General features: G+C 39.1%; 37 protein-coding genes, 2 tRNA genes and 1 pseudogene. 19 read left to right on the top strand and 21 right to left on the bottom strand.

The window, feature by feature from the left end; all coding sequences use genetic code 11:
* Positions 1-129 precede the first annotated feature (129 nt).
* A complete protein-coding gene (locus NW213_RS15210; protein WP_375338162.1) occupies positions 130-1,581 on the top strand; it encodes a glycoside hydrolase 43 family protein in 1,452 nt (483 codons plus the stop codon).
* Positions 1,582-1,699: 118 nt separating this feature from the next.
* Positions 1,700-2,191 (top strand): 3'-5' exonuclease, encoded by a 492-nt coding sequence (locus tag NW213_RS15205; RefSeq protein ID WP_258323311.1) that lies wholly within the window; start codon positions 1,700-1,702, stop codon positions 2,189-2,191.
* 32 nt (positions 2,192-2,223) lie between these two features.
* On the opposite strand, the gene NW213_RS15200 is transcribed toward NW213_RS15205, so the two are convergent.
* Genes NW213_RS15200 through NW213_RS15185 form a run of 4 tightly spaced genes read right to left on the bottom strand, consistent with a single transcriptional unit; the run spans position 2,224 to position 7,982 of the window.
* Positions 2,224-2,865: a DUF1847 domain-containing protein gene (locus NW213_RS15200; RefSeq protein WP_258323310.1), complete on the bottom strand. Its 642-nt coding sequence runs from the start codon at positions 2,863-2,865 to the stop codon at positions 2,224-2,226.
* Between the two features lie 9 nt (positions 2,866-2,874).
* Positions 2,875-5,010: a Tex family protein gene (locus NW213_RS15195; protein WP_258323309.1), complete on the bottom strand. Its 2,136-nt coding sequence runs from the start codon at positions 5,008-5,010 to the stop codon at positions 2,875-2,877.
* Positions 5,011-5,038: 28 nt separating this feature from the next.
* On the bottom strand, positions 5,039-6,325 hold the full coding sequence (locus NW213_RS15190; protein WP_258323308.1) for a GTP-binding protein: 1,287 nt from the start codon (positions 6,323-6,325) through the stop codon (positions 5,039-5,041).
* On the bottom strand, positions 6,318-7,982 hold the full coding sequence (locus tag NW213_RS15185) for an AMP-binding protein (RefSeq protein WP_258323307.1): 1,665 nt from the start codon (positions 7,980-7,982) through the stop codon (positions 6,318-6,320). The genes NW213_RS15190 and NW213_RS15185 overlap by 8 nt, the downstream gene beginning before the upstream one ends.
* A 149-nt stretch (positions 7,983-8,131) precedes the next feature.
* Here NW213_RS15185 and NW213_RS15180 point away from each other — a divergent pair, with 149 nt between their 5' ends.
* The 3 genes from NW213_RS15180 to NW213_RS15170 all read left to right on the top strand — a co-directional run bounded on the left by NW213_RS15180 (position 8,132) and on the right by NW213_RS15170 (position 10,534).
* Positions 8,132-8,437 carry a DUF4286 family protein gene (locus NW213_RS15180; RefSeq protein ID WP_235339745.1) on the top strand — a complete coding sequence of 102 codons (306 nt, stop codon included), beginning with the start codon at positions 8,132-8,134 and terminating at the stop codon, positions 8,435-8,437.
* Entirely contained in the window at positions 8,434-9,003 is a 570-nt protein-coding gene (ruvC, locus tag NW213_RS15175; protein WP_235327070.1) for a crossover junction endodeoxyribonuclease RuvC, read from the top strand. Before NW213_RS15180 ends, ruvC begins: the two co-directional genes overlap by 4 nt.
* Before the next feature lie 82 nt (positions 9,004-9,085).
* Positions 9,086-10,534 carry an ATP-binding cassette domain-containing protein gene (locus NW213_RS15170; protein ID WP_258323306.1) on the top strand — a complete coding sequence of 483 codons (1,449 nt, stop codon included), beginning with the start codon at positions 9,086-9,088 and terminating at the stop codon, positions 10,532-10,534.
* Between the two features lie 120 nt (positions 10,535-10,654).
* On the opposite strand, the gene NW213_RS15165 is transcribed toward NW213_RS15170, so the two are convergent.
* The 12 genes from NW213_RS15165 to NW213_RS15110 form a co-directional block, all read right to left on the bottom strand.
* Positions 10,655-11,389 carry a S1C family serine protease gene (locus NW213_RS15165; RefSeq protein WP_258323305.1) on the bottom strand — a complete coding sequence of 245 codons (735 nt, stop codon included), beginning with the start codon at positions 11,387-11,389 and terminating at the stop codon, positions 10,655-10,657.
* On the bottom strand, positions 11,376-12,005 hold the full coding sequence (locus tag NW213_RS15160; RefSeq protein ID WP_258323304.1) for a hypothetical protein: 630 nt from the start codon (positions 12,003-12,005) through the stop codon (positions 11,376-11,378). The genes NW213_RS15165 and NW213_RS15160 overlap by 14 nt, the downstream gene beginning before the upstream one ends.
* 13 nt (positions 12,006-12,018) lie before the next feature.
* Positions 12,019-13,470 (bottom strand): hypothetical protein, encoded by a 1,452-nt coding sequence (locus NW213_RS15155; RefSeq protein ID WP_258323303.1) that lies wholly within the window; start codon positions 13,468-13,470, stop codon positions 12,019-12,021.
* Positions 13,471-13,547: 77 nt separating this feature from the next.
* Positions 13,548-14,399, bottom strand: coding sequence for a DUF3450 domain-containing protein (locus NW213_RS15150; protein ID WP_258323302.1), 852 nt, complete (start codon positions 14,397-14,399; stop codon positions 13,548-13,550).
* Positions 14,400-14,415: 16 nt separating this feature from the next.
* On the bottom strand, positions 14,416-17,232 hold the full coding sequence (locus NW213_RS15145) for a hypothetical protein (RefSeq protein WP_258323301.1): 2,817 nt from the start codon (positions 17,230-17,232) through the stop codon (positions 14,416-14,418).
* 70 nt (positions 17,233-17,302) lie between these two features.
* Entirely contained in the window at positions 17,303-17,788 is a 486-nt protein-coding gene (locus tag NW213_RS15140; protein ID WP_258323300.1) for a hypothetical protein, read from the bottom strand.
* Positions 17,789-17,798: 10 nt separating this feature from the next.
* On the bottom strand, positions 17,799-19,184 hold the full coding sequence (locus NW213_RS15135) for a hypothetical protein (RefSeq protein ID WP_258323299.1): 1,386 nt from the start codon (positions 19,182-19,184) through the stop codon (positions 17,799-17,801).
* 11 nt (positions 19,185-19,195) lie between these two features.
* The gene (locus tag NW213_RS15130; RefSeq protein WP_258323298.1) at positions 19,196-19,657 is read right to left on the bottom strand and encodes a hypothetical protein; all 462 of its coding nucleotides are present in this window, start codon (positions 19,655-19,657) and stop codon (positions 19,196-19,198) included.
* 1 nt (position 19,658) lies between these two features.
* On the bottom strand, positions 19,659-20,765 hold the full coding sequence (locus tag NW213_RS15125) for a hypothetical protein (RefSeq protein ID WP_258323297.1): 1,107 nt from the start codon (positions 20,763-20,765) through the stop codon (positions 19,659-19,661).
* 199 nt (positions 20,766-20,964) lie between these two features.
* Positions 20,965-21,093, bottom strand: coding sequence for a hypothetical protein (locus tag NW213_RS15120; protein ID WP_258323296.1), 129 nt, complete (start codon positions 21,091-21,093; stop codon positions 20,965-20,967).
* A gap of 429 nt (positions 21,094-21,522) precedes the next feature.
* A complete protein-coding gene (locus NW213_RS15115) occupies positions 21,523-22,680 on the bottom strand; it encodes a dicarboxylate/amino acid:cation symporter (RefSeq protein WP_258323295.1) in 1,158 nt (385 codons plus the stop codon).
* Between the two features lie 18 nt (positions 22,681-22,698).
* On the bottom strand, positions 22,699-23,187 hold the full coding sequence (locus NW213_RS15110; RefSeq protein ID WP_154042528.1) for a pyridoxamine 5'-phosphate oxidase family protein: 489 nt from the start codon (positions 23,185-23,187) through the stop codon (positions 22,699-22,701).
* A gap of 82 nt (positions 23,188-23,269) precedes the next feature.
* Here NW213_RS15110 and NW213_RS15105 point away from each other — a divergent pair, with 82 nt between their 5' ends.
* From NW213_RS15105 to NW213_RS15075, 6 genes and pseudogenes are all read left to right on the top strand, one after another.
* Positions 23,270-24,937 (top strand): formate--tetrahydrofolate ligase, encoded by a 1,668-nt coding sequence (locus tag NW213_RS15105; RefSeq protein ID WP_154042529.1) that lies wholly within the window; start codon positions 23,270-23,272, stop codon positions 24,935-24,937.
* A gap of 167 nt (positions 24,938-25,104) precedes the next feature.
* A complete protein-coding gene (locus NW213_RS15100) occupies positions 25,105-26,385 on the top strand; it encodes a TolC family protein (protein WP_258323294.1) in 1,281 nt (426 codons plus the stop codon).
* A 77-nt stretch (positions 26,386-26,462) separates the two neighbouring features.
* On the top strand, positions 26,463-27,353 hold the full coding sequence (locus NW213_RS15095; protein WP_258323293.1) for an HlyD family secretion protein: 891 nt from the start codon (positions 26,463-26,465) through the stop codon (positions 27,351-27,353).
* 22 nt (positions 27,354-27,375) lie between these two features.
* A pseudogene (locus NW213_RS17040) lies at positions 27,376-29,033 on the top strand (ATP-binding cassette domain-containing protein).
* A gap of 5 nt (positions 29,034-29,038) precedes the next feature.
* Positions 29,039-30,145 (top strand): ABC transporter permease, encoded by a 1,107-nt coding sequence (locus NW213_RS15080; RefSeq protein WP_258323291.1) that lies wholly within the window; start codon positions 29,039-29,041, stop codon positions 30,143-30,145.
* Positions 30,146-30,152: 7 nt separating this feature from the next.
* Entirely contained in the window at positions 30,153-31,274 is a 1,122-nt protein-coding gene (locus NW213_RS15075; RefSeq protein ID WP_258323290.1) for an ABC transporter permease, read from the top strand.
* Positions 31,275-31,387: 113 nt separating this feature from the next.
* Here NW213_RS15075 and gcvP read toward each other — a convergent pair whose 3' ends face one another.
* The 4 genes from gcvP to NW213_RS15055 are packed head-to-tail and all read right to left on the bottom strand — an operon-like array spanning position 31,388 to position 36,428.
* Positions 31,388-34,237, bottom strand: coding sequence for an aminomethyl-transferring glycine dehydrogenase (gene gcvP, locus NW213_RS15070; protein ID WP_258323289.1), 2,850 nt, complete (start codon positions 34,235-34,237; stop codon positions 31,388-31,390).
* A 31-nt stretch (positions 34,238-34,268) separates the two neighbouring features.
* Complete coding sequence (locus tag NW213_RS15065; protein WP_258323288.1) at positions 34,269-34,907, bottom strand: MBL fold metallo-hydrolase; 639 nt, start codon at positions 34,905-34,907, stop codon at positions 34,269-34,271.
* 3 nt (positions 34,908-34,910) lie between these two features.
* On the bottom strand, positions 34,911-35,537 hold the full coding sequence (rsmG, locus tag NW213_RS15060; protein WP_235339736.1) for a 16S rRNA (guanine(527)-N(7))-methyltransferase RsmG: 627 nt from the start codon (positions 35,535-35,537) through the stop codon (positions 34,911-34,913).
* A gap of 36 nt (positions 35,538-35,573) precedes the next feature.
* Positions 35,574-36,428 (bottom strand): DUF3298 and DUF4163 domain-containing protein, encoded by an 855-nt coding sequence (locus tag NW213_RS15055; RefSeq protein WP_204393148.1) that lies wholly within the window; start codon positions 36,426-36,428, stop codon positions 35,574-35,576.
* 174 nt (positions 36,429-36,602) lie between these two features.
* On the opposite strand from NW213_RS15055, the gene lipB reads away from it, so the two are divergent.
* From lipB to NW213_RS15040, 3 genes are all read left to right on the top strand, one after another.
* A complete protein-coding gene (lipB, locus tag NW213_RS15050) occupies positions 36,603-37,265 on the top strand; it encodes a lipoyl(octanoyl) transferase LipB (protein ID WP_258323287.1) in 663 nt (220 codons plus the stop codon).
* Between the two features lie 141 nt (positions 37,266-37,406).
* Positions 37,407-37,479, top strand: a tRNA-Lys gene (locus NW213_RS15045).
* Between the two features lie 35 nt (positions 37,480-37,514).
* A tRNA-Lys gene (locus NW213_RS15040) sits at positions 37,515-37,587 on the top strand.
* 160 nt (positions 37,588-37,747) lie between these two features.
* On the opposite strand, the gene ric is transcribed toward NW213_RS15040, so the two are convergent.
* Entirely contained in the window at positions 37,748-38,464 is a 717-nt protein-coding gene (gene ric / locus NW213_RS15035) for an iron-sulfur cluster repair di-iron protein (RefSeq protein WP_258323286.1), read from the bottom strand.
* Between the two features lie 908 nt (positions 38,465-39,372).
* Here ric and NW213_RS15030 point away from each other — a divergent pair.
* From NW213_RS15030 to NW213_RS15010, 5 genes are all read left to right on the top strand, one after another.
* Positions 39,373-42,276 (top strand): DEAD/DEAH box helicase, encoded by a 2,904-nt coding sequence (locus NW213_RS15030; protein ID WP_258323285.1) that lies wholly within the window; start codon positions 39,373-39,375, stop codon positions 42,274-42,276.
* Positions 42,277-42,284: 8 nt separating this feature from the next.
* Positions 42,285-45,305, top strand: coding sequence for a site-specific DNA-methyltransferase (locus NW213_RS15025; RefSeq protein WP_258323284.1), 3,021 nt, complete (start codon positions 42,285-42,287; stop codon positions 45,303-45,305).
* Positions 45,306-45,307: 2 nt separating this feature from the next.
* Positions 45,308-48,559 carry a DEAD/DEAH box helicase family protein gene (locus NW213_RS15020; RefSeq protein WP_258323283.1) on the top strand — a complete coding sequence of 1,084 codons (3,252 nt, stop codon included), beginning with the start codon at positions 45,308-45,310 and terminating at the stop codon, positions 48,557-48,559.
* Positions 48,560-48,641: 82 nt separating this feature from the next.
* Complete coding sequence (locus NW213_RS15015) at positions 48,642-51,449, top strand: hypothetical protein (RefSeq protein ID WP_258323282.1); 2,808 nt, start codon at positions 48,642-48,644, stop codon at positions 51,447-51,449.
* Position 51,450: 1 nt separating this feature from the next.
* The coding region (locus NW213_RS15010; RefSeq protein WP_258323281.1) for a hypothetical protein at positions 51,451-52,796 on the top strand (1,346 nt) is incomplete at its 3' end.

Here is a 52,796-nt window from a genome sequence, read left to right as displayed (position 1 = left end):
TATACTGAAATTATGATAAAGAATTTATTTTTCTCATTGGGATTGCTCTTAATGTCCGGTCCTGCTTTTTCTGAAAGTGCCGGAAGGGCTGTAAATCCACTTATTTATTCTGATGTACCCGATATGTCGATGGTTAGGGTTGGAGACACGTATTACATGAGCAGTACAACCATGCACATGGTTCCCGGTGTACCTATAATGAAATCAAAGGATTTGTCGAACTGGGAACTTGCATGTTATGCGTACGACACCCTTACTGACAGTCTGGCTACGATGAATCTTGAGGATGGAAAGAATACATACGGACAGGGTTCGTGGGCAAGCTGCATCCGCTACCATAACGGAAAGTATTATGTCTCTACCTTTGCTCAGACTACCAATAAAACATATTTTTTCATTACGGACAATCCAGAAAAGGGCCCGTGGAAACGTATAGAGTTTTCTCCTTCGTATCATGACATGAATTTCTTTTTTGATGAGGACGGTAAAAAATATATGATTTACGGAAATGGAAAGCTTGTCATGGCAGAGCTTAAAGACGATTTGTCGGGAATATTGCCTGAAACCAAACATGTTCTTATAGAGAATGCCAGTGCTCCTGCAGGAGACAATATCATGCTTGGTTCTGAAGGCTCGCAGCTGTTTAAGGTGAATGGTAAATACTATCTGTTTAATATCGTATGGCCAAGAAACGAAATGCGTACGGTAGTGGTTCACCGTGCTGATAAGATTACAGGTCCTTATGAGGGCAGGGTAGTGTTCCAGGACAAGGGAATTGCCCAAGGTGGTATCGTTGATACTCCAGATGGACGGTGGTTTGCTTATCTGTTCCAGGATTGTGGGGCGGTAGGACGTATCCCTTATCTGGTGCCAATGGAGTGGAAAGACGGATGGCCGGTTATTGGAGTAAACGGCAAAGCTCCCGAATATCTGGATTTGCCTGCTTCCAAAGGTCTAGAGCCGGGAATTGTATGCTCCGATGATTTCTCAAGAAAGTCTGGTGAGAGGGCATTGCCTCTGACATGGCAGTGGAACCATAATCCTGATAATTCCTTGTGGTCTGTTTCCGACCGTAAAGGTTATCTGCGCCTTACTACAGGAAGTGTAACCAACTCTATCTTACAAGCTAAAAATACATTGACACAACGAACTTTCGGTCCTGTATCGTCGGCTACTACCTGTGTAGATGTTTCTGCAATGAAAGACGGTGATTATGCGGGTCTGTCGCTGTTCCAGAAAAAATACGGTTATGTGGCAGTGAAGAAAGTTGATAACAAGAGATATATTGTCATGGAGGACGCTTCCGGCAATGAACCAGTGGAAGTGGCCTGCATACCGTGTAAATCAGATAAAGTGTATTTTAAGGCAGAATGTGATTTCAGGAACCGCACTGACAAGGGCTATTTCTATTATAGTCTTGACGGTAAGAAATGGACTGAAATAGGTAGTGTGGTGAAAATGCAATACACCATGCCGCATTTCATGGGATATCGTTTCGGATTGTTCAATTATGCCACTAAAGAGACAGGCGGTTATGTCGATTTTGACTTTTTCAAGATAGACGACAGTATCTCCAGATAATGTATATCTGATATATCTGATATAAAAGAAAAAAGTTCCCGGATTGTTACATTTTCGGGAACTTTTTTGTTGGGATATGTTATATTAGTAACTTTGCCTGTACGAATATTTATAAGATATGGAAAACTTTGCAGCAATAGATTTTGAAACAGCCAACTATGAGCGTAGTTCTGTTTGTTCTGTCGGCATCGTTATAGTGCGTAATGGTGAGATTGTTGACAGATTTTATTCATTGATACAGCCCGAACCTAATTATTACAATTACCGTTGTTCGTGCGTTCATGGATTGAGCTGTTCTGATACTGACGATGCTCCTGTATTTAGCGAAGTATGGTCAAAAGTAGAACCTTTGATAGAAGGTTTACCGTTGGTGGCACATAACAAGTCTTTCGACGAAGGATGTCTGAAAGCGGCTTTTCGCATTTACAGGATGGACTATCCGGACTATGAGTTTTATGACACATTGTATGCGGCACGCAAGGCATTCCCTTATTTGGACAATCACAGGCTTGACACTGTCGCTGCTGAATGCGGTTATGACCTGTCACATCATCATCATGCCCTGGCTGATGCAGAGGCGTGTGCGGTGATAGCCATAAATATTCTGTAGGCATCCGGCAGTCCGTCAATCTGAAAGAACCGTCATTTATTGTCCTTAAAGAATTTCTTGTGATAATATGAATTTGCGGTATAAAGAGCTGCTACAGGATTATTGCCTGTCACACGGTCTTTGGTCACAAGAGTAGTGACATACGCATCCGAATATTTGTAGAACAGGCTGTCATGTCCCACGCACAAACCAATCACCACATTCAGGTCGGTCTTTGCCTTGTTAAGCAGGCGTGCCTGCATTATCGGGTTACACATGGCAGGGCCTATCTTCTCACATTCTGCCGGTATTCCCATTGATGTTTTTGCCTGACCGGCAACTTTGCATATCACCGAATAGACTTCGAAACCGTTGGCACGAAGTATTTTTGCAAAAATACGTGCCTCGTTTATCAGGCCGATACAATTGGCTATCCCTATACGTTTGGCATTAATCTTCCTGGCAAACTCCATTATTTCCTGTACTCGTGTCCACTGGCAGTAACCTTCGTATTCCACTTCGGCACTGGCAATCATTATTTGTCGGTTGTTGCCTTCGTCATATCTTTCCAGAGCCCATTCCTTATCTTCTTCAGTCAAGGCTGTAGTTAGGCAGAAGTCAGGATATGTGCGGTCCTTGAACTTGCAGTTCTGTGTTCCGCAGTCCACACATGAGTGTATTGTTTCTTTTTCCATAATATAAAATTATTTCATTCCTTTCATCGTAAGCTGTACACGCTTCCTTTCATGGTCTATTCCGAGGACTCTGACACGTACATGCTGATGTATGCTGACCACACTAGTAGGATCGCTCACGAACTTGTCAGCAAGCTGGGAGATGTGCACAAGACCGTTCTCCTTTATACCTATATCGACAAAACAACCGAAGTTGGTAATGTTTGTCACTATTCCCGGCAGTTCCATGCCTTCACGGAGATCGTCGAGTGTTTTTACGTCCTTGTCGAACTCGAATACCTGAATCTGCTGACGAGGGTCTCTTCCCGGTTTGTCGAGTTCCTTCATTATGTCGTTCAGGGTAGGGAGGCCTACTGTGTCTGTGACATATTTCTTTATATCTATTTTAGCTCTCAGTTCCTTGTCTTTGATAAGGTCGGCTACAGTACATTTCATGTCCTTTGCCATCTTTTCCACTATGGCGTAGCTTTCAGGATGAACGGCTGAGTTGTCGAGAGGATTGTCTGCTCCAGGTATTCTGAGGAAACCGGCACACTGTTCGAATGCCTTAGCTCCCATGCGGGGAACTTTCAAGAGTTCTTTGCGTGATGCGAAAGGTCCGTTTTCAGTTCTGTAGTCCACAATGTTCTGAGCTAGTGAAGGCCCTAGGCCTGATACGTATGTCAGAAGATGCTTGCTGGCAGTATTGAGGTTCACTCCGACAAGGTTTACACAACTTTCCACTGTGCGGTCAAGAGACTCTTTCAGCTTGGTCTGGTCAACATCATGCTGGTATTGTCCCACACCGATGGATTTTGCATCAATCTTTACCAGCTCTGCCAGAGGGTCCATCAGACGACGGCCTATGGAGACTGCTCCACGCACAGTTACATCATAGTCAGGGAATTCCTCGCGCGCTGTTTTCGAAGCCGAATAGATTGAAGCACCGTCCTCGCTTACCACGAACACTTGCACCTCACGGTCGTATCTTTGGGAAGTTACGAAACGCTCTGTCTCACGGCTTGCGGTTCCGTTTCCTATGGCGATTGCTTCTATCTTGTATTGTTCAACGAGTTTTACAATCTTTCTTGCAGCCAGTGCCTCTTCCGATTTAGGCGGATGAGGGTATATGGCTTCGTTGTGAAGCAATGTTCCCTGAGCGTCCAAACATACCACCTTACAGCCTGTTCTGAATCCCGGGTCGATACCCATCACACGTTTCTGTCCCAATGGGGGAGCAAGAAGCAGCTGTCTCAGGTTTTCGGCAAATACACGGATTGCCTCCTCGTCGGCTTTCTCTTTGCTGAGAGCTGAGAACTCTGTTTCGATGGTCGGTTTAAGCAGGCGTTTGTAAGCATCCTTTACCGCTTCCGCCACTTGCGAAGAGCATTCACCGTTACCTCTTACGAACTGACGTTCAAGTCTGTCTGTACATTCTTCGTCTTCTTCCGGTGAGATTGTCACTTTCAGAATTCCTTCGGCTTCACCACGGCGGATTGCAAGCAGACGGTGTGAAGTACAGCGCTTCAGTGGTTCGCTGAAATCGAAATAGTCGCGATACTTTGCAGCATTCTCTTCCTTCTCTTTGCCTTTCACCACTTTGGCTGTTATGACAGCCTGACGTGTAAATATATTTCTTACTTGATTTCTTGCTCTTTCATCTTCGTTCACCTGTTCGGCAATGATGTCGCGTGCACCTTTCAGCGCATCTTCTTCGTCCTTTACTTCACCCTTTACGAACTGGGCTGCCTTTGCCATAAGGTTGTTTTCTCGCTGCATCATCAGGATGATTGCCAGTGGCTCAAGTCCTTTCTGGCGAGCGGCTTCGGCCCTCGTTTTTCTTTTAGGCTTGAAAGGAAGATATATGTCCTCCAGTTCTGTAGAGTCCCAGCAGTTGTCTATTCTGCTCCTCAGCTCGGCAGTCATTTTGCCCTGCTCCTCTATAGTGGAAATGATGGTTTCCTTGCGTTTTGCAAGTTCGCACAGTTTCTCGTATCTGTCGTTTATTTCGCTTATCTGCACCTCGTCCATTCCTCCTGTAGCCTCTTTCCTGTACCGGCTTATAAAAGGTATGGTTGCTCCGCCCTGAAGAAGTTTCAAAGTGTTTTCCACTCTGTGCTCCTGAAGTTTCATGGCGGCAGCTATCATCTTGCTGAATTGTTCCATGTGATTGTGTGTGGATATTAGTTTAAGTTTATTCTTTTACCAGACATGCGTCAAGCTCTTTGATGAGCTGTTCCTTGTCCATATTTTTTCCTATGAATACTATTTTCTGCATTCTGTCGCCGTACTTATCGTCCCAGTCTCTCATCAGTCCCGGTTCTTGTTCCAGCAGTCTTTTGATGTCTGCTTCCGGCAGGGTGGCATACCATAGTCCGGCTTCGGAAATCTGTTTCTGCTTGCCTGCCTGTTCGAAGAGGTACGACATTTCAGGCTGGTCGCTGAAGTAGCATACGCCTTTGGCGCGTATTACACTTTTCGGCCATCTTGAAGAAATGAAGTAATCGAAACGGTTCATGTCGAATGCTGCACGTCTGAAGTAGAGTAGTGTGCTTATGCCGTATTCTTCTGTTTCGCCACCTTCGTGGTGATGATGGTGTCCGCACGAACATTCTCCTTCGTGGTGGTGATGTCCGCATGAACATTCTTCCCCGTTTTCGTGATGATGATGCTCGTCATGATTGCAGTGGCATTCTTCATCATGATGGTGATGATGGCAATGGCTGTCTGTATCTTCTTCAGTTACATGCTTGCCCAGTTCCTGTACCCATCCTGCTGATGCTGCTACGTGTTCGTATCTGAACATCGAAGTTGATATAATCCTGTCAAGATCAATATCTGCATAGTCGCATTCTATAATATCTGCAGCAGGCTGAAGTGTCTTTACTATACGGTGTATGGTCTCAAGTTCTTCTGGGGTTACTTCTGAAGCTTTATTCAGTAAAACTATATTACAGAATTCAATTTGGTGTATAAGCAGATTTTCAATATCGTCTTCAGAAAGATTTTTATCTGTAAGGCTTTCAGCACAGCAGAATTCATCCTTCATACGAAGTGCGTCAACCACTGTTACCACAGAGTCAAGGCGTGTGATTCCATACTTGGTATATGCGCCTCCAAGTTGAGGTATCGAGCAGATAGTGTTTGCTATAGATTCCGGCTCACATATTCCGCTTGCTTCTATAACTATATAGTCGAATTTCTCTGTTTTGAGGATTCCTAAAATCTGTTCTATAAGGTCTGTTCTCAGTGTGCAGCATATACATCCGTTCTGCAGAGCCACAAGGCTGTCGTCGTTCATACCGACAACTCCCTGACGCTGTATCAGTTCGGCATCAATGTTCACTTCGCCGATGTCGTTTACAATGACAGCAAATCTGATGCCCTTTTTGTTGGAAAGAATTCTGTTGACGAGAGTGGTTTTCCCACTTCCCAGATATCCTGTAAGCAACAGTACAGGTATTTTTTTAATTTTATCCATCTATATTCTGATATAAGAATCTCTTGATGCTCTTCTTGGCAGTCTTTTCAAATTCTTCAGGATATAGTTTGACTTTTGAAATCTGCGAGAATGCAGGAAGAGTTTTGTTAAGTTCTATTCTGTTTTGCTCTATGGCTTCTTCCAGTTGTGATAATGACAGTCCGTGTGCAAAAGCGTCATCGCTGTCAGGATATACCAGTGCGACAAGTTTCTCGCCTTTCAGTATGATAAGCGATTCGTTGACGTACGGCATATTGTTCAGCTTGGCCTCAATTTCTTCTGGATAGATATTTTGTCCAGTAGAAGTGAGCAGCATGTTCTTGCATCTTCCTTTTATGAAGATGTTGCCTTCCGCATCTTTTATAGCCATGTCGCCTGTGTGCAGCCATCCTTCATTGTCTATGGCCTGTGATGTAGCTTCCTCATTCTTGTAATATCCCAACATCACGTTTGCGCCACGGCAGACAAGTTCGCCCGGTACTGTTTCCGGATTGTCGGAAAGGACTTTGGTTTCCATATTTGCTACAGTCTTTCCGCATGACTGGTATTTTATTTCGTCCCAACGGCTGTGGCATATCAAAGGCGCACATTCCGTCATACCGTATGCAATGGTGTAAGGGAAGTTTATCTTTCTTAGGAAGGCCTCTACTTCGGCATTGAACGGAGCACCGCCTATGACTATCTCGATGAAATTGCCTCCGAATGCCTGCATTGCGTGATGACGTATCTGTTCTTTAATCTTGTCGCTGATGATAGGCAGGTTAAGAAGCAGTTTTCCCAGTTTGTTGTCAACGTGCGGCAATATGTTCTTCTTTATAATCTTTTCTACTATAAGCGGAACGCATGCGATAACTCTAGGCCTTATTTCTGAAAAAGACTCTGCTATAATCTTAGGACTTGGCATACGTGTCAGGAACCAAAGATGTGCTCCTACTGTGATGCCGTATAGAAAATCGAACACAAGGCCGAATATATGTCCCAATGGCAACATTGAAACGATGTTGTCACCGGCCATAAGTCCTACTTTCTCGTGTATGTGGATGATGTTCGATTGAATAGCCTTGTACGGGAGCATTACACCTTTAGAATATCCCGTAGTGCCGGAAGTATAATTGATTACTGCGAGCTCTTCCGGTTCCTCTTTTCTGTAGGAAACTTGTTCGGCTCTGAAACGGCACGGATATTTCTTTCCGAATTCCTCGTTAAGATGCTCTCTGGCGTATGTCAGCTGTTCTGAACGTGAAACCACCAGATCGAAATTCTTCAATTCTATGATACCTTCAAGCAGAGGCATACACGCTTCGTTCAGGTTCTCCCATATCTGGTCGCCGGCAAACAGCATTCTCGCTCCAGAGTGATTTACTATGTGGTGTATGTTGTCAGGCTTGAATTCGTGAAGGATTGGCACTGCCACACCGCCGTATGTGATTATTGCCAGAAACATTGCAGTCCAGTTTGCACTGTTACGTCCGCACAATGCTATCTTGTCTCCCGGTTTTATTCCTGCATGTTGGAGCAGAATATGCATTTTCTCAATCTTTCTTGCTACATCCTTATATTGGAGTGTTATTCCCTTATAGTCAGTTAGCGCATTTCTGTCCCAGTTTTGTTTTATGCTTTTTTCTATTAATTCTATAAAGCTGTTGTTTAATTCCATGTCAAACAAAATATGTACACATTTCGTGATAATGTGTGCAAAAATAGTAAAAGTTAATTTAACGTAGGCATGGTATGTTTATTTATTTTTAATTATTCCTGCCATTTCTGTATAAATCCTTATATTTGCAGTGTTAAAGATTTACATTTATGCTTATTTACAATACTACATTTCATGTTGAGATGAATGATGCCAGAAATTTCGTAATCTGGTTGAACGAGTGTTATATCCCTGAAGCAGAGAAGACCGGGGAGTTGAAAAATCCGCGTATCTTGCGTATTCTGAGTCATAAGGAACAGGACAGTGAATGCTTCTCGCTCCAGTGGGAGGTTGAAGACAGCGCAACCCTTCATAACTGGCATACCAAGTGTGGTGCCCGTCTTAATGAGGAAATGACAAAGATTTTCAAGGATAAGATTATAGGTTTCCCTACTTTGATGGAGGTAATAAAGTGATTCAGCCCGTTAAGGAAAAGATAATTCTTGGTATTGACCCCGGAACAAACATTATGGGATATGGTGTCATCAAGGTTGTTGGCACCAAAGCCGAAGTTGTCACCCTTGGTGTGATAGACATGCGTAAGTTTACCGATCCGTATCTCAAACTGAAGCATATCTACGAACGTGTGCAGGGGGTGATAAACTCATACCTGCCTGACGAGCTTGCCATAGAGGCTCCTTTCTTCGGAAAGAACGTACAGTCCATGCTCAAACTGGGCAGGGCTCAGGGGGTGGCTATAGTGGCGGCATTGTGCAGGGATATACCTGTGACGGAATATGCCCCGCTAAAGATTAAGATGGCCATTACCGGTAACGGTCAGGCAAGCAAGGAGCAGGTAGCGGACATGCTGCGACGCATGCTCAAAATAAGGAAAGAGGATATCGGACCTTTTATGGATGCCACAGACGCCTTGGGAGCGGCATATTGTCATTACCTGCAGATGGGGCGGCCTGAAACCCATAAGGCTTATTCGGGATGGAAAGATTTTATAGCGAAGAATCCTGATAAGGTGGTGAAGTAGTTCTTAATTAATAATTAAAAATTAATAGTTAAGAATTGCTGCTAAGAACTAAAAGCTAACAACCAACAACTAAAGAAAAACAATGCAACAACGAGTTATTTCAGTATCAAATGGCGTTACCCGTCATCCTCTGTACAGAATGGGTAAGCCTGTAGATTTCTGCCTGAATGCAGGCGAGCAATTGGCTGTAGTAGGTCCAAACGGTGGAGGTAAAAGTATTCTTATAGATATCATTACAGGAAAATATCCACTGTTGATGAATGAGGTGGCATACGATTTTTCACCTTCAAGTTCAAATCTTGTTTCGGACAATCTCAGATACATAACATTCCGTGATTCGTATGGCGATGCAGACGGCGGCTATTACTATCAGCAGAGATGGAACTCGCAGGATATGGAGAATATTCCTGTCGTGGGTGATCTTCTTCCTCAGTGCAAGGATGAAAAGCTGAAAGAAAGTCTTTACACTCTGTTCAGAATAGAAGAAATGCTGCAGAAGCCTATCATACTTCTTTCAAGCGGAGAGTTGAGAAAGTTCCAGCTGACAAAGACATTGCTTTCTGGACCAAGAGTTCTCATTATGGATAATCCTTTCATCGGACTTGATGCCCGTACACGTGATTTGCTTAAGTCGCTTCTTGCAGAGCTTATAAAGGTTATAGGTCTTCAGGTTATCCTTGTACTTTCCAAATCGGACGATATTCCTGACTTCATCACTCATGTGATAACTGTTGAGAATATGATATGTGGCGAGAAACTTCCACGTTCCGAATACACTGGTGTCTGTGTACCGGAAAAGATGCTTTCCGACGAAAAGGTTCAGGCTATACTTGATATGCCTTATAAGGATAATCTGTATAAGGCAGCCAATGTAGTCAAACTGAATAAGGTAAGTATCCGCTATGGCGAAAGAACTATTCTCCGTGAACTTGACTGGACAGTGAAGTGTGGAGAGAAATGGGCCTTGAGCGGCGAGAACGGTGCCGGTAAATCAACACTTCTGAGTCTGGTTTGTGCCGACAATCCACAGAGCTATGCCTGCGACATCACTCTGTTCGACCGTAAGCGCGGCAGTGGCGAGAGTATATGGGAAATCAAGAAGCATATCGGTTACGTCAGTCCTGAGATGCACAGAGCCTATCTGAAGAATATTCCTGCCATAGATATTGTGGCAAGCGGACTTCACGATTCTATAGGACTTTACAAGCGTCCTAAGGAAGAGGACAGGGAAGTGTGTCTGTTCTGGATGGATATATTCGGAGTGAAGCAGTTGGCAGACAGGAGTTTCCTGCAGTTGTCGAGCGGCGAGCAGCGACTTGTCCTTCTGGCACGTGCTTTCGTGAAAGACCCTGAGCTTCTGATACTCGACGAACCTCTTCACGGACTTGACCTGTACAACCGTCGTCTGGTGAAAGATGTAATAGAAACATTCTGCCGTCGAAACGACAAGACCATGATTATGGTTACCCATTACAAGGAAGAGCTTCCTGCCTGCATCACCGATTCATTGTATCTGGTGAGAAACAGGTAAATAGAGATTTTTACTTTATATAATGGTTCACCGGCTGTTCACTAAATGTTCAGTAAGCAGCCGGTGAACTTGTGATAAATTGGTGAAAAATATAATTTTTCCAATTAAGAATTAAACTATTTATCTCATGTTAATGTATGGCTTTATTACATCAATGCTCCAAGCGTAATTGAGATTGGCTTGTGAACCATCATAAAAAGTTCCTGATGTTATACCGACAACTTCGCCATATTCATTTATTAATGCTCCGCCACTACTTCCATGGTCTATAAGTGCGCTGATTTGCATTAAATTTCTGTCACGCCATTGTGAAATTTCTCCGGACGAGAATGTGTTTTCCAATCCTCTAGGACTTCCTATTGCAAATACTTTCTCACCTACATTGGGTTTACGTCCTGCAATTGGAATATAGTTAGTATTTGCTATATTTACTTTGAATAGGATAAAGTCTTCCTGTTCATTACGTTTTATGATTTCGGAAACTTTATAAGTTTCTTTACTGCCAGCTAACTTGATGCCTTCTTCTCCAATATTTGTGTTTTTAAATACATGATAATTGCTTACGGCAAGTCCTGAATTGTTTATAAAAAAGCCTGAGCCTTGATACATATTATATCCATCTGATGTATAAATCATAAATACAGCTGTATTGTATCTGGAAAATACTTCCGCTCCATCCATTTTTTCTACATTTCGCCTGTTTCTAGATACTTCAATATTAGTGTTTGTCATAGTACTTGGATGTGAAACAACACTCCTTTCTTGTATGAAGTTTTCTCTCTTATGACCTGACTTATGGGCACACCCAGTTAATGATAAAATACCAATTATAAATAGTAATTTACTTGCTTTCATTTCGTTCAAAAATATTTTTAGGAAGGATATGTATCAAAAAACGCTGATTTTCTCTTTCGTTCAGCTCTCTCATAGAATGAGTATCAAGTCTTCCGTCACCACTACCGGAAATTTGAATTTCACAGTTGCGCCCGAACTGAATTCCGCATTGGTTTATCCAATACCGCAGAAGTCCCAAAGCTCTTTGGTAGCTTAACTCATAGTTAAGTGTGTAAGCGTCAAGGGAAGCCTGTCCCTCAATAATTAGAAGATACTGGTTTTCACGATGATTATATAAGAATTTTTCTATTTCTTTTCCTGCCTGATGAAGTTGCATTAATATTTCATGCTTGTTTGTGGTTTCAATTCTATTTATATCAGATTCTCCTATAGGATACCTTACAGCTATATTTAACACATATTTTTTGTATTCTGGTCGATATGTAAAGTGGTCTCTGCTTAAATCTTTGGTTGAAGATTCTACTTTTTGAATTTCTTCAAGTTGATGTTCGGTCACTTCCATTCTTTTATGTAGAACTACAATTACCAGAATAAATAGAACAAGCATGATAAAGAACAGGCTTGTCATAAGATCAGAATAGCTTGTCCAGAAAAAAGATTCTTTCTTTTGTGCCATACCTTTCAAAGTTTTAGAGGTATATAATACCCAGATAATCTAATATAATTGCAGATAAAAATAACAAACTAGTCAAAGCAATTATAATTAATGCACACCATCCGCTTATTCTCATCCAATTAGGCATAGATTGCACAACAATTTGATTTTCTGTATTACTATACTTATTGTTTTCTTTCACTTCAGGAATTCTTTGATTTAACTGCGACACAGCATGTTGCACTGATGTTGTTATTTCTTGAGCTAATGTCTTGTTTGATTCTTCTATCTTTTCTATCAAAATGTTAAGGTGTTCAGGAATTGCAGAAATACCTTCCAATTGTTGTTTCAATAGCGGCATCTGTTTAAGCTGTGTCTCAAACTGTGTGGTAATCTCATTACTTATACGTTTGAAAGTTTCTTGTTCTTCTTTAATTATACTTTTGAAATTCTCACTTTGCTCGACAAATTTTGCATTAAGTTCAGTCATGTTGGCAGCAGTAGACTCTTTTATGGTTTTCAATGAATCACGTAATGCGATATCTGCATCTCCTGTATCTTTGGCTATTTCACCTTTATGTCTGTTAAAGAAATCGCGTATTTCTTCTAATATATGTAGTCTTTCTGCTTCAGACTTGAACATACTTTCAAATCGGTGTATTGCATCTGTATATCCTTTTATTTCATCAAGATACAAATTGAAATCTTCAAGTTTACATGTACATTCTTTGAGCTCCTGTAAGACATTAATATTGACTTTTGCCATTTTCATTACATCCATATCATGAACTGTCTTTATGACTTCAGCTTGTATTGCATACGACTCGTTTACCTTAGCAAGGGCCTTACCCAAATTGTTAGTATTATCTGCAAATGTAGCATTAAATTTGTTCAGGTTCTTTACAAGTTTTCCTAATGCTTCTGATGTGTCAGATGGCAGTTCAGGTAACAGTTTTGACTGCATCCAAGCCAAAAATGAATTTTTGCCACTTTCTTCTTCCAACTTGCATCGTTTGAATAAGACTGAGTTTAGTGTGGTAAGAATTATACCACAAATTGAAGCGGCCATTGCCCATGCAACACCTAAAAGCAAATCATTAATACCATTGGCAGCTATGTCAGATGCATTACTGATATTAACTGTTCCACTGCCCATTAGCGTAAGAATTGCTTGTGAGTCCAATAAATCCCACAATCCTATAATAACACCAGCCATAGTACCTGCAAGTCCGCAATACAACGGAATAGGTGTTTGAACAGCTATGTCATTTTCTACAGTATCGCAATGCCTATCTATTGCATCTTTCAAAACACCATAATCAATTACAGAACCAGAACTGCTTCCGAGGTATTTATTAATGGAATGTACTATTGCGTCGAAAACCTTATTCCCTTTTCCGGAAATACCATTCACAAAGTTCGTTTCGGCATCATACGATAAGGTCCAGGATTTATTCTCATTGAATATGTTTTTGAATTCGTTCATTCTTGCTCTATTCTGAACAAAGAATATTATCTGAACTAAAATTACAGAAAGTATTATTATTGCTACAAGACTCATATTCAACTAAGTTTTATCTTTGTTGGAGATACTATACTCCAGTTTCCTTTTGAATTTTTCTTTACTTTTCCCTTTTCTATAACTTGGAAATTTTTAGCTTCTTTTATAGGTACACCTTCCATACAAACAGCATTTTCTATTCCATCAACACTTCTTATAGCATCCAATTTTAATACCGTGTATTCTCCTTCTGTGTCACCAACCCATGCCTTAAACAAGGCATTATCATTTTTTGATACCATACATTCATTAAAATAACTGTTACCTATAAGCATACCAAAATAACCTTCCTTTGTTTCTTTGACATTCATTTCTGGTTTAATCTTTTCTTCAGCTATTTCAATAGTAGGTGTAATCGGTTTGTTTTCCATAGGTTTATACCTATAATTGTTTTTAGGGCAGTCTTCTTTTTGAGGCTTTGAAATTGGAGTCTTGCTGGTTCTACTCTCATATTCCTTTATTCTATCAGATAATTTGTAAATGTCAGAACGATGTCTATCCAATCTGTTTTTAATATCTCTAAGTGTGATATAAAAATATCGCATAAGATAAAGAACTAGAATAGATACAACTGATACTATAATTATCCAAATCAAAGGTATCTCTGATTTTTTTTCTTTTAGTGTTTTTATTTCTTTTTGCTGGTTGTCTATAGTTCTTTTCTGCTCTTTCAATTCCTTTTTTAAGGAAAAAAGTTCAGACTTCAAACTATCAATATGCGAATTGACTTCTTTTATCTTATTATCCTCAAATACTTCTTTGTTCGTAGGAAGATTTTGGGCTCTTGTACTGTCAGAACAACCATAAGAAACAGTACATAGAGCAAGAAATATTATTATTAATATGTTTTGCATATCTTTATTTTTTATTCTATTCATTTATTAAAGACTGGTATATCTCTTGAGAAATAGCATGAAGTACACCTTTTATCGGATAGAAGAAAAAGGTTTCCTCTATGGTATCTGTACTTTCCGATTCTTCTTTTCGTTGTGCTATACCTTTCTCAAGATAAGTATCCAAGTCATTGTTAGATACATAGGAAGCTATCTTTAATGAATTATAATCTACTCCAAAATTCTTGTCAAAATTGAACTTTTCATTCATTTCTTTTAATGTAAAATTAAAGAAATCTTTGACTGCATGAATAGTAGCACCTTTATATTCATCAGTTACACAATCGTAAGTGTCTGATGGAGTTACAAAACCTGAACAATCACTTTTGAACACAATTATATCCTCAACATCATTTTTCCCTTCACCTACAATACCTCCTTTACAAGTTGATTCTTTAGGATTGTAGTCTTTCTCCATACCTAATATTTCAAGTTCTTTTCCGTATGGTTTATTTAATATACTTTCGAATACCAACTTTGTATATTTAGCAAGTAGTTTGGCGTCAGGAGTAATTATACGTATAACCTTGCTACCGTTACCGCTGAAAGATATATGTCTTGGAACATCCAATCTTTTAGCTTTCACAATTTGAGCTATATGATAAATTATAGCAGTATAAAACAAAATAAAAACAATCTTGAATTTTTCATCTTCCTGTAATATATAGTTAAAGTCAACTTTCTTGTCATTAACTTTTGCTTTCTTCACTATAGTATTGTCCTTTAACCCAAATAAGAAAGAAGCCATATTAGAGGGTTTACTATTGCATGAACTATTAAATATGCTTATCAGTTCTGACAATCTCTTATCTTCCAATAATTTCAGAATCTCGTTTTTGTAATAATCCACAATACCGTTATTGTCATCCAAATCGGAGAACGAGTTTTCAAACAATACGTTAGATGCAAATCGGAATGATGTTACAAAATCAATTTCTTTATTGTTGGAGAATGCAATATCCGTTGTTCCTCCACCAATATCTATGTTTATCAGATTGGTAGCTGTGGCATAACGCTTGAAGAAATATTGTATAGGAGCAGACGATTCCGTCATACGGTAAGTAGTTCCGTCACCAAAATATTTCTTGAAAGCATTGTCCCATGTTGCTTGAAGACGTTTAAGTCTTTTGGGAGCCATACTTATAGGGTAGAACCATGTAATCTTGGTTTTTTGCAAATCACCATTGTTGAGCAATACTTTGTTGCGTATAATCAACATCAGACATCTGACGTATGAATCTATCACATCGTCTTCTCCGCTGCCCCACTTTATATTGTATTTGAAATTGTTATACGGCAATTCACGTCTTTTGTCGTAGGTGAATGGAATGTTAACCAAAGCAAACGGTTCTATGACATTTGTCCAATCAGTAGTCTTGGCATATGATAATACTGTTCTTGTAGGAAATCTGAAATCTTCTGTTCCGATTTCGTCTGGCAGGAAGTCCTTTTCAATCAACTGTTTTTCCAATATCAAGTCAATGGCATTTCCCATGTCATCCTTTCTCTGGAGAAATATCTCGCAATGTTGCTTGTCTTCTTTTGACAATGAAAATACCTTTGAGTTCTCGCCAGATTTTCTATACTCCACGTGAGTATTCGATGTTCCAAGGTCTATGGCAAATTCGAATGTATCTATGCTTTTTTGTTCCTTGAATATAGGAACTATTAATCCTGAGTTACCATTACGATCAGAAATCCGGATAAAATCGAAGTTTGAATACTCTATATGGTAAGTCTCTGCCTTGAAGTTACCGCCTTGTTTATCTTCGTTTCTGCAAGATTTAGACGTAAGAGATATTTTATTTGATTGGGAATAGAAAGTGAAATCGTATTTTGAGGACACACCGCTCACGCATGATACATCGTATATTGCTTGCTCAGAATTTGTAAACCGGATTAAAGGCATTATAAATCCTGTAAATGAAAATTCTACAATTCCTCCATCATTTACCTTTTCTGTTACATTTGGTTTTCTTCCATTATAATAGATTCTTGAATATTCAATGTAATCAGTTCTGTTATCTCCATTAATAGGAATACGCAAAACTGTTTTGACTGATCCTCCTGCTACCAACTCCATTTCGAACATTTTCTCACCATTTGCCATTTCACCCATTAAATCTTCAACAGTGAAATAGTCAAAGAAACGTGGAGTTAGAGGTAACAGATAGGCACAGGTTTCTTTGTCAGTATCTATATTCCCATTAAAATAACATTCTGTATTTAATGTATATGGTACTCTCACCAAAATATCTTCCATGAAATCACTTATAGTGAGATACGGATAAGTTGAGCCCTCAAAAGGTAGTTTGCGCTTGCTCAAGTCATTTTCTTCTATTTTATATGGTGCAACGTTAATATTCCCCCATGTACCGACTGTATATTGTAAATCGCTGTACTTGTTTCCTGATTCTATAGGCAATACTAATGGCTGCGTTGCAATGGTCTTGGAACATTTAATGGCAAATGCGCTTTGAGACACAGACGCTCCTGATTTCTTTTTAAGAAGATTAAAGCCTAACACTTCCACTAAGTTTCCCCCTACGGAAATGGCTTCATAATTCTTTAAGTCAGCAGGTGACAAGTTTCTCAACTGTTGTTTCATATTTGGGTCTCCAATGGCTTTAAGTGTTAAACTTAGATAGGCTTCAACCTCTGGAAACATGCGTGCAAAATTAGGTGTGGTATGTCGAAAGAGGAAGAGAGACATAATGAAATTGAAGTCTCTGTCGTAAAGTGGTTTGTATTCATTGTCAAACGGACTGTCATTCTTAAAGTAAATGTCTTTCACAACCCCCAAGTCGTTTGCACTGCTGAAGAATAATGTAGCAGGTGATGTTGCTCCTATTATGTTTATATAGTCAGGACCATTTTACATAATTCAGGAGATATATGTTTTTCATTTTCCCCCAATTGGAAGCGTTTGCACCAAGCTGCATATATTTAGTCAGTGCATCAGCCAAATAACGATGTCCTTCGCTATTTGAGTGCTGAAGTTCAGATACCATTTGAGACGCATCCCAATTGATAACTTCAACAATCCCATTGAACTTATCTATGTTAAAGAATATCTCGGCAACATCCAGTGTGTCTGATACCATTTTGTGAAAAATAGTATTTCCTGACAATCCGCGTATATCGTTCTTACATACTTCTTTAAATGCTGTCTTTATCAAATCTATTCTCGCAAAAGGAGAAGGTATTGATGTTATTTCGTTTTTGGCAGAAGCACCGTCTGGATCCTTTATGGTATCCCTGCTTGTTGAGTTGTAAGGGAATGTTGGGCTGTCGTTCCATCCCTCATAAACATCTGTTCCGCCTTCATATAACCTAAAAATCTTTGACATACGAATTCAATTATAATTTTTCCTTTATTAATTTTTTAGTTCCCGTATAAAACATTTCCAGAAATAAATCCTCTTTATCCTTACTCTTACAGTTACGTATAGCAGAATTAAGTCTGTCTGCTACCAAATCGTAATCAGACAAGTGACTTATAATTCTTCTAGGCTTTACTCCCGTAATCATGTCAAAAGGTTTGTTCCCGCAATTTGTATTGAATAAATCCAAAGAACGTTTATTTCTTTTCATTTCAATCAACCATTCTCTGTACTTTTGACAGAATCCTTTTAATTCTGAATAAAAAGCCTTATCATAAAAATCATTGAAGAAACGGTTGGCTGCAAATGTTGATGATGTAAAATAATCTGGTTTGTCTAACAGAGCATTTGCCATCATGGTGAATTGAACCAACGGATTGTAAAGCATTCCTCGCATATTGGAATAAAATGAATCAAAAGATACATCACCAGATATGTCTTTAATACCTAATTCTTTGTTAGTCGTTTCTGACAGTGGACTATTTGCAAAATCTATAATGGCAGTAGCTCCAAGGAACTCTATTAAGTGAGCATCATTAGCTTGAGATGCTCCTCCCTCACAATTATTGTATGTGTTTGAAATATCATCAGCAAGATAATACAACGAATTGATACTTCCGCTTTTAATTATGTCCTCCTCGTAATAAGCTAAGGCTGATTTCGTTTTTGAAATGAATGTTGATGAATCAATCTCGCTTTCGTCGCTCGGATTTAATTTGAAGTATGGAAGGACAGTTAATGCTCCGATATTAGCCTGATTAATCAAATTGAAGTTAGGAAATGACTTTCCGATACGAAGGGTTTTCAGCAACAAAGGGAAACCACTTGCACCGGTTCCTCCAAATATAGAACTGATGATGAATATCTTATCTCCACTTTGAAAAGAATTCGCAAATTTTTCGAATTCATCTGAATTTACAATTTGGTTTAACACTACACTTCCTATGTTTGGGTTCCCTTTGAAACCAACCTCCATTGATGATTGTAAATTTTTTTCTGAAAACAGCATCTTGGTCAATGCTTGGTTTTCTTTTGACATGGAAGCATAGTCTATAAACTGCTGAAATGAAATACTGTCCGTATTTTTTATATTCAATAGATAGTTGGGGAATATCTTGTTCAACTCAACTTTGAAAAAAACATTGGAATTATCATCACCAAAATGCAAATTTGAGCGCAATGTATGATATTTATTCATTAGAGATGCAGCCCTTGTTAAATCTGCATTAGCAACATCGGGGTCAATAATGATAGGTACAATCTCGTTGATATCTAAACTTACTCCAGAAGCCATTAACATAGTTAATGATCTTAGAACTCTTGACCCAGTCCCTCCAATACCGAAAATATATAATTTTGCCATACGTTTGTATTTTAAAACGGAGCTTTAGGGCAACTGCTGCTCCACCATTTTATTATTAAAGAGATTATAAAGAAAAATATTATTGACAGAAGCATATTGGATACTCCGAAGCAAAGCAAGTCTGTTTCCTGTATAGGTAGAGCTTCTTCTAAATTTGTCTCAGGACTTATAGTTACCAATTTCCCTGCATAATAGTCTTTCAGAACCCATTGCCAACCGACAAAAAAGTTGACAACAGCATTGAAAAATAAAAATATTCCCCATCCCCACCAATTGTTTAATTTCGGATGATTAATTATGTAATAAAATATCACAGCCACCACAAGACTGATAGATACCATAGACAAACCAATGCCAAAATACATGTTCCCTGTTTGATGTGGAGATGATATACCCCACAAATAGTCTGCTAACGGTAGCCCGTAAAAATCCTCGAAAAACCAGCAATAAATGCTGCCCCAAAAGTGTCCCATTTTAATTACGTTTTAATGAAAATTTAAAATTTGTATTTATAGTTTCTTCTTTGTATGCGTCTGCCACACCTTCTATCAGTGATAATATTCCTGTAGTTTTATTCATATTCTTTTTAATATCACATCCGGAGGTGTCATTTGTTTCAATTACCCATTGAGGTATTCCAGATGTCTTGAATCTGATATTCTCTTCCCTAACTCTCGTTTCTTCTTCTATCAAGACTTTTATGTAATGGGAATACAGGCTTTCTGCCGTTATTTTACGAACCTCACATACTTTTACATCAGGTGAGTAGGCTTGATAGTTATTTATATTTTCTATATCTGTATTGATACTTAACGTAGGCCGAAAATCAGCCTTTATCAATATTTCATATTTCCCATTTATGGCATTGAGTACTTTGCTTTGTCCTTTATTTGAAACTTCAAAAGGTACAGCTATATATGGGGAAAAAGCTATTTCATTCATGAATTCATACTTTATTTCTGAGGATGAAACTTTATTTTCAAAAAATGAAAGGTTATTATTCGTTCCTATGAGCCATATATAATATGGTCTCTTTTCATTAATAATTCTTTCAGGGTTTCCCATCCCTCTTGAATAATAATACATACCATTGAATTTTGATTGCATTTTCAAGATTTTCACAGACAGATTAGGTAAGTTCTTTCTTTTATTATATATACAATTTGATATTTCTTCCTTTTTGATATTAAGAAAGTTCATAGCATTTTGTGGAAGATCTAAAATACAATCTGAAATAAAAACAGAAACAGTAGTGTCCGAAACACTCTTAATTATTTTTTCTAGCATTTCCCCAATATCAGAATTAGACCTATTTCCACCTGCTCTCCTGAATGATTGTGGATTAAGATCCTTTACAAAACCTGATAACTCGTTATTATATGGTATGATATTGGAATTAATGAAAAACAGTTTCGTTGTATCAGCATATCTATTCAGATTATTGACATAGCTATATACTGCATCCTTGAATTCACTTCCATCACACATATACCCATCCATGCTACCTGAATTTTCAATGAACACATTCAATTTAGGTTTTTGAATTAATTTTATAGGATAGACTGGCAATGAATCAATCACAAGTTGTTCTTTGCAACTTGTAAATAGAATGCAAACAATTATCGTTATAATGACATGGAGTGGGGGAACAGTGCATTTGATATTTCTCCCCAAAATTTTGCTATACAAAACAGTTAAGATATGCAGCATGGGCGGTTAATTTATTTTATGTCAGCCGGCTCCGTTACTGCCATAGTTTGTATTTAAGGTTTGTTTGTTTCTATACATAAAAAACGTGGAGCCAGTCCTGTCGCTCGTTCCACAATGTAAAGGCTCTCGCATTGCCCTGTTCGTCGAAACGAGCAACGTCGAAAGCCCCACGTCGATGTCTGTATATATAATACACCATTACCCGTACCTATGTTGTTTTATTTCAGGTACAGTTCTGGTTACATATAAACATCCCACGGGGCGTTCACGTTGCTTTGTTTTTGACGAACAGTCTGAATTTGCGAGATTCTTACATTGTCAAAACCAAAGCGTCCAGTAAACGCCTGTATGTATAGTTCCCACCCAATCCGCATCTTAACAGATACCGACATGAGGGAAACGGAACAAAGTTAATAATTTTATATTAAAAATCGTGATTTTATATTCTTTTTTTATTTATAGAAAGGAAAAAGATTGTGAAACAGTTCATATTTATTTAAATATCGGCAAAAAAATAGCGTAACACGTTCGTGTCACGCGTGAAACACGACCGTGTTACGCGCGTAGCACCTTCGTGTTCCGCTCGTTACACGAACGTGTAACGGTAACTTTGTAAGGTCAAAATTTCTTATTTTCTGAACCAGCGGTCTATAATGACAGCCAGCGCACCGTCGCCTGTTACATTGCATGCTGTGCCGAAGCTGTCCATTGCAATATAAAGTGCTATCATCAGTGCTTGGGCGTTATCATCGAATCCAAGCATTGATGACAGTATTCCCAATGATGCCATAATAGCTCCGCCTGGTACACCCGGAGCTGCAACCATGGTTATTCCCAACATGAATATGAATCCCGACATCATCTTGAAGTCGTAAGGTATGTCTTGCATCATCATCAGAGCAAGGGCACATGCCACAATCTTCATCGTACTTCCCGACAGATGTATCGTGGCACACAGAGGTATCACAAATCCTGCGGTATCTTCGTTCACTCCGTTCTTTACTGTCTGTTTCAGCGTTACCGGTATGGTGGCGGCAGATGACTGCGTACCCAGTGCTGTGAAATAGGCCGGCATCATGTTTGCAAGCACCTTGAAAGGGTTTTTGCCTGCTATCAGTCCTGCTATCACATATTGGAAAACCAACAGAAGTATATGAAGGATGAAGATTATTCCGATAATCTTGATGAACACACTCAACACGTGGAACACCTGTCCCGAGTGTGTCATATTGAAGAATATGCCGAAGATGTATATCGGCAACAGCGGAAGGATAACCTTCTGGATGGTCTTTACGATAATATCCTTGAAATCGACGAAAGCATTTTTCAGATAGCTCGTATTGAGGTTAGCCATTCCCAGTCCAAGAGTGAAAGCCATGACGAGCGCCGTCATCACATTCAGTGGTTCGGGAATGTCGATGGTGAAGAACGGTACCACCCCGTTTGCCTCACTGATTTCCGAAAGCGGAATATCCCTTGTTATGAGCATCGGGAAGAAAGTCTCACCCACGGCGTATGAAGTAAACCCGGAGAAAAGTGTAGCTCCGTAAGCCAGCAGTGCAGTTACGGCAAGCATCTTTCCTGCTCCCTTGCCGATATCAGCAATGGCGGGAGCCACAAGTCCCACTATTATAAGAGGAATGATGAATGCCAGAAATTCGCTGAACAGTCCGTTGAATGTAACGAAAAATCTTACAGGCAGGGCAGGTGATATGATTCCAGCTCCGATACCTAACACTATGGCTATTATAATCTGAGTAAGTAGTCCGGGTCTTTTCAGTTTCATGTTGTTGTAGTTTTAAGTTTAGAACATGGCTTTGCTTTTTCCGCTTATGCTTTCTATATCCAGTCTGATAATCTCTGTGCGGTGGAAAGATTTGTTGGCGTATTCCATACCCATAATCTTATGGTCGGGACAATACTTGCTTATGAACAGTGAAAGTGCCGACATACGTTCCGCTTCGTGCAGACTGTGATGTGCGGTACATTTCATCACTACACTCTCATAGCCGGTGGTAAACTTGTCAGGGTGAATTTTGGTTTTTCCAACCACGCAGAATGACACGTTAGGGTTCGCATCAATACATTTCAGCTTTCTGCCTACCGGGGCACAGTGGATGTATATCGAGTTTCCCCTGTCCCAAACGTAGCTCAACGGTATTCCGTAAGCACCGTCTGCGTCTTCGCTCACCATTGACAAAATGCCATATTCACCTTCTTTTATTATCTCCATTGCACGCTTTTCGTCAAGTAATCTGTCCTGACGGCGGACTTCTTTATTGCTAAATTCCATAGTTAGTGTATATTACTTTGTTGTTTCATTCACAAATATAAAGTTTTTTTTCTTACCTTTGCAAGCATCTAAAAATAAGAATATGAAATCAGATATAGAAATCGCACGCAGTATTGAGTTAACCAAAATCAAACAGGTTGCCGCAAATTTCGGAATGCCATTGGAATATGTCACACACTACGGACGCTACATGGCTAAAGTTTCGGAAGAAATAATAGATGAAGAGAAAGTAAAAAACAGTAACCTTATTCTGGTTACAGCCATTACTCCTACAAAGGCAGGTATCGGTAAGACTACAGTGTCAATAGGTCTGGCATTGGGACTTAACAAGATAGGCAAGAAAGCTATCTGTGCATTGCGCGAGCCTTCACTCGGCCCATGTTTCGGTATGAAGGGTGGTGCAGCCGGAGGTGGTTATGCACAGGTTCTTCCTATGGAGAAAATCAATCTTCATTTCACTGGCGACTTCCACGCCATCACTTCTGCACATAACATGATTGCAGCACTTCTTGACAACTACATGTATCAGAACCAGGACAACGGTTTTGCCATGAAGGAAGTGTTGTGGAACAGAGTGCTCGACGTAAACGACCGTGGATTGAGATATATCGTTACAGGTCTTGGCGGCAAGACAAACGGTATCACACGCGAATCAAGTTTTGATATCACTCCTGCATCGGAAATCATGGCTATTCTCTGTCTTGCAAAGGATGAGGCTGACCTTCGCCGCAGAATAGAGAATATTCTCCTTGGCTTTACTATCGATAACAAGCCTTTCACAGTGAAAGATCTTGGAGTGGCAGGTGCCATAACAGTGTTGCTGAAGGATGCTCTTTCTCCAAACCTTGTACAGACTACAGAGGCTACTCCTGCATTCGTTCACGGAGGTCCGTTCGCCAATATAGCACACGGATGTAACTCTGTTCTTGCTACCAAGCTTGCAATGACTTTCGGTGACTATGTAATTACAGAAGCCGGATTCGGTGCCGACCTGGGTGCAGAAAAATTCTATGACATCAAGTGCCGCAAGGCAGGTCTGCAGCCTAAGCTTACAGTGATTGTTGCAACTGCTCAGGGATTGAAGATGCATGGTGGAGTTGAAATTGACAAGATTAAGGAACCTAACCTTGAAGGATTGCGCGAGGGAGTGAAGAACCTTGACAAGCATATTGAGAACCTTCAGTCGTTCGGACAGACTGTAGTTGTGGCATTCAACCGTTATGCAAACGACACTGAGGAAGAAATCAACTTCGTTCGTCAGCACTGCGAAGAAATGGGAGTAGGATTTGCCGTTAACAATGCATTTGCCGAAGGTGGTGCAGGTGCTGTTGAGCTTGCAAACCTTGTAGTTGATACTATAGAGAACAAGCCGTCTGCTCCTCTCTCATTTGCATACGATGAAGAAGACTCAGTAGAGGTTAAAGTCACTAAAGTGGCATGCGAACTTTACGGCGCTAAACAGGTATTGTTCGGGCCTGCCGCTAGAAAGAAACTGAAGATGATAGAAGAACTCGGATTCAGTCACTTCCCTATATGTATAGCCAAGACACAGTATTCGTTCTCTACAGATCCGAAACTGTATGGAGTGGCATCAGGATTCAACTTCGCAGTGCGCGATATAGTAATCAATGCCGGAGCTGAGATGTTGGTAATCGTTGCAGGTGAAATGATGCGTATGCCGGGATTGCCTAAGGAACCACAGGCACTTCACATTGATATCGTTAACGGTGAAATAGAGGGCTTGTCTTGATTTTGAAGTTAAAGGAATAAAAGAATTTATAGAAAGTTAAGTAGTCTGCCATGGATGTTATGTCCGTGGCAGATTTTTTTTTGTCTTTTAAAAAATAAAGTATCGTATCTTGTTATACTTAAAATAAAATGATAATTTTAAGACACTAATTAATATTATGTTATAGAATGAAAAGACTATGCACTACCGCCATTGCAGTAGCCTTATCTGCATTGTGCTTCGGACAGGCGAGTATAACCATAGAGGAGTGTTACAGCAAAGCCAGGGAGAATTATCCTCTAATCAGAAAGCTTGGTCTGGTGGAGAAGACTAAGGAATATAATATTGATAATCTCAACAAGGGGTATCTTCCTCAGCTGATGTTCTCATCTAAAGCCACATATCAGTCCGACGTTACAAAGATACCTATCGACCTTGAAGCTATGGGTTTTAAGGGAGTGGAGATTCCTCATCTCAGCCAGGATCAGTACGGTATATCGCTCGACCTCAATCAGACTATTTGGGATGGTGGGGCAATCAAATCATCTAAAGAAGCGGTGAAATCATCTTCCGAAGTGGAAAAGAGTAATATTGAGGTCAGCCTCTATGCCGTTAATGAAAGGATTAACCAGATATATTTCGGAATTCTGCTTGCCGATGCCCAGATAGAACAGAACAGACTTCTGAAAAAAATACTTGCAGACAACTATTCTCAGGTGGAGTCGTACACAAAGAACGGAATTGCCAACCAGTCAGATCTGGATGCCATAAAGGTAGATATGATTAAGGCCGAGCAGAACGAAATAGACTTTGTAACGGCAAGGAACACATATATAACAATTCTAGCCAAACTGACAGGAATGGAGATAGATGGCGACACCAGATTAGTGAAACCTTTGCCGGAACGTCCAACGCAGAGCGATGCTTTCGGACGACCGGAGATGAGCCTGTTCGATGCGCAGGTGATGAAGTACAGAAGCGATTATAACCGTATCAATTCAGGGCTTTATCCCCGCCTGAGTGTTTTCGCCACAGGAGGATATGGCAAACCGGGACTTGATATGTTCGAAAATAAGTTTGCTCCATACTACATAGCCGGAATAAAGCTGAACTGGAATATCGGCAACTTCTATTCTCTGAAAAGTCAGAGAAAGCTGATACGCAACAATATAGATATGGTGGAAAACCAGCGTGAACTCTTTCTCTTCAATACTGATATTGACAAGACGCAGAAAGAGCTTGCAATAGACAAATACATGGATCAGATAAAGTACGATGACGAGATTATCCGCCTGAAGACTTCAATCAGAAAAGCATCGGAGGCAAAGATAGCCAACGGCACCATATCCGGTACAGATCTTATGCGTGACATCAATTCGGAGCATGCTGCCATACAGACAAAGATTCTGCATGAGATACAGCTTATGCTTGCCATCTATGATTTCAAATATGTGATGAACGACTTTTAAATACTGTTTAAACACCATTTAAAAGCCTTTTAAAACACTTTGCAAAAACTTTTCAATACATAAAAAAACAGGGAAATATGAGAAACATTCTTTCTATTATATCAGTAATGGCTCTCCTGACAGCATGTTCGGGAAGCGACAGTAAGTACGATGCTTCGGGAGTATTCGAAGTGACAGAAGTAATGGTATCGGCAAGAGTGGCCGGTGAGATTATGGAACTTGATATAGACGAAGGTACGGAAGTTACTGCAGGTAAGCCTGTGGGATATATTGATACCGTACAGCTTTACCTTCAGAGGCTTCAGCTTGAGGCCAATGTAAAGGCGACAGAAAGCCGTATATGTGATGTGGAGAGACAGACAGCAGCCATACGTCAGCAGATTGCTACACAGAAAAAGGAACAGACCCGATTCGGAAATCTAGTAAACGCCAATGCCGGAAACCGTAAGCAGTTGGATGATATCACTGCTGCCATCAATCTTTTGGAGAAACAGTTGGATGCACAGACCGAAACATTGAGAAACGGTAATGCCAATGCCAAAGCTCAGGCAGAAGCCTTGAAGGCTCAGATAGCACTTACGAACGATATGATAAGTAAAAGTACTATCGCATCACCGGTTGACGGAACAGTTATGGCCAAGTATGTAGAAAAAGGAGAACTTGCCGTACAGGGACGCACTCTGTTCAAGGTGGCAAATATCAACGATATGTATCTGAAAGCCTATATCACATCCGGACAGATTACCGGTCTGAAGATTGGTCAGGAAGTAAAGGTTTTTGCCGACAGCGGTGACTCCGACAGAAAGGAATACCGCGGAGTAATTTCATGGATTTCAGACAAGGCAGAGTTTACTCCGAAGACCATCCAGACACGGGATGAACGTGCAAACCTGGTATATGCCGTCAAGATTAAGGTACAGAACGACGGATATATCAAGCGCGGAATGTATGGGGAGGTGAGTTTTTAATTATTAATTCTTAATTCAAAAAATGTCCTCAGTATCAGTATCTCAATTATCAAAATCATATAGTTCAATCAAGGCGCTCGACAATGTCAGCTTTGATGTTCCGAAAGGCGAACTCTTCGGTATCATAGGTCCGGACGGAGCGGGGAAGACTACACTCTTCCGTCTCCTCACCACACTGATATTGCCGGACAGTGGCAGTGCCGTGATTGAAGGTCTTGATGTGGTGAAGGACTATGCCGCAGTACGTAATATAATAGGGTATATGCCCGGCAAATTCTCATTGTATCAGGACTTGACCGTAGAGGAAAACCTGAATTTCTTTGCTACGGTATTCAATACTACTGTAAAGGAAAATTACCATCTGATAGAAGATATCTACAAGCATATCGAACCCTTCAGGACACGTCGGGCAGGAAAACTGTCGGGAGGTATGAAGCAGAAACTGGCACTTAGCTGTGCCCTTATCCATAAACCGAAAGTCCTCTTCCTTGACGAGCCTACAACAGGAGTAGACCCCGTATCAAGAAAGGAATTCTGGGAAATGCTTCTGAAACTGAAGAGCCAGGGTATAACCATTATAGTCTCAACGCCGTATATGGACGAAGCCAGACTTTGTGACAGAATAGCGCTGATGCAGAACGGAAAATTCCTTCGTATAGACTCTCCGGAGAATATCATAGCATCCTATCCGCAAAAACTATGGTCAGTCACAGCAGACAATATGCACGGACTGCTGAACGACCTGCGTTCCTGCCCGTATGTGAAATCATCATTCTCATTCGGAGCAAGCTATCATGTCACTATGGTTGAAAGTGCGACAGCCGCTATACTCAACGAATATCTGATTAATAAGGGATACGGAAATATTGATATTACAGAGATTAAGCCTACAGTGGAAGACTGTTTCATGTTGATGTTAAAGGAGGAAGGGCAATGAAAGAAGAATACGTTATACAGGCCGAGAACCTTACCAAGATGTTTGGCGATTTTACGGCAGTCGATCATATTACATTCAACGTAAGGAAAGGAGAAATCTTCGGTTTCCTTGGTGCCAACGGGGCGGGCAAGACTACAGCTATGCGAATGCTTTGCGGACTGAGCCGTCCTACGGAGGGTAAGGGAACAGTGGCAGGTTTCGACATAGATAGCGAACCTGAAAAGGTAAAGCGCAATATCGGCTATATGAGCCAGAAATTCTCATTGTATGAAGATCTGAAAGTATGGGAGAACCTGCGTCTGTACGGAGGTATTTACGGTATGAAGGATAAGGAAATAGCCGAAAAGACTGATGCAGTTCTCCGCAGTATAGATATGGAATCAGAGCGCGACACCATAGTGTGCGACCTTCCTTTGGGCTGGAAACAGAAACTTGCATTTGCCGTATCCACTTTCCATAATCCCAAGATAGTATTTCTTGATGAGCCAACTGGTGGGGTAGATCCTATCACGCGCCGCCGTTTCTGGGAACAGATATACGGTGCGGCGTCAAGCGGTATCACGGTGTTTGTCACCACTCACTATATGGATGAGGCCGAATACTGCGACCGCGTCTCCATTATGGTAGATGGCAGGATAAAGGCACTGGACAGCCCTATGGCTCTGCGTAACAAATTTGGTGTGTCGGACATGGACGAAGTATTCCGCATGTTGGCACGCGAAGCTACACGAAAAGGAGATTGACAGTTATGAAACAGTTTATTACATTTGTCCGAAAGGAATTCCTTCACATATTCCGCGATTCCAGAACAATGCTTATCCTCCTGGGTATGCCCATGGTACAGATGCTTCTGTTTGGTTTTGCCATTACCACCGAAGTGAGAAACACCAAGGTTGCTGTGTTCGATCCTTCGCAAAGCATGGAGACCAGAGCCATAAATGAACGTTTCGATGCCAGTGAATATTTCACCATTGCCGAGGAAATCCGGGATGTATCACGCATAAACGATGTATTCAAGTATGGCGAGATTGGCCTTGTCATGGTGTTCAGCGATGATTTCGAAAATGAACTCCATAAGGGAGGCGATGCCGCCGTGCAGCTTATTACCGACGGTACGGAACCTAATCAGGCGTCAATGATAACAGGCTATGCATCCAATATCCTTGCACAGAGCATGCAGGAACTGTCCGAAGGTAGCAGTGTCCCATGCCGTATAATACCCGAAATAAGGATGCTTTACAATCCTCAGGCAGAGAGTGCATACAACTTCGTTCCCGGAGTAATGGGAATGATACTCATGCTTATCTGTGCCATGATGACCTCAATAGCCATTGTGCGCGAAAAGGAGAACGGCACAATGGAGATTCTCCTTGTCTCACCTATGAAACCGATATATATCATTCTTTCGAAGGTAACACCATATTTCACGCTGTCACTGGTAAACCTTATAACCATACTCCTCCTTTCGGTCTATGTGCTCGGAGTACCGATTGCCGGCAGTCTGTCTCTGCTGTTTTTCGTATCGGTGATATTCATTTTCCTTGCATTGTCGCTCGGACTGCTTATCTCCAATGTAGTGAATACCCAGGTGGCAGCCATGCTCGTATCAGGAATGGGACTTATGATGCCCGTCATGCTCCTTTCCGGTCTGATATTTCCTGTAGAAAGCATGCCCATTCCGCTACAGTGCCTTTCTGCCATAGTTCCCGCAAGATGGTATGTCGATGCCATCAGAAAGATAATGATTCAGGGAGCAGAGATACAGTTCGTACTAAAGGAGATAGGAATACTGCTTTTTTTCACAGTGGCCCTAGTGGCACTTAGTCTGAAAACATTCAAGAACCGTTTAAACTGAAATGTCTATGCTGAAGTATTTGTTGGAAAAAGAATTCAAGCAGATAATGAGGAACAAGTTCATTCCCAAGATGATAATAGCCATGCCTCTTTTCATGATGCTTATCATGCCCTGGGCTGCAAATCAGGAAGTGACGAATATCCGTCTTACTGTGGTTGACAACGACCGCAGCGTGACATCAGACGAACTGGTGCGTAAGGTGGTTTCATCAGGATATTTTATCTTCCAGTCGGTGTCCGACGGTAGTGAGGAAGCCCTAAGAGACGTTGATGCCGGAAAGGCAGATATAATACTCGACATTCCGGACGGATTCGAGAAAGATCTACAGACAGAGAGAGTAGCCGGTGTGATGATTTCGTCAAACTCCGTAAACGGGACCAAGGGAATTCTGGGCAGCAGCTATCTTTCTACGATAGTCAATGATTTCGCTACATCTATGTCCGAGGAAATGATGATGTCTCAACCGGCTGTAATAAGTTCAGTGGGAAAGTCATTCAGGATTATGCCCCAATACAAGTTCAATCCGCATCTTGACTATAAAGTATTTATGGTTCCTGCCATAATGGTGATGCTTCTCACCATGATAACCGGATTTCTCCCTGCATTCAATATTGTGGGCGAGAAGGAAGCAGGCACAATAGAGCAGATAAACGTGACTCCTGCAAGCCGTATGCAGTTCATACTTGCCAAGCTGATACCTTACTGGTGTATAGGTCTTATAGTCTTTACACTCTGTATGTTGCTGGCTGTGTTTGTATATTCACTGATACCTGTTGGCAGCCTTCTGACGATATATCTATTCGCTGTGGTATATATCGTTGCCGTATCAGGTATGGGACTTGTAGTATCCAATTATTCTGATACCATGCAGCAGGCCATGTTCGTGATGTTCTTCTTCATAATGATATTCCTGCTTATGAGCGGACTTCTCACTCCCGTAGCCAGTATGCCGGACTGGGCACAGTATATAACCATATTCAATCCGTTGAAATATTTTATCAGCGTCATGCGTATGGTATATCTCAAAGGCAGCGGTTTTGCCGAACTCGTTCCGTATTTCCTGTCCCTATGCGGTTTTGCCGTGGTGTTCAATGCTTGGGCGATATTGGGGTATAGGAAGAGGATTTGAGTATTATTTGTTAGTTTTTAGAGAAGATTTGAAGTAAAATAATTATACAATTAAACAAAAAATGGCGAGAGTACAATCCCGCCATTTTTTATTATTAATTATTCATTATTAATTCATTCAAACGACCCATACCGTGTCGGTAACAGCTTGCGGTCGCCCAGTGTATTGTCTATTCTTGCCACATTTATCCAGAACTTGTTCTGTCTTACGCTTTCCAGCGGATATACAGCTTTTGCGCGTGTGTAAGGATGATCCCATTCACCTTCCACCACTTCATATTCCGGATGAGGCGCATTCTTCAGAACATTGTCTTCTGCAGAAGCGGTTCCGTTCTTCACTTCCTCAATCTCATTCCAGATACTCAGCATTGTATCTACAAAGTTGTCAAGCTCTGCAAGGCTTTCACTCTCGGTTGGTTCAATCATAAGAGTGCCGTGAACAGGGAATGAAAGGGTAGGAGCATGATAACCGTAATCCATCAGACGCTTTGATATATCGTTTTCGTCGATACCGCTTTCCTCATGCAGTCTTCTGCAGTCAAGTATCATTTCGTGTCCCACAAATCCGTTTGTACCTCTATATACTATTCCGTAAGTGTCGTTCAGGCATGCAGCCAGATAGTTGGCATTGAGGATAGCAGCCTTAGTCGCGTTCTCCAGACCTTCAGCACCCATCATGCAGATATATGCGTATGTGATAGGCAGGATTCCGGCACTGCCGTAAGGAGCAGCCGAAACCTCGTTCAGAGCATTGCCGGTTGAAGCATGTCCCGGCAGGAAAGGAACCAGATGCGATTTCACGCATACAGGACCAACACCCGGACCGCCACCACCGTGAGGGCTGGCAAATGTCTTGTGCAGATTCAGATGACATACGTCCGCACCGATAGTACCAGGGTTGGTAAGTCCCACCTGAGCATTCATGTTCGCACCGTCCATATAGACCTGTGCACCGCAGTTATGTATGATATTGCAGATTTCCACTATATCGGTCTCAAAGATTCCGTGAGTGGAAGGATAAGTAATCATCAGTGCTGCCAGACGATCCTTGTTTTCTTCGGCTTTGTGTTTCAGGTCTTCCACATCCACATTGCCATGTTCGTCGCACGCACAAGTCACAGTGGTAAATCCGGCCTGAATAGCCGATGCAGGATTTGTTCCGTGAGCCGATGCAGGAATAAGAATAATATCCCTGTCACCCTGACCGATGCTGTTCAGATAAGCCGCAATGACGCGCAGACCTGTATATTCGCCTGCTGCACCTGAGTTAGGTTGGAGAGTTACCCCGTCCATACCAGTGATAATAGCCAACTGTTCCGACAGATTTGTTATCAGCTCCATATAACCTTCAGCCTGGTCAGCAGGAGCCAGAGGATGCATGTTCATCCACCCCGCATTGCTGAGAGGGAGCATTTCGGAAGCCGCATTCAGCTTCATTGTACAAGAACCCAGTGAAATCATGGAATGAGCCAGAGAAATATCCTTACGTTCCAGACGCTTGATATATCTCATCATTTCAGTCTCAGTGTGATACTTGCAGAACACCTCGTGAGTGAGATATCCGCTCTGACGTTTTATATCCTTCTTGATAACCGATCCTTCAGGAATTTCAGCAGTTTCTGTGAAAGGTTTTTCTGCGGCAATGGTAAAAATGCTTAACAGGAGATTAGCTTCTGCTACAGATGTAGTCTCGTTTACGCTCAGTCCCACATCACCATTGTCAAAATATCTCAGATTGACACCTTTGCCGACAGATATAGTCTTTATTTCGTCAGTCTTTACATGATCAGGCATCTGCAGTCTCAGAGTGTCGAAATAAACGGCATTCTTCTGCACATAACCAAGTTTTGAAAGCTGTTTAGCAAGCCAAACCGTAGTGCTGTGAATACCCGAAGCAATATTCTTAATGCCTTCTTGGCCATGATATACGGCGTAGAATCCTGCCATTGTAGCCAGCAAAGCTTGGGCTGTACAAATGTTAGATGTAGCCTTTTCGCGTTTGATATGCTGTTCGCGTGTCTGCAATGCCATACGATAGCACAGATGTCCATACTTGTCTTTCGACAGACCTATGATACGTCCCGGCATATTTCTTTTATATTCGTCCCTTGTGGCAAAATAAGCAGCCGACGGACCTCCGTAGAACATAGGAATACCCAGCCTTTGAGTACTTCCGAACACGATGTCGGCACCCCATTCACCCGGTGGAACGAGCAGAGCCAGCGACATGATGTCCGCATCCACAGCCACCTTGCATTCAGCCTGATGAGCCTTTTCTGTGAACTCCCTGTAGTCTTCCGCGCTACCGCTGTTGTTAGGATATTGCACGATGCAGCCGAACACATCCGGAGTAAATTCGAAATCCTTGTATGAGCCGGTCTTCACGTTCATGCCCTGAGGAATGGCCCTTGTCATGATAACGGCAAGGTTTTGCGGGAAAATCTCCTCATCCACAAACAGGGTACAAGCCCCTTCCTTCTGCTGCTTGCGGCTTCTAAGCGCGAACATCATAGTGGCAGCCTCGGCAGCGGCAGTAGCCTCGTCAAGCAAAGAGCAATTGGCAAGCGGCATAGCCGTAAGGTCGCACACTGCAGTCTGGAAGTTGATAAGAGCCTCAAGTCGTCCCTGAGAAATTTCAGCCTGATAAGGAGTGTATGAAGTGTACCACACAGGATTTTCGAATACATTTCTCTGTATCACGGCAGGAGTGGCAGTGTCATACCATCCCTGACCGATATACGATTTGAATCTTGTGTTTTTCGCTGCCATGCGGTTTATATGGTCGGCAAACTCATATTCGCTCATGGCAGGTTTAAGTGGCAGTCTCTCTTTAAGTCTTATTTCAGACGGGATGGTCTTTTCTATGAGTTCATCCACAGACTTTACTCCGATTTTATTGAGCATAACAGGAATGTCCTGTTCCGAAATACCGATATGGCGGTCGGCAAATGAGAAACTTTTCATGGTTATATTAGTTTTAGGTTTGTAAGTTTTTTTATCTGAAGAACGGATTGTTCATCTTTTCGTTTCCTATAGTGGTAGGTTCGCCGTGTCCCGTATACACCTTTGTCTCGTCAGGCAGGGTAAACAGGCGGTTGCTTATGCTGTCAATCAGCTGTCTGTAGTTGCCACGGTCGAGGTCAGTTCTTCCTATACTGCCTCTGAACAGAACATCACCACAGAACAGACAGCCTTCCTTCTCGTTATAGTAAACAAGGCTTCCCGGAGAGTGTCCCGGAGCTTGAATAACCTTCAGCGTCGTGTTTCCGAAGCAAACCTCATCACCGTCGGCCAGCTGCTTTCCAAGTGCAGGAACATCCTCGTTAATCGCTATTCCGAACATGCGGCAATAATCCTTAGTCTTAGGCAACAGGAATTCATCGTCAGCCGAAGCCTCAGGCATAACGCCATAAGTCCTGCTCACAAAGGCATTTCCGAATATATGATCCAGATGCAGATGAGTGTTGAGCAGATGTTTCACGGTGAGTCCGTTTCTTTCGATATACTGCTTCAGCATCTCCTGTTCTTCCTCGTAATAACATCCGGCATCTATTATCACCGCTTCGTTAGTTTCGTCCGAAAGCACATACGTGTTTACCGGAAACATATTGAATTCAAAGCATTTTATAGTCATAGATCATTTGTTTATAGTAACGTAAACCACCTTTTTGGTCTCGAAGAATTCCTCTTCGAAATAATCTTTCAGATCATACATCACTGTCTGGTGTTTCACAGGCAACACCTCGTTCTGAAGCTCACCGCCCTTCAGGCAGATAAGTCCGTTAGGCAAAGCGTTGTTCTGTTCCTTCCTGATATTCTTTCTGATTATTTTCAGAAGGTCTGTAAGCGGCATTACCGCACGGCTCACAACGAAATCGAACAGCTGTTTCTCTTCCTCGGCCCTGCAGTGACGTGTAGTGACATTCTTCAGTCCTATGGCAGAAGCTATTTCAGTAGCCACTTTCACCTTTTTTCCGATGCTATCTACCAGATGGAAATGAGTGTCCGGAAACATAATGGCCAACGGAATGCCAGGAAAACCGCCGCCCGTTCCCAAGTCCATAATCTCAGTGCCCGGTCGGAAATTAATCACCTTGGCGATACCCAGCGAGTGAAGTACATGGTGTTCGTACAGGTTTGTAATGTCTTTTCTGGAAATCACGTTAATCTTGCTGTTCCAGTCGGTATATAAATCGTATAAAGCCATGAACTGTTCCTTCTGTGTGTCGGTCAGTTCCGGAAAATATTTCTGTATAATCTCCATTTATTGAGTTAATAATTAAGAATTAAAAATTAAGAGCTATTTTCTGTTCAGCATCGTTTCAATCTCAGCGTATGGCACGTCGATGATGAATTCGCCCATAGAATACGGAGCTATGTCATATCTGTTGTAGAGGAACGAAACCCTGTCCTCAAGCAGCAGGAAGTTGTCAGGAATATAAAGCTCCACATCCAGCAACGCGCCGTTCTGTTTCAGCCCTTCCAGCGAAGTTATGGTGTCAGTCTCCAGTCTCTGGTTCACCTCGTCAATAAGATGCTTCAGTATCAGACCGATTATTTCCTTCTCCTTGTCTTTTCTGAACACCACTTCCTTGGTAAGCACCTTTCCAGATTTTGCCAGCAGGTTAGCCCATTTTATAGTAGTGTTAGGATGAGCTCCGCCTGTATCCTTGAAAGTAGATACCGAAAAGTTCCATATACTGTCATTATTGAGCGACAGTTCCGAAGTTATCTCATATTCATAGTTGTACCATGCAGGGATATCCTCCGGTTTCACTCCGTTATGAACGTCAGCCTCATAGAATTTGGTAAGTTTGTCCCTGTAGTCCTGAGTATATTTGCCCACCACTGCAGGAATGGCTTCTTTCGGCTCCATATTGCTATATTTATAGCCGAACGCAATACTCTGAATTTTGGAATTTATGATGGCAGAAATTGAATCCTTCTCGTCTCCGGCCTCAAGATACATATAGTCTATGGAAACCTTGCATTTTGGCGATGCTTCGTCACCGGCTTTCAGCGAAACCAGAGTATCCGCCTGTATGCTTGACACTTTTGCTGTCTTGGCTGTTTCCGTATTTTGGCAACCCTGTAATGAGAAACACGCAAGCGCCCCACACATCAAGGTCGTATTAAGTACCGTTCTTTTTTTCATAAGCTGTTTTTGTGATATTTCTATTTAATACAAATATAAACAAAGTTCTTGAAAGAGTTAAACTGATACTTACATTTTAATAGTTTTTTACTGTATCTGCAGCATGCATTATGCCCTACATCTTGCAATATTAAGATAAAACCTATATTTTTGTTTTAAACTAAACCCATAACCATGAAAATAGAAGACTGGAAGCACATCCCTTATTCCGAAGCCTGGGAACGGCAGACGGAATTGTTCAATTCTTTAATAAAAGCCCGCAGCGAGGGACAACCGTACGAGAACCGTATAATCTTCTGTACCCACCCGCACGTATATACAATTGGCAAACACGGCAAGCAGGAAAATATGCTGATAAGCGACGAGATGCTTTCGCGCATAGGAGCCGAGGTGTTCCGTATTGACCGTGGAGGCGACATCACGTATCACGGTCCAGGACAGCTGGTATGTTATCCCATACTCTGTCTGGAGGACTACCATCTTGGACTGAAAGATTATCTCCACCTGCTTGAAGAAGCCATTATCCGTACCTGCTCGCATTACGGAATAGTGTCAGACAGGGTAGCGGGAGCAACCGGAGTATGGCTTGACACCGGTACATCACGCGAAAGAAAGATATGTGCTATGGGAGTCCGGAGCAGCCATTTTGTCACTATGCACGGTCTTGCTCTCAATGTAAATACTGATCTCAATTATTTCCGCCATATCAATCCGTGTGGCTTTATAGATAAGGGCGTCACCTCTATTTTCAAGGAAACGGGCTCCGAAATACCTATGGACGAGGTCAGGGACATACTAAAAGAAGAGTTGCTCCGTCTTTTTTCCGAGAGGGTGTAAACCATCTGATAATGTGTGTCTTGAACGGTCTGTAAGCCCCCAGATAGTATTTAAAAGGATAAAAAACGGATAAAATTGTCTTTAAAATGTTTTGTAAATTAAAATAAAAGTCATACATTTGCACCCGCAATCGAAAATGATGCACTCTTAGCTCAGTTGGTAGAGCAACTGACTCTTAATCAGTGGGTCCAGGGTTCGAATCCCTGAGGGTGTACTTCTTTCGGGAAATTTGACAATAATTTAGTGGATGCACTCTTAGCTCAGTTGGTAGAGCAACTGACTCTTAATCAGTGGGTCCAGGGTTCGAATCCCTGAGGGTGTACGTACACTGACGGTTTTTTGGATTGGGGAATCCATTGGCCGGAAAAAACGAACAAGGAGTCCTTTAAATCGTGAAGATTTGAAGGGCTTTTTTATTTGTGTCTTCAAAAAAATAAGGGATGCCGAAGCATCCCCATTTTCTAAAAATACATTTCCTAATGTCAGAACATTCTTTGTTCAAGTTCCAGGCTTTTCGGGAACATGATATTGTTTTCAATATGTATATGTTCGAACAGTGCATTCACGAACTTCTCCAGTTCCGTCATCATCAGGCGGTAAGTATTGCATCCGTCCTGCGGAACTTCAAAATTGTTTGTTATTTCCTTGATACGGAAATATCTGTTACCTTCTGCCTCATGTTCCATGTTCATAACCCTTATAGGATTTGCTATCGAGCCACAGTGCATAGGCGCTATGCGGATATTCCTTTCCGATGCGTCGAAAAGTTCAAGCAGGTATGGGAACAGTACATTCTCTTCTTTCTGCAGATGGTTTTCCAGATCTTCAAGCGAAACGCTGACCTGTTCGTACAGCTCGTTCAGTTCCGGATGTCTCTCTCCATGTGCTTTCTTCACTTTTTCTATCAGTTCCAGAAGAACCGGACCATTCTTCCTGATGCCGCGGTGATGTATCTTTAGTACATAGTCAATAAGCAGGTCGATAGGCCAGGAGGCAAACGGAATACCACCTTCCGAAACGGTGTTGTTATCATTTATGGCATTAATGACAGTATCTACGTCCACATTGGCTTTCTTGCACGCTTCATCCAAGGCAACTTGACCATGGCAGCAGAAATCTATTCCAAACTTATAAAACACACTCGCCGTAGCAAATCTTTCGGCTACTATATCTCCAACATTTCTCTTTCTTAAATCCATATTGCTTAGTTTTTTAATTGTTTGCTGCAAAGGTAAGGTTAATAAGCCGGGCAAACCGTAACATTTGTTACGTGGCTACATAATAATGGTTAATTGATATTCTGACGTATGTTAATTGTCATTTTGACAAATTGTAATTATTGGTTTCTGAGAATGGCTGTTTTGTGTGTGATGGTTCGATTGAAACTGAAAAAACGTATTTATACGGTTTTGTGAATTGGTAAAATTGTATTTATTGTGCTTGAAATTGTATTATGTGTAAGCGATTTTGGTAGTTGTTGTGATAATAGTTTTTAAATAATGTATTTCTATTGTTATTATGATACTTTGTGCGTCTTCTTGTCTATTGATGAAATAGAATAAAATTTCCTGTTTTGCAATAGATTTTCAAAGGTTTTGCAAGCCTTTTGAAAATGCTTTGACATTCAAATTAAGATTTCAAAGCGTTTTGGTTGGAATTTCCGGTCGTTTTCTCTTGATTTTTGGGGTAGGAGAGTGTTAATTTATTTGTGGTGTTTAAGGTTGTTGCTGATTTTAGTTGATGAGTTGTTAAGTATTTGTGCATGTGTGTTTAACTTTTCTTCCTAGAATGATGATTGTTTTGATTTGTAAAGTAAGAGATGATTGTGGATTTGTGACAAAAAGTAATGTTTAGACTGTGTTTGTTGACTGTTTAGTGAGTGTTTACTGAAATAATATAATATGAACTATCCGGAAAATCCGGATAGTTCAAAGTTAATGTAGCGAGTTGTTTGGAATTACCGGACAACTCGAATTTTATTTATGAAAAGATGAATTATCTGTTCTTTCTATAACTTAATTATTATATATCCTTATTAAAGAATTTTTATTATTTTTGCGATTGAATTATGTTATATTTGCCAAGCAAATATTGCAATAAATTGATTATGCTTACACCACAACAACAAAAATATATAGCTTGGGATTTGACAAGGAAACGAAACTCCTCTGATGATGATAAGTTTACGAGTGTCTTGGCAGAGGCACAGGTAGATTTAAATCCTCACCAGATAGATGCTGCTTTGTTTGCTTTTCGCTCGCCTTTAAGTATGGGAGCTATACTCGCAGATGAAGTAGGATTGGGTAAGACTATAGAAGCGGCTCTTGTTATTTCTCAGCAGTGGGCACAACGTAACAGAAGAATTCTTATCATAGCTCCAGCCACATTAAGGAATCAATGGAGTATGGAGCTGGCAGAAAAATTCTTTTTGCCTTCTGTTATACTTGAAAATAAGAATTTCAACAAAATAATAACTTCTGAATATCGTAATCCATTTGATACAACTGATGCTATTGTCATCTGTTCATATCAGTTTGCCAAGAAACAGATTCGTCATATTGAGAGTATTGATTGGGATTTGATTGTAATAGATGAGGCCCATAAACTTCGTAATGTTTATAAAACAGGTAATAAAACCGCATCTGTACTGAAAGAAGGCCTTAAGAATTTTAAGAAGCTTCTTCTTACTGCAACACCATTGCAAAATAATGTGAAGGAACTGTTCGGACTGATATCTATTATTGATGACAATTATTTTGGCAGTTTAAAGAGTTTTACTGACAGGTATAGTAAAGCCGGCCTTCGACAGGATAAAATGTATCATGAACTTAGAGACAGAATCAGTCCTATCATACACCGTACATTGAGAAGTGACGTTCAGGAGTATGTGAAATACACGGAACGTCATCCTATGGTGCAAGAATATTATCCGAGTGATGATGAACTGGCTCTGTCGGAACTTGTTAATGAGTACCTTCAGAAAGAAGCTTGTTATGGTATGCCCCCCAGTCAAAGAACACTTATTTCATTGGTGCTTCATAAACTTCTTTCTTCATCCACTTTTGCTATTGCAGGAACACTTAAAACTATCATTGACAGGCTGAATGATATTTTAGAGAATGAAATATCAAATCAAACCGACGATGATTATATAATGTCTGATATTAAGAATGACATTGATGAATTTGAAGATTATGATGAAGAATGGGCTGATGAAGAAGATGAAGAGTTTGATGCTAAAAATAAGCCGGATACAAAATATTCAAAAGAGGATGCTGAAGGAATTAAAGCAGAAATAGCGGAACTTACTGCTATTTATGAACTGGCATTAGGTATAGCCCATAATACGAAAGGTGAATGTCTTTTAAAGGCTTTGGAAGTAGCTTTTGAGGATAAACGCAAGAACGGTCAGCCGGAGAAAGCATTGATTTTTACGGAGAGTAACAGAACTCAATTATACCTGAAACAATTATTGGAGGGTGCAGGGTATAAAGGTAAAATTGTTCTTTTCAATGGCTCGAATAACGATGCTGAATCAAAAGAGACTTATAATGACTGGTTGGAAAAGAATCAGGGAACATCGCGTATAACAGGCTCAGTATCGGCAGACAAGCGTCAGGCTATTGTGGATTATTTTAGGAACACAGCTCAGATAATGATAGCTACTGAGGCTGCATCGGAAGGTATTAATCTTCAGTTTTGTTCATTGTTGGTCAATTATGATTTGCCATGGAATCCTCAAAGGGTAGAACAGCGCATAGGTCGTTGTCATCGTTATGGTCAGAAGAATGACGTAGTTGTTGTAAACTTTATAAATAAGGCCAATCGTGCCGACCAGAGAGTTTACGAACTGTTGTCGCAGAAATTTAATCTTTTCTGTGGCGTATTCGGTTCAAGCGATGAGGTTTTGGGAAGTACGATGGATGGTATTGATTTTGAACGTCGTGTGTTGGATATCTACCAGTCATGCCGTTCTGTAGAAGAAATTGACGCAGCGTTCGACCGCCTTCAGGAAGAAATGAAGGAGGAAATAGATCAGACCATTGTAGATTCACAAGCAAAACTGATTGAGAATTTTGATAAGGATGTCGTTAATAAGTTAAAGCTTAGAAAAAGTGCTGACGAATACCGTCTGTCAGAGTTTTACCGTCTTCTTTGGCTTTTGACTACTTCAGTGCTTAAGGATAAAATTGATATAGTCGATAATAAGAACTGTCGGTTTAGACTTCATGGTTCTGTTTCTTTTGAAGGAAAGGAAATAGAAACAGGATTTTATAAGATGGGTAAAGATGTTAATGATGCCTATACTTATCGTATCGGTCATCCGCTTGCACAGTGGATGCTTGAAAGAGCAAAGGCCTTAGATACGAATGCAAATACTACATTAACTTTTGATTACTCTGCACAGGGTGAGAAGATTTCAATCATAGAGAGTCAGAAAGGGAAATCCGGTGTATTGAAAGTGAGCTTAGTGCATTACGTTTCTCCAAAAGATTCGGAAGAACATCTTCTTGCGACGGCATTCGATTCTGAAGGAAATCTTATGGATGATGATTTTGTTTCAAAACTGATGGCAGTTCCGGCAATATCAAGTCAGACATCGGATATAGATTTACAATCCATAGAACAATGTGAGAAAGATAAGCTTGATATTCTTTCAGGGCAGATAAAACAAAGGAACAAACAGTTTATCAATGATGAGAGCGTAAAGATAGAACGTTGGGCAGAAGACCAGACTTTTTTCGTGGAACAGGAATTGAAGGATCTGAAAAAGCAGATTAAAGAAAAAGAAAGGATTTTCAGACTTGAAACCGACGACGCAAAAAGACTATCCTTGCAAAAGGAAATACAGTCCTTGCAAAAGTTACAGAGGCAGAAGCGTCAGGAACTTTTTGTAGTTGAAGATGAGATTATTGAGCAAAGAGATAAACTTATAGAACAATTGAATGACGCACTTGCTGCAACAATAACCCAAGAACCACTGTTTACTATTAATAGGAAAATAAAATAACATAATATATGGCAACATCACAATTTGATTCATTTATAAAGACACTCAAGAAAGTCTTTATGCTTGACCAGGCCGATTTGGATTTCGGTATATATCGCATAATGAACCAAAAGAGGAAGGATATAGAGAAGTATTTGAATGAGAACCTGAAAACTCAGGTTACAGAAGTACTTAATAACAATAAGTCATCTCAAGTGGCAGAACTTGAAAATGAGCTTAAAGAAGCGCGTAAAGCTGCCGAAATGCTTGGTATCTCTCCTGATGATATGCCTAAAGTGAAAGAATTGAAAGCCAAGATTGTGTCTTTGGGAAATACTGAAGATTTGGAAAATGAAGTTTATTCTCATCTTTCTACATTTTTTAGCCGATACTATGATGGAGGCGATTTCATTTCTCAGCGAAGATATAAAAAAGATGTGTATGCTATTCCGTATGAAGGTGAGGAAGTAAAACTTCATTGGGCTAATGCTGACCAGTATTATATAAAAACCAGTGAGTATTTCCGTAATTATCGTTTTAAACTTGATAGCGGTAAATATGTAGAGTTTACATTGAAAGAAGTTTCAACCGAGCAAAACAATGATAAACCACAAAACAATATGGAACATCGTTTTGCTCTATATAGTGAATGTCCGGTTGAAGTTATCAACGATGAACTACATATAAATTTTACATACGAACTTTACCCTAAAGCAACCAAGCAGAAAGCTTTGATTGAATCGGCGTTTAATGTTGTTAAGGATTTACTGCCTTCTGAATTTAAAATGGATGTCCTTGTTTTACGTCCTACGGACTCTGACCGGAGCAGAACATTGCTTCAAAAGCATTTATCGGATTATGTAGCAAGAAATACATTCGATTATTTTATTCATAAAGATTTAAAGGGTTTTCTATCGAGGGAACTTGATTTCTATATCAAGAATGAGATACTTGAAATTGATGATATAGATGCGCGCACTACAGAGTCATTCCTTGCACATCTTACTATCATTAAAGCAATAAAGAATGTTGGTAGTAAGATAATAGAATTCCTTGCATCATTGGAGAACTTTCAGAAACGACTGTGGCTTAAAAAGAAAATGGTTGTTTCTGCAGATTATTGTATTACTTTGGATCGTGTACCGGAGAAGTTCTATGCAGAAATTTGTGCTAATGATTCCCAGAGGGAGGAATGGGTAAAACTTTTTGCTATTGATGAAATTAAATCATCTCAGCCTGAAGGCTTTTTTAATGAAGGAGCTGTAACAGGGTACTCTATTCCGCTTACAGAACAATTCTTGAAGGAAAATCCTTTTTTAGTTTTGGATACAGCATTTTTTACAGATGATTTTAAGCGTAAACTTATTTCTGAAATTGATGATTTGGATGAAGTATGTGATGGATTATTGATAAATTCTGAGAACTTTCAGGCATTAAACTTAATCAGTGAAAAATATAATGGGGTGATAAACATGGTGGTAACGGACCCGCCTTATAATACAGGTGATGATGATTTTTTATATAAAGATAATTTTTGCCATTCGTCATGGTTGACTATGATGTATGACAGGATTAGTTTATTATATTCGATTTTGTCAGATAATAGTTGGTGTTCGTTAAATATAAATGATATTGAACTTTTTAACCTAATGAAACTTTTAGAGACTATGAATTGGAGTACCCGTACAAATCTGACAGTGAAAATGTCTCATTTAAGTGGTATGAAAATGTCTCATATTGATAAAAAAGTACCTAAAATTAAGGAGTCAATAATTTTATTATCTAAGGGTTTAGATTATAAGTTAACCCCAATATATGAACAATGTTCTTGGGATGAGGCTTTTGATCGATATACATCGTGGATAGATAGAAATAACTCTTCAAGGCCAGAAGATTGGACTCATCGAAGTGTTAGACAGGCAGCTTTAGAATATGGGGTTGATATAGAAAATTCCAAAGAATTTGATATCTTTAGAATACAAAACGCTGATAAAATATATCAACGAGCCAAAAACGATTCTTTGAATGGATATCCTCATGATGATATTTTCAGAGAGATTGTGACCCCTACGGGGTTAAAAAAAATAGTTCTTGATGCAAAAGAAGTACTTCTAGCTTCTTCATATTTAAAAAAGATAAATGGCCAATATGTTCCTGTACGGCCTAAAGGTGACATTTGGGATGATATTGGTATAAATAATGTTCATAACGAAGGTGGAGTACAACTTCCAAATGGGAAAAAACCCGTTAAACTATTCGAAAGACTAATAGCCTTATTTAGTCAAAAAAAATCTGTTATTTTGGATCCATTTGCAGGTTCTGCTACATTAGCTCACGCAGTTGTTAATATATGTGAAAGAGAGAATGCTAAGCATAAATATATTTTGGTACAAGAAGGCTATCGGTATTTTGAAGACAAGACGAAACGTAGATTACAAAATATAATGTATTCAAATGAATGGAAATTAGATAAACCTATAAGTCGGAAAGGTCGTAGTCATTGTTTTAAATATATGCTTCTTGAACAGTATGAAGATACACTAAATAATCTTGTAGTAAAAAAGAATACATTAATGGATCAGGAAGGAGAGTTCTTTGATGGTTATATGCTTGGTTACCTATTGGATACTGAAACCAAGGACTCGCTTTTCTCATTAGACTGGTTTGTGAACCCGTGGAATACAAAATTAAAAATTACACGAAACAATGAAACTAAAGAAGAGAAAATAGACCTTGTAGAAACATTCAATTATCTGATAGGGCTTAAGGTTCAAAGAATTTCGTATCCTAAATCGGATATCTGTGTGGTAGAAGGATATAACCGTAAGGAAGAACATATACTTATAATATGGAGAGACTGTACGAAAGTCTCAAATGAAGACCTCAATGAATTCTTTAGAAGAATGGCATATTCTACTCGTGACAAAGAATTTGATAAGATATATGTAAACGGTGACAACAATCTTGAAAACCTCAAGACTGATGCAGATACGTGGAAAGTAACCTTGATAGAACAGGAATTCAGTAAAAGAATGTTTGAGGCAGAATAACTATGGCGAAACAAAGAAGAACGACAAATACAGTTCCTCAAACTTTGAGTAACTCTCTTGTACTGAACAGATTTATATTGAATCTGTTCGGTACAAAGTCTTTGAGGGAATTAAGCGAAAATCTTAAAGATCCTGCATACGAAGGATATACAGAAGATGGTGTATCCATTTTTGCAGAGCAATTGAAAGCCAGACTTTATGTAGGACATGAGATTACGGAAGATATGCTGCTTGAGTATGACCATAATATATTCAAGCATACTCAGGAAATCAGTAAAAACAGGGATAAAGAAATAAAGTGGAAATATTTCCAGTATCTTTCTCTTCTTTTTACAGAAATCTACTTGGATAAATATTTTACAAATAAGGAAAAGCTTCTTGAGGATATCCGTAATTATCATACTTTTGTATTCAATAATGAAAAAGATACAAATCATGAAATAGCTGAATTTACAGAGAATGACTTGAATAAGTTGGCTTTCTGGAGTGCTACAGGCTCTGGAAAGACACTGCTTATGCATGTTAATATTTTACAGTTTCAGCATTATCTGTCGCGTGCCGGTAAAAAGGTGAACAAAACAATACTTATTACGCCTAATGAAGGGCTTACCAATCAGCATATCGGTGAATTCGGACAGAGTTCTATTGAGGCACAACAGTTCAGTAAGTATGCGGCATCAGGCTTTTTTCATAATCAGAACATTGATATTATAGAGATAACCAAATTGGCAGAAACAGATGGTGACAAGACTGTAGCTGTTGATTCTTTTGAAGGGAATAATCTTGTTTTGGTGGATGAAGGTCATCGTGGCTCTTCCGGTGATAAATGGAAGAACTATAGAGATAAACTCAGTAAAGATGGATTCGCTTTTGAATATTCTGCTACATTTGGTCAGGCTATTAATTCTGTAAGTTCACCGGCTAAAAGAAAAGATATGCTTGCGGAGTATGCTAAAGCTACTCTTTTTGATTATTCCTATAAGTATTTCTATAATGACGGGTTTGGAAAAGATTATCAGATTCTCAATATGGTTGATACATGGGATACTAATAATCTGCAAACCTACCTAACGGCATGTCTACTTAATTTCTATGAACAGTTACGCTTATATATTGACAAGGGGGTAGAGTTACGACCGTTCCTTATAGAACGCCCGCTTGCAATCTTTGTGGGAAGTTCTGTTACTGCAGACAGCGGTGCGGCGGCCGAACGTGAAAGTAGTGATGTGGTAATTATATTACGCTTTTTCCAAAGGTTTGTGAAAGAGACTTTGGAGTCTGTACGAAACATAAGAAATCTTCTGGAAGGGACTGATGGGCTGGTAAATAAGAATAATCATTCTATTTTTACACGTTCATTTAAATACCTGCGCAGTTTTAAAGATAAGACTCCGGAACAGATTTATGAGGATATCTTGAAAACTGTTTTCCATTGTACTGTTGCAGGTGCAGTTCTTCATCTTGACAACCTTCGTGGCCTTGATGGTGAAATAGGAATGCGTATAGGTAATGGTGACTATTTTGGGGTTATCAATGTGGGTGATGCTTCGAAACTTGTAGGAAAGTGTGTGGATGCAGGAATCAATGCAATGGCCAAAGATTACACCGATAAATCCTTGTTTGAATCAATCAACAAGCCTGAGAGTAAGATAAATATTCTGATTGGTTCTAAAAAGTTTACCGAGGGATGGTCGTCATGGAGAGTGTCAACAATGGGATTAATGAACGTAGGCCGTTCTGAAGGTAGCCAGATTATTCAGCTTTTCGGACGTGGAGTCCGTTTAAAAGGATATAAGATGTCTCTCAAAAGATCTTCGGCCTTAGATTCTTCCTTGCAGCCCGATTCAAAGCCTAAAAATATTCAGACATTGGAAACACTGAATATCTTTGGTGTAAAGGCTGATTATATGGAACAATTCAAGAGTATTCTTGAAGAAATGGGACTTCCTGCAAACGACAGTGATTTTGATGAAGTGACTCTTCCTGTATTGCCAGTAGTAGATTTAGGAAAGAAGAAACTTAAATATTTAAAAGTAAAGGACGGACTTGATTTTAAGAAAGATGTTGTGGTAAACATTGAACCTGGAATGCTTGATAAAGCTTCGTCCCAGGTTTCTCTTGATATGTATGCCAAAATTCAGGCAATGGGCTCAATAAAAGGAATGAATGATTCTGGGGCAAATGTGAATATAGCTACATTCTCTCAGAAACATCTTTCTGTAATTGACTGGAACAAGGTTTATTTCGACCTTATTGATTTTAAGAATGATAAGGCTTGGTATAATATGAATCTTTCTTTAGATAAACTGAAGGAAATAATGACCTTGTCTTCACATTGGTATGAACTGTCTATTCCTGCTCCTGCTATGGAATTTGGAAATTACAAGAATTGCGTTAATCTATGGCAAGGTATTGTAACTGCGCTTTTGAAAGGATATGTAGAGAAAGCATACAACAATATCAAAAGTAAATGGATGAGTGAGCATGTTGAGGTAGCTTATCTGGACTCGTCACATCCTAATTTTGAAAAGGAATACCAGCTTCTTGTACATAAAGACTTATCTGAATTCTATGAAAAGATACTTCAGATTAAAGATGAGCTTGTAAATAATAAGTTCATGAAAACTGTGCAGATAGGTTCCGGTCATAATTTTGACGTACTTCATATATCAGGACATTTGTATCAACCATTGTTGTATATAAACGGTAATGATACTACATTCATAGGGGATAATGGAACAAGTCTTATTGAGATTCGCCCGGTACCGTTGAATCTTGGAGAAAAGGATTTCTTGATGGATATTCAACATTTTGCTGATTCGGAGAAAGGAAAGATATTTATGAAGGATAAGGAGCTGTATTTACTTAGAAACAAGAGTAAAAAAGGTATTGGCTTCTTTGACGCTTCGGGCTTTTATCCCGACTTTATTGTATGGCTCATTTCGGGTAGCCATCAGTATATTTCTTTTGTAGATCCAAAAGGAATTACAAGATTGAAGCACTTCTCTGATAGCAAGATTGAGCTACATAAGGAGATAAAAGTGATAGAAAAGTCACTTAATGATAATGATATTACTCTTAACAGTTATATCATTTCTAATACTCCGCTTAAAGATGTATGGTATTGGTCGGAATGTAAAGGTCTTGATGTAAATAAAGTAAAACAGAAATTCAATGACCATCATGTTTATTTCCAAAGAGAACAGAAGGAAGTATATATTGAGATGATGCTTCTTTCGATGATGGAGGAGTAAAATAATTAAATTAAATCTCCAGCTCTCTTTTTGAGCTGGAGATGTGAATAGATAATTATAACTGATTAAAGCTAATAATAGTATGGAAAACAATAGAATTTTTTTTGATTTTAGACAAACTGATTATTCAGATGCCGCAGTGTGTAATGATAGTGAACTTGTAAATAAGGTTCAAATGGAAAAAATGATGGAACTTATTGAAGAACAGGTTCAAAAGTCTAAAAATTTTAAATTGCCTGAGAGTAATAAAATTGAAAAGCAGCAACATGTTCATAATACAATCTCAATATTTGGGAATAGAGGAGCTGGTAAGACAACTTTTCTACAAACTTCATTATATCTGATATCTCAAAAATATGAAAAAGATGCAGTCTTGTTGAAAGTATTAGACCCTTCTTTGTTGGATTGTAAACAACATCCTTTTATAAGTATAATTGCATCCATTCACGAATTAGTAGAAGAATGTATCAATAAAGATTATCTTAATAGGGGAAATATATCTAAAACAGATAAAGATAAATACGATTCTTCATATAAGAAACTTTTGAAAGGTTTACCTTTTATTGATGGCGTGGGTAGCGCTAACAGTTATCAGGATTGGGATGACGATTTATATGTTTCAATGCAAGGCATGGAAAAAGCCGAGGCTTCAAATAATCTGATTGATAACTTCATAGAGTATGTATATGACGCTTTGAAAGTTCTGAATAAGAAATGTTTCATAATACCTTTTGATGATATAGATACCAATATAAATAAAGGATTTGAAATTTTAGAAGTGATAAGAAAATATCTTATTACCGAGCAGATTATAACCATCTTAACAGGAGATTTAGATTTGTATAGTAAACTTGTAAGAAAGGCATCATGGGAAAGTTTTAGTAAAGACTTTTTAGAAAAAGAATGTAATTATTCAAAAAGAAATCCAGATGAGTTCTCACATATGATTAATCATTTGGAGAATCAGTACCTTTTAAAGGTTTTGAAGCCTGAGTATAGAATTCATCTTAAGACTATTAGAGAGGTAATAGAAAGTGGTGAGTCTATTATTGGAGTTTATATTAATGATTATTCATTTGCGGATATATCAGTTTGCTATCAATATATTCTGGATAAGATAGGTTTTAAGACAGAGAATATTCGAGTAACGAATCAAATAATATATTTTTGGGAAGGATTGTCTATTAGGACACAAATGCGACTACTTAAATTATTGTCAAATTATCACGATGAACGTCATAATGATAAAAATAATTTTACACATGAATTCATTAATATATTTTGGAATGATATAAAGCAGAAGTCATTAAATGCTAAAAGTTTGGTAAATGACGATAAGTACTATCCGGTAGAAATGATGAAGTTCTTAATTGATACTAAATCATTAAGTGACTGTAGTGATTTTATGCCACATACAAATGATGACATTTTGAATAAGGCTCTTTTGGCCATTAGTGCACAGTTTACGAAACAAGTGAACAAATCAGGTTTCATGATATTCGATTATTGGGTAAGAGTATGTTATATGAAGTATGTATTGGAGAGTTTTAAAGTTGATGATACTACAAATATTCTTGATGAAATTGTTAAATTCAGTTCTGTTTTAGAACATGATGATATTACAAAATGTATAGGATTAGTTGAAGCATATAGCAGAAGTAAATACAAATCTCAGTCGCTTCCATATAAAACTATGCCTGGGACGATGATAATTGATGAAAATGTAGCTCGAAATAATAATAGTTTTGGAAAATATCTTGATTTAATATCACATGGAACAATAGATCAGTCTAATAATCTTATTAGATATGTTTCTATTTATAAACTTTTTGCTGTAATAAGGGATTGTTTATTTAATAGCTTGAAGTATGGTATTCGTGAAGGTTTAAATAAAAGGCGTAATAACACTTTAATAATAAAAAAAATAGCTCAATTCAGAGGGTATCTTGAACCTACAATATTTGAAACAAAATATAATTATAGTTATGATAGTGAGAAATATAATTTGTTAAATGATGATTTATTAAGAGACGATGATGTTATATGGGATTCTATTACTTGCAATTTTATTGAATGGAAGAAAGATTCATTAAAGATATTTAGTTCATTGGGTAATGTTACACCACAATTACTAAACCGAATTTTTACAAGAACATATTTTACAATGATTAATATAGATAAAGATTCATCATATGTAAATATAGGACAAAAATTTAATGCATATATAATTGCATTCCTTAATTCTGTTTTGGTTGAATGGTCTTTTGAAAAATCTCAGATTAAAGGGCTGATTATAGATAATAGTGGTAGTATTGAATATACTTTTAAGAACAATATTTCATTAATTAAAGAAGGAGATTGTGTATTATTAGAATGGTTAATAAATTGTCCTCTAATAAAATTATTTATTGATCCTGTTTATTACCTCATAATTAAAAAATATAATCGATTGGATGATGAAAGGAATAAACTTGTGGAGTTATTTACAAAAAGAACTTTTTATTATAGAATACATACACTTCATGAAAAATTGGATATATATAATAAATTATCAGACAATTTGATGAATATCTTGAATTGGTCAGAACTGTTTCAATTTAATAGAAAAGAGATAGGACAACAACAATGGCTTTTTTCATTAGAACCTTTAGAAGATGGTATAATGTATTTGGATGTAAATATGTCAAATAATTTAATTTTTCAAAAAATAGATAAAATGTCTGTCATGCTTGAACAAGTTGGGTTGTCAATATATAATATAAAACAAGAAATAGAAAGTGCTGAATCATATTTCTCAAAAAGGTTTGGTAATATGAAATACGAATTAGATGATATTGATGACTTTAATAATAATTTCTATAAATATTTATGTAGTATAAAGATAAGATGATATGTATCCTATAGTCATAAAACTTCTTTCAGACAATGAGAGTCTTTTGGAATATGAGCAATATGCTAATACAAAAGATTATATAATTTCATTTGAGCATGTAAAAAGACGACTTATCTCTATAGAAAGAATGTCGGATATAAGGAAAAATGATAATTTTTATGAGGATATGGGACAGATTCAAATGGATAAATATAAAAGTCTTGCCCATTTCCTGTATAAAATGCCACAAGATATATCCAATGATTTATTATGTAATATTGGAAATTGTATCTATATAAAGAAGGAAGGATTTAATGTTTGGATGGATATACTTACTTATATCCCTCCAACTATCCTTATTGCTGGATATATTTATGGCAATTTGGAGTATTCTTTATCTACCATGTCTTTGAAAGAACTAAAATACTTGATAGAGAAAAGAATTAGTCAGTTTAAATATACATCTTATCCTGTAGTATATCTGCCAGAATTGAATTTCTTAACGAAAGAAGTTGGGCTACATGATTTGCATATACATTTGAATGGTTCTACGGAGTCGGATATAGTGTGGAATTATATGCTAAGACATCCATATAAAACTATAAAAAATTATGCAGATGAATTCAATAATAAACATTCTGTCAGAAAATTGGCAGAGCAGACAACTTTAAATTTTACACCGGAAAGGTTTGGTGAGAGATTGCTTGAAGCTAAAAAGATACGTTCATATATATGTAAAGTTATTTCAAATAAAATCAATGGTGTAGATGGTTTTAATAATGAAGACGAATATTGGGTTAGTAATATTTTGGGTATAGATAAAACTAAATCTTTTTCTCCGATAATTGATGAAATATTGTTCTATTTATATGTTTTTGATTATCTGTCACGATATGAGAATGATTTTATAGCATGTAAATTTCATCATTATCTTTTAATTAAGGGAATAATACATCGATTATCTGTAATGCAATGCTCGCAATATGGTTTTACCCAGTTTCAATATATAACTGAAACCCCTTCAAGATATGGCGTAGAGACAAGCTATAAAAATCGCTTTTTACAACTTTCTGGTGCAGGGGAAAATAAGTATTTATCTTTTATTGAGGGAAGATTTTCTCCTGGAAAGAATAAATTTGAGATAAATAATCTTGTGCGAAGAATATATAAAGGATTTAACGAGGCTAAAGCAGAAACTGATTCTCGTTTACTGGATGATGTTGAATTGTACTTAGTTGCGCATTTTATAAAGAAGAAAGAGAAGAACGTAAAGAATCTTCCAGTAAGGCACAGAGATTTAAGAACTGATTTACGAAAGAGGGCATTAGCTTTAGTACAGTATATCAGGACTAATAATGAATATGG

Origin of the sequence: Bacteroides sp. ET336 (genome assembly GCF_024733815.1) — a bacterium.
Lineage (GTDB): Bacteria > Bacteroidota > Bacteroidia > Bacteroidales > Bacteroidaceae > Phocaeicola > Phocaeicola cellulolyticus.
The sequence above is the reverse complement of the archived record's forward strand: the minus strand, read 5'-3'. Positions and strand labels throughout refer to the sequence as shown.

Excerpts from the sequence above, each read along its gene's own strand:
- NW213_RS15115 (WP_258323295.1), bottom strand. The coding sequence starts at position 22,680 with ATGAAACTGAAAAGACCCGGACTACTTACTCAGATTATAATAGCCATA.
- NW213_RS15205 (WP_258323311.1), top strand. The coding sequence starts at position 1,700 with ATGGAAAACTTTGCAGCAATAGATTTTGAAACAGCCAACTATGAGCGT.
- NW213_RS15075 (WP_258323290.1), top strand. The coding sequence starts at position 30,153 with ATGCTGAAGTATTTGTTGGAAAAAGAATTCAAGCAGATAATGAGGAAC.
- ric (WP_258323286.1), bottom strand. The coding sequence starts at position 38,464 with ATGGATTTAAGAAAGAGAAATGTTGGAGATATAGTAGCCGAAAGATTT.
- NW213_RS15080 (WP_258323291.1), top strand. The coding sequence starts at position 29,039 with ATGAAACAGTTTATTACATTTGTCCGAAAGGAATTCCTTCACATATTC.
- NW213_RS15170 (WP_258323306.1), top strand. The coding sequence starts at position 9,086 with ATGCAACAACGAGTTATTTCAGTATCAAATGGCGTTACCCGTCATCCT.
- NW213_RS15110 (WP_154042528.1), bottom strand. The coding sequence starts at position 23,187 with ATGGAATTTAGCAATAAAGAAGTCCGCCGTCAGGACAGATTACTTGAC.
- NW213_RS15180 (WP_235339745.1), top strand. The coding sequence starts at position 8,132 with ATGCTTATTTACAATACTACATTTCATGTTGAGATGAATGATGCCAGA.
- NW213_RS15055 (WP_204393148.1), bottom strand. The coding sequence starts at position 36,428 with ATGAAAAAAAGAACGGTACTTAATACGACCTTGATGTGTGGGGCGCTT.
- NW213_RS15190 (WP_258323308.1), bottom strand. The coding sequence starts at position 6,325 with ATGGATAAAATTAAAAAAATACCTGTACTGTTGCTTACAGGATATCTG.
- NW213_RS15105 (WP_154042529.1), top strand. The coding sequence starts at position 23,270 with ATGAAATCAGATATAGAAATCGCACGCAGTATTGAGTTAACCAAAATC.
- NW213_RS15195 (WP_258323309.1), bottom strand. The coding sequence starts at position 5,010 with ATGGAACAATTCAGCAAGATGATAGCTGCCGCCATGAAACTTCAGGAG.
- NW213_RS15020 (WP_258323283.1), top strand. The coding sequence starts at position 45,308 with ATGGCGAAACAAAGAAGAACGACAAATACAGTTCCTCAAACTTTGAGT.
- NW213_RS15155 (WP_258323303.1), bottom strand. The coding sequence starts at position 13,470 with ATGAACGAATTCAAAAACATATTCAATGAGAATAAATCCTGGACCTTA.
- NW213_RS15025 (WP_258323284.1), top strand. The coding sequence starts at position 42,285 with ATGGCAACATCACAATTTGATTCATTTATAAAGACACTCAAGAAAGTC.
- NW213_RS15030 (WP_258323285.1), top strand. The coding sequence starts at position 39,373 with ATGCTTACACCACAACAACAAAAATATATAGCTTGGGATTTGACAAGG.
- NW213_RS15095 (WP_258323293.1), top strand. The coding sequence starts at position 26,463 with ATGAGAAACATTCTTTCTATTATATCAGTAATGGCTCTCCTGACAGCA.
- NW213_RS15200 (WP_258323310.1), bottom strand. The coding sequence starts at position 2,865 with ATGGAAAAAGAAACAATACACTCATGTGTGGACTGCGGAACACAGAAC.
- lipB (WP_258323287.1), top strand. The coding sequence starts at position 36,603 with ATGAAAATAGAAGACTGGAAGCACATCCCTTATTCCGAAGCCTGGGAA.
- NW213_RS15140 (WP_258323300.1), bottom strand. The coding sequence starts at position 17,788 with ATGTCAAAGATTTTTAGGTTATATGAAGGCGGAACAGATGTTTATGAG.
- NW213_RS15150 (WP_258323302.1), bottom strand. The coding sequence starts at position 14,399 with ATGCAAAACATATTAATAATAATATTTCTTGCTCTATGTACTGTTTCT.
- gcvP (WP_258323289.1), bottom strand. The coding sequence starts at position 34,237 with ATGAAAAGTTTCTCATTTGCCGACCGCCATATCGGTATTTCGGAACAG.
- NW213_RS15100 (WP_258323294.1), top strand. The coding sequence starts at position 25,105 with ATGAAAAGACTATGCACTACCGCCATTGCAGTAGCCTTATCTGCATTG.
- NW213_RS15130 (WP_258323298.1), bottom strand. The coding sequence starts at position 19,657 with ATGGGACACTTTTGGGGCAGCATTTATTGCTGGTTTTTCGAGGATTTT.
- NW213_RS15120 (WP_258323296.1), bottom strand. The coding sequence starts at position 21,093 with ATGGTGTATTATATATACAGACATCGACGTGGGGCTTTCGACGTTGCT.
- NW213_RS15160 (WP_258323304.1), bottom strand. The coding sequence starts at position 12,005 with ATGGCACAAAAGAAAGAATCTTTTTTCTGGACAAGCTATTCTGATCTT.
- NW213_RS15185 (WP_258323307.1), bottom strand. The coding sequence starts at position 7,982 with ATGGAATTAAACAACAGCTTTATAGAATTAATAGAAAAAAGCATAAAA.
- NW213_RS15015 (WP_258323282.1), top strand. The coding sequence starts at position 48,642 with ATGGAAAACAATAGAATTTTTTTTGATTTTAGACAAACTGATTATTCA.
- rsmG (WP_235339736.1), bottom strand. The coding sequence starts at position 35,537 with ATGGAGATTATACAGAAATATTTTCCGGAACTGACCGACACACAGAAG.
- NW213_RS15065 (WP_258323288.1), bottom strand. The coding sequence starts at position 34,907 with ATGACTATAAAATGCTTTGAATTCAATATGTTTCCGGTAAACACGTAT.
- NW213_RS15165 (WP_258323305.1), bottom strand. The coding sequence starts at position 11,389 with ATGAAAGCAAGTAAATTACTATTTATAATTGGTATTTTATCATTAACT.
- NW213_RS15210 (WP_375338162.1), top strand. The coding sequence starts at position 130 with ATGGTTAGGGTTGGAGACACGTATTACATGAGCAGTACAACCATGCAC.
- NW213_RS15135 (WP_258323299.1), bottom strand. The coding sequence starts at position 19,184 with ATGGCAAAATTATATATTTTCGGTATTGGAGGGACTGGGTCAAGAGTT.